Below are 57,671 nucleotides of genomic sequence, written 5' to 3' on the forward strand. Positions count from 1 at the left end.
ACTGGCAATATTTTTTGAAGGAAGATTAGATAGTGAACTTAAAATTTAAGTTCTGGTGTGATAGGATTTCTCCTATCAGAATTACTTTGACACGAAATATTTAACGGTCTCTAAAAGTTGGTATAAAATACCAACTTTTATTTAACTATATAAATTATAATTTTATTAAGTCTTTTATAAATTGAACAGCCATTCTAACACCTGTTCCACTTGCACCGTATGGATTATATCCCCAAGCTTTTTCTACAAATGCAGGTCCAGCTATATCGAAATGTATCCATCTGTTTTTATTCTCTTCATATATAAAATTATCTAAAAACATTCCAGCAGTTATAGCTCCACCGTATCTTGTATTTGAGATATTACAAACATCTGCTATTTCTGATTTTATACATTTTTTTAAATATCTATTAAAATCAAGTTTTGTAGCATACTCTCCAGAATTTTGTGCTGATACTAAAGCTTGATGTTTAAGCTCTTCACTATTTCCCATAATTCCTGTTGTATATTCACCAAGTCCAACAACACAAGCACCAGTTAAAGTTGCAAAATCTAAAAGATAGTCTATATTTTTAATCTCATCTTGAGCATAACATAAACAATCTGCAAGAACTAATCTTCCTTCTGCATCTGTATTTCTTACTTCTATAGTTTTACCATTTTTAGCTCTTAAAATATCATCTGGCTTATAAGCATTTCCACCAACCATATTTTCAACAGCACCAATAATTGCATGAACTTCAATAGGTAATTTTAATTTTGCAATAACTTTTATAGTATTTAAAACAGCAACTCCACCTGATTTATCAGCTTTCATAGTAATCATAAAATCAGCTGGTTTTAAAGATAATCCACCACTATCATAAGTTAAACCTTTTCCAACAAGTACAACTTTTTTAATAGCTTTTTTAGGTTTATATTTAAGATGTATTAGTTGTGATTCATGAATAGAAGCACGTCCCACACTATGCATTGACATCATTTTTTGCTTTTCTAAATCTTTTTCACCTAAAATTTCACAATCAAGTTCAAACTCTTTTGCAATATTTTGTGCCTCTTTTACAAAACTTTTTGGTGTAAAATCAGCAGGAGCAGTGTTTACAATATCTCTTGCACTATTTACTGCCTCACAAATAGTTTGAGACTCTTTTAAAATAGTAGTTAATTGAGAATCTTTATCATCAACAACAAAAGCTAACTCCTGTTTTTTATTACTTTTTTCACTTTTATAATTATCAAATGAATATGAACCTAAAATTGCCCCTTCAACTAAAGCTTTAAAATTATCTTTTAAACTATTATTTAATAAAAGTTTTACACTCTTATATTTTGTTGAGTTAAATCTCTTAATTGCAGTTGCCATTGCAATTGCTAAACTATCGTATGTAAACTCTTCAAAAGAAGCATATATTTTTTTACTTTGTACCAATAAAACTGCTGTTTCATCTTTTACTTTAAACTCAAGATTTTCTAAAATCTCTCTATCCTTTTCATACTCAATTTGATTTAAATTATTTACTAAAACTATCTCTAAATCAAAATCTTTATTTTTTGATATTTCTAAAATATTAATTTTCATCCATTACCCTTTTTTCAATTTTTTTTGTTGCTTTGTTAAAATAATATATAATTCCTCCACCAAAAATAGCTGCTATTGGAATTGCTAAATACCAGTGCTCTTTTGCCCAGTGTAAAACAACCATAATCTGATTTCCAAAATACCAAACAGGAACGATTGTAATAGCAGCCCAACACCAAGCACTTATTAAATTTATAAATGCAAATTTTCTTGCATCATATCTTGTAAGTCCTATAGAAATTGGAATAATTGTTCGCATACCATACATATATCTTTGAGTAAAAATTATTGGCCAACCATGTTTTTTTAAAAGTAAATGGGCAAATGCAAATTTTCTTCTTTGTCCTCTTAATCTTTTTAAAACTCCCTCTTTATTGAATCTACCAATATAAAAATATACTTGATCTCCGGCAAATCCACCAAGACCTGCAATAAAAATAGCTAAAAATAGATTCATAGAGCCATCATGAGCCATAAGACCAGCCATAATTAAACCCATCTCACCTTCTAGCATACTCCATACAAAAAGTATCGCATAACCATACTGTTTTAAAAGATAAATAAATTTCTCTTCAAACCCATCAACAGGAGCATTGTATAGATTATAAAAAAGAAAAGATAAAAATGTTATCAATCCGACTGCAAAAATCTTTCCTGTATATGGCTGAATTTTCCTAAAAAGTTCTCTCATTTTTATCCTTATTCAAAATTTAGTAGGCTTTTTGCCTGTATCATATCTTTATCACCTCTACCTGATAGACAAACTATTACTAATTTATCTTTCAATTTATCTTTTGCTTTTTTCAAATATGCAATTGCATGAGCTGATTCAAATGCTGGAATAATTCCCTCTTTTTGACTTAACCAAACAAATGCATCAAGGGCTTCTTTATCAGTTATATTATCATATGTAACTGTTTTATTATCTTTATGAAAACTATGTTCTGGTCCAACTCCTGGATAATCAAGACCAGCACTAATACTATGGGCTTCTAAAACTTGTCCATCTTCATCTTGAAGTAAATATGAACACTGTCCATGTAAAATTCCAGGAGTTCCTTTTGCTAAACAACTTCCATGTTTAGGCGTATCAAGTCCTAATCCCCCTGCTTCAATTCCAACACAAGTAACACTTTTATCTTCTAAAAAATGAGAAAACATACCAATTGAGTTTGATCCTCCACCAATACATGCAACTACATAATCAGGAAGTCTATTCTCTTTTTCAAGTATTTGTTTTCTTGATTCGTAACCAATAATTGCTTGAAAATCTCGCACCATCATAGGATATGGATGAGGACCTGCAACTGTTCCAATTATATAAAAAGTATCTCTTGCATTTGTAACCCAATATCTAATAGCATCATTCATTGCATCTTTTAAAGTTTTACTTCCACTTTCTACTGCAACAACTTTAGCACCTAAAAGTTTCATTCTAAATACATTTAACTCTTGTCTTTGTACATCTTTTGCACCCATAAAAACAGTACACTCAAGTCCAAGCAAAGCTGCGATTGTTGCAGTTGCAACTCCATGTTGTCCAGCTCCTGTTTCAGCTATTACTTTTGTTTTCCCCATTTTTTTTGCTAGTAATCCTTGAGCAATAACATTGTTTACTTTATGAGCACCTGTGTGATTTAAATCTTCTCTTTTTAAATAGATTTTTGCTCCAAGCTCATCACTTATATTTTTTGCAAAATATAGTGGATTTTCACGTCCAACATAATCTTTTAAGTAGTAGTTTACCTCAGCCCAAAACTCTTTATCAAATCTATATTTACTATAAGTAGCTTCAAGCTCTTTTAAAATAGGCATCAATGTTTCAGGAACATATTGTCCTCCAAAAATTCCAAACTCACCACCAACACCAAACTCTCCATTTGAATTTGGATCAAATATACTTTTTTTTGGGATATAGTTACTCATATTTCTAGCACCGCATAAACAGGAGTTTTCTTTTCAAGTTTGGCTTTTCCAGGCAATATAGAAAAATTCAAAATAAAACAAGCTTCAACTAAAGAGGCATCTAATTTTTCTATTAAATTAGCAGCTGCAACTGCTGTTCCACCACTTACAACTAAATCATCTATTAAAAGAACTTTTGGTTTTTTTATATCTCTAAAAGCATCAAAATGAACTTCAACCTCATCAAATCCATACTCAAGTTCATACTTTTCACATAAAGTTGTACTAGGGAGTTTCCCTTTTTTTCTTATTGGTACAAAACCAATTTTAAGTCTTGAAGCAAGAGCTGCTCCAAATAAAAATCCTCTTGCTTCAATTCCTGCTATAAAATCTAAATTATATTTTTTATATCTATATTCAAGATGGTTCATAAGTAGTTCAAATGCATCTTTATTATTTAAAAGTGTTGTAATGTCTTTAAAGCTAATACCTGGTTTTGGAAAATCCTCAACTGTTCTTATAGAGTCTATTAAAAGCTTTTTTTCATCATCTGTTAAAATATCTTTACTCAAAGTTTTCCCTTTTATATTGAAAATCGAATTATTTTAGCTAAAATAAAATTATGATACAGTTTAAAATCAAACTATTTAACAATTTTATAAAAGTTTTGTTAACACTTTTTCTTTTTATAAATTTTGCTTTTGCATTAAATTTACAAAAACCTTCAACTTATGAAGATTCTATTGATGTTGCAAATTGGTATATGAGTGAAAAATTAGATGGTATTAGAGCATATTGGGATGGGAAAGAGTTATTTTCTAAAAATAAAAATAAAATATTTGCTCCATCTTGGTTTACAAAAGATTTTCCACCATTTCCTTTAGATGGTGAATTATGGACAAAAAGAGGTGATTTTGAAAATATTCAAAGTATTGTTTTAAGTCAACAAGAGTCAAAAGATTGGGAAAATATAACTTACAATATTTTTGAAATTCCAAATGCAAATGGAAATTTTAAAACTAGACTTGATTTTTTAGAAAATTATTTAAAAAAAAATCCAAATAGATATATAAAAATTATTCCTCAAATAGTTTGCAAAGATAAAAATCATTTAAATAAATTTTTAAAAGAACTATTAGAAAATGGTGCAGAAGGAGTGATTATAAAAAATCCAAATTTATCTTATGAAACGGGAAGAACGAATAACTCTTTAAAAGTAAAAGAGTTTCTTGATGATGAGGGGAAAGTCATTGCACATAATTTTAATAAAGATGGTTCATTTAAAAGTTTAAAAATAGAATTAAAAAATAAAACTGTCTTTAATTTAGGTGGTGGATTTAAAAAAGAAGATAGATTAAATCCACCAAAAATTGGACAGTTTGTAACTTTCAAATATTATGGTTTAACAAAAAATGGTAAACCAAAATTCGCTTCATTTTTAAGAGTTAGAGAAGTCGAATAGTATTTAATCCTCCGTTGCTTCGTGAATTGATTTTTTTACATCTTTTACAACTTCAGTTGTTGTATCTTTTGTAGCTTGCCAAGCTGTTTTACTATCTTGTTTTACTCCACTCCAAGTTGCACATCCTTGAAAAAATATTATAAATATTAATAATAATATACTTCTAAGCATCTCTTATCCTTTTATATAAATAAAATTTCATATAAATTTATAGCAAATTTTTGTATCAAATAAGATTAAATTTATTTGGGTACAATTTCCCAAAAATTAGCCAATTTAAGGATTTTTATGAATAAAAGTTTAGAAACTATGCTTTGTCATTTAAAAGATTTTGCACCTTTTAAAGAGCCTACAAACTCTTCACACTTTCCAATATACAACACAGCAACTTTTGATTTAAAAAACCAAAATGGCGATAAAATATATGATTATACAAGAAGCGATAATCCTACAAGAGCTACACTTGAAAACTTTTTTGCTTTTGCTGAAAATGGATATGGAGCTGTTTGTACTCACACAGGAATAGCAGCTGTTTCACTTCTTTTTGAAACTGTTTTAAAAGCAAATTCATCTATTTTAGTTGAAGCTGATTGTTATGGTGGAACATTTAGGCTTTTAAAAGTTTTTAAAGAAAAATATAATATTAATGTAAACTTTACAGATTTTACAGATTTAAATATGGTTGAACATATTTTAAAAACTAATAATATAGATTTGGTTCTTTGTGAAAGTCCTACAAATCCAGGCTTAAAAATAATAGATTTAAAAGAAATATCTAAACTTTGTAAAGCACACAATTCTCTTTTCGCAGTTGATAACTCACTTGCAACTTTTATTAGTCAAAAACCTCTTGATTTAGGAGCTGATTTTTCACTATTTTCTACAACTAAATTTATAAGTGGTCACGGAAGTGTAATTGCAGGTGCTATTGTTGCAAAAACTAAAGAGAACTCAGAAAAACTTCACTACTACTCAAATGCTTTAGGAAGAAACCAAAATCCTCTTGATGTACATCTAATATCACTTGGAATTAGTAGCCTAAAAGTTAGAATGAAAGCAAGCGAAAAATTAGCAAAAAAATTTGCTAAATGGCTTGAAAAACAAGATTTTATAGAAAAAGTTACATTTCCAGCACTTAAATCACATCCACAAAGAGCTTTAGCAAAAAAACAGATGAAAATAATTCCTAGCGTTTTTTGTGCTGATTTTAAAAGTGTAGAATTAGCAGAAAAATTTATAGAAAATGCAAAAATATTTGGAGAAAAATGCTCTTTTGGAAGTGCTGATAGTAGAGTTGAAATACCTTCTAAAATATCTCATGCATCTTTTTCAAAAGAGGAATTAAAGGCAATTGGAATATCTGATAGTACAGTACGATTTTCTATTGGATTTGAAGATTTAAAAGATTTAAAAGAGGATTTATTAGAAGCTATAAAATGATAAAAGAGTCTATTTTTAAACCAATCTCTTGTGGTGAGACTTTACCAGTAAATAATATTCATGCAGTTTCTACATCTATGCCAACACTTCAAGATGTAATTGATTATGAAGAACAAACACCAGAGATTTTAGAAAAAATAACAGTTGCATATCCTAGATTTATAGTTCATCCTTATCTTAAAAAACTAGCAATTTATTTAAAATCAAAATATAAAGTTAGTGATAATTATGAACTTATTCTTCTTAGCAGCAAAAAGGCAGTAAAAGTTGTAAGCTCTAGATTTTATATAAATAATCCAATAGATATTGATGAAGATTTTGGTGTAATTATGGTTTTAAAAGGAAGACAGTACCAAAAAGTTTTAAAATTTATTCAACATGTTGGGTACAATTTATCTTCAAGATTAGCTGAAGATTATTTATATAATCTAGGAATCATTTCAAATATTCACAAAGAAGAGCTAGAAGAGAAAACAAAAGCAAAAGATATAGTAGTTTCAACTTTATCAAATGCCTATAATCAACCCCAGAAAAACATATCTTTAACTCCTTCAGGAATGAATGCAATGTATTGTGTTCTAAAAGGAATTAAGAATATTCAAGCAAAAAATGGAAGAACTATTTTAGTTCAACTAGGATGGCTATATCTTGATACTATGAATATTGTAAATCACTATTTTGAAGAGAGTAAAATATTTTATGATATTACAAATCTTGATAACTTGGAGAATTTTTTAAAAGAGAATGGATTAAAAGTTTCAGCAATAGTTACAGAAATTCCTACAAATCCACTTGTGCAAACAGTTGATTTAGAAAAACTTAAAAATCTTTGTAAATTTTATAATATTCCTTTGGTTATAGACTCTACTTTTGCAACACCATATAATCTTAATTTAAACTCTTATGCTGATATTTATGTTGAATCATTGACAAAATTTGCTTGTGGAAATGCAGATGTTTTAATGGGTGCAATTATTTTAAATAAAAACTCAAAAATCTCACATATTTCACAAGAGTTTTTTAAACACTGTGATGAACCATATATAAAAGATATTCAAAGATTGGCTTTAGAGATACAAGGTTATAAAACTAGAGTTAAAAAAATATCTTCAAATACAAAAAAATTAGTCGAATATTTTCAAAAATCATCTTATATAGATGAAATTTTTTACTGTTTAAGTCCAAAATATAAAGAGAATTATGAAAAACTTATGATTGATGAAAATAGTCTATGTGGAATAATATCAATCACCTTTAAAAAAGATTTTCAGAAAGTTTATGATAATTTAAACTTTCCAAAAGGTCCAAGCCTTGGAACTGAATTTACACTTCTTATGCCCTATACATATTTAGCACACTATGATTTAATAGTAAGTAAAGAGGGTAAAGAGTTTTTAGAAAAAATAAATCTTCCTATAAATCTTCTTAGAATATCTGTTGGAGTAGAAAATATAGATGAGATAAAAAAAGAGTTTGAGAAATTAAAAGATATTTAATTATTTTTAAATTTATTATTCAAACAAAAAATTAACACTTATAATATAAAATTGCTTCAAATGGTCAATATTAAATATTATACTTTATTAAAGAGATATCAGCCTCCTACAAAATTAACTGAGAAATCTCTAAGATTAGAAGATATTGACCATTTTTTTATTTATACAACTCTTTATTTGTAAAATAGCAGTTATCTAAAAAAGAGCTATCTAAAATATAAAAAATCACAAATATCATCAATAAAAAGACTATTATTCCAAAAATATAACCATTTTTTGAAAAACTTCTAAAAATATTTCTATCTTCAAATTTTTTCTTTATTAGAGATAATTTATTAAATTTTAACATCACTTTTTCACAAGCAACTTCACAAAGTCCACATTGAACACATCTTATATCAAAACCAGCTTTTATATCAAGTTCATCAATAGGACAGATTTTTACACATTTATTACACTCTATACAACTTTCTTTATCAAAAAACTCAAAAGTTTGTTTATCTTTTTGAGGAAGAATCGCACTTACAAAAAAGTAAGGACACAAAATAGAACAATACCAACCACGAAATACTAAAAAGATACTTGTAAATAGAGTTGTTAAAATTCCTACAAAAATTGAAGCTGTATCAAATTTTGTAAAATTTAGAACTAAATTAGAAGCTGATGTAAAATATGAAATAGTTGAAAATGCTAAAACAAAAGCAAATAGAAAAATTGTAAAAAAAAGAATAAAAGGATTTTTTATAGATGTAGTTATAAATGTAGCAAAAGAAGAGGGACAAAAATATCCACAAAAAAACCTAGAAATAGTAAAATTCAATCCTACTAACAATCCAATAAATAAAGAGATAACAATATAAATAAGTTGATGAGTTGAAGCTTCAAAAGCCATAAATAAAAACTCAAGTCTATGAAACTCAAAATTAAACATCAAAAAATGAATATTATTAAAACTAAGCCAAGGAGTTATAACATATAAGCAAAATGTTATAAATAAAGTTGGTGCTAAAACCTGTTTTTTTGCCATAAATCTATCCTTTGTTCTGGTGGTAAAGTACCATTTTCATACAAACCTTGTTGTAAATTTTTAACAAGTTTTGTCAAAAGTAGTTCATTAAAAGAGTTATATTTTTTTATTACTTTTAGTTCTTTATCAAAAACTAAAATATAAGGAACGCTTTTATCTACACCAAATTTTTTAGAATCTTCAAAAGAAATAGAATTTGTTTTGAAATTTGAAGTTTGAGATAATATTTTTGGCAATTCTTCATCAACAAAAAATAAAGTAACAAAAACATCACTATTATTTTTTGAAAAAGACTCTAAATAATAATTTGTTTTTTGACAAACAGGACACCAAGAAGTTACAAATGCAACTATATTTATTTTATCTTTCTTTAAAATATCTTCTAAAAAAGGAGTAGCAAATGCCACTCCTTTTAAAACTATTACTAAAAATAAAAGCCTAAAGAGTTTCATTATTTAGCCTCTTTCAATTCTAAAATCCAAGTTGCTAATTTTTTAGCTTCATCTTCACTTACATCTTGAGGTGGCATAGGAATAACATCGTATTTATTCTCACTTCCATTCATCATACTTTTTACTAAAACAGCTACTTCACTATTTTTAGTTGATACTTCTTTAAATGAAGGACCTACTAATTTAACATCTACATTATGACAAGAAAAACACCCTTTTGATTCGGCTAAAACAGCTGGATCATTTAAGTCAAGTGCTGGTTTATTTGCCATTTCTTCTTTATATTTTTCATATTCAGTTAAAGAAGCATTCATAAAATCTTCAGTTGCTTGAGCTTGAAGAGCAAGTGGTTCAGCAAAAGAAACAACTCTAACACCTTCTCTTGTTGTTGCCATTAAAAAAATCGATAACAATACAAGTGCTACTACTCTAAATGCTGATTGAGAACTTACAACCTCATCTTTAAATTTACTTAATACATATAAAAATGCAACAATCAATAATAATGAAGCAATAAAAGGTAAATAAATAAATCCTGTATGCATTAAAGCTTCACTAATTCTTGCAGTAAATACAAAAGGCAATAGTGGCATTACAACTATATTTAAAGGAGTTGCTAATAAAAACCATTTTTTACCTTGACTGATAGAAATTTTCCCTATTTCAGTATCACCTCTTTTTACCCATCTAGCTCCAATAAATATCATAACAATACCTGTTGCCATAAATGCTGTTAAAAAGAAGTTTAAAAGTCTAAATCCAGTAACTGGAGTAAACATAATTTCCCAAATATTACTTATACTCGCAAAAAGTTCTGGTTGCATATAAAGATTTGACATTGACATAAATATAAATGGCAATGTAAAAAATGCTAATACTGTAGATAATCCAATTGCTATATGAAAACCTTTATGATTTTGCAAAGCATGCCAAGAAAATTTATAAGCATAAGATAATAAGAACGCAATAATATTTCCATAAATAATATGTAAAATATGCGGACTAATTTTTAAAATTGCTGTATAAAAAAATCCAGTAAAAAGCACAGAGATTACAAGCAATGGAGCAACTCCCCATAAAGCACCCATATTTTCTGAAACTGTTGTATAGTTTGTCATTCTATAAGCAAACTTATCATAGTTTGAATCTTTTTTAAATACACCCATAATATTATAAATAACAGAAGCAGTTGAAGCTCCAATTAACATATAAATAAAACAAATATGTACAACAAAAACTATAATTCCTAAAATACTAAAAAACTCTAAAGGTAAACCTAAAGTTGGTGTAATTAATGGAATATCAAATGGTAATTTCCAATTCATTTTATAACTCCTTTAGTGTTTAAAGATTTAATATAAGCTGCTAACGCATCTTTTTCAGATTCAGTTCCTACAAATGGAGGCATATATGGAGTCCCACCACCTGGAAGATTATTTAATCTATTTCTAATAGCATCATGCGACCAACCAGTTGTCAAACCTTTTAATCCATTAATACCATTTTCAGTGTGACAGATACGACACTCTATTTGATAAATAGATTTACCAACTTCTAAAATATTTGATTTATCTTCATTTACAACTTTTTTGCTTTCATCTAAGAAAATAGCATGTTTTAAAATTCCAACCTTATTTAAATATGGAACATCTGTTGTTCTAATACCATTTGAATACATATAATTATAAATTAAAAAAGGTTTTCTTATAAACTCTCTTACTCTTTCTTCATATCCCCAAAGAACTAAAAATCCAGCAACCATTAAACTTGCTGCTAAATATGGCATTCTTTTTGGTGAAAAATAAGCGATTATTGTTGTAACAATAATTGAAGCACCAACACCAATAGCCATTAGATACATTAAATCAAATCTATCTTCAAAAGCTCTTGTCATAACAGCAGTTGGAATCATAGAAAGTGCAGCAGCAGGAATTTCTGTATAATACCAGTAACCAAAAATAGCACTTATAGGAACTGTAATCATCATAATTCCTGCTAAAAACTTAATAAGTCTAGCTTTTGCTTCTTTATCTTCTTCATTTTTTGAAAAAGTTGCAATTATCCAAGTCCACATAATAGCAAGTGCGGCTGCAAATGCAATCGATGTAAATGTTCTAAATGCTAAAGAAGGCCACCAAGTTGGATTAAATAAAGCATTATTATAATTTACATTTCCAGGATAAATTTCAGGGTCTACCCAAGGTTGTCCATCAAAGTTCGGAGTTAACATAAATGCTAAAATTGCAGTGATAATAACCATTGTTAACCATGAAGAGATAGCATAATAAACACCTAGTCTTATAGTCTTCTTTCTTCCTTCTTCACTTGTTTGATTTTTTTTCCAAGTCATAAACAATAGTAAAAGAAGTACAACTTCAAAGTTGAAAACTATCCACTCAATAAACCATTTCCAGAAAAATACTCTAATTAATCCACCAATTGCATTTGGACTCAAAATATTTGCATGTATCCACATACCAACACCTGTTAATGCCCCAACGGATGTAGAGACAATAAAAAAAACCATAACAACTTTATAAGTTAAATTATAAGCTTGCATATCGTTTTTCTTATTTGCCCACCAAGCCATTGCAGCAAGAACAACTGAACCTCCAACTGCACCTCCATGAGATACAAAGACATGAATAATTGCATTTATTGCCATTAACATTCTTTGCCCTATAAAAGGCATTTCAAATATGGGGTAATCAAACATACCCAATCCTCCTGTATATTTATTTGCTTAATGCAAACGATATTTTAGATATACAGTGTTAATTATTCGTTTGTAATATTTAATGACTATATGTTTATTTTATAGCCACTTACTCTGTTTGATAAGATAATATCGTTTCCTAAAAGCTGTCTAATTTTATGAATATGAAAACGAATTACTCCATTTTTACTATCGCTACAAGCTGGGTATATCTCTTTTTCTAAATCTTCGATAGGTACAAAAATATCTCTAAATTTAAGCAGATAATCTAAAATTAATAATGGCTTCTCTCCTAAAATTATTTCATTATCATTTATTAATATTTTTTTTTCAAATATGTCATATTTAATATTATTTTTTATAATTATATAATCTGAATAAATTTTAAATTGTCTTCTAATAAGTGCTTTTATTCTTAAAATTATCTCATCTTCATCTACATTTCTTATAACACACTCGTCACAACCTGATATAAAAGATGGTTTTATAATGCTTGAAATTGAAGCTATAACCATTTTCATAGTCATATCATGGCACTCATTTAATAATTTTATTAATTGAAATCTAGGAATTGCTTTCTCTTCATTTATATTCAATAAATATAAATCATATAGGTTATAATAAATAGATTCTAAAAATTCATCATTATTACTACAAATATCTACTAAAAAATTATTATTTTTTAAAATCTCTATAATTTGAGATATAGATTTATCATTACTTTCTAGAACTAAAATTCTTATTGCCTTCAATAATTTTCTCCAAATTTTAAATAATCATAAGTATTTTAAAATAAATCTATTAATTATCTGTTAGTTAAGCTTTAGTAGAATCCACAAAAAACGCATTTTGGAAAATTATGATAAAAAAAGCAGATAAAAAAAATATTAATAATATTTCAACACTTATTTATGATGCAATTCACAGTGTTGCAAACACTTTAACTGGTGAAAATGAAGATAAAAAAATTTTAGAAACTTTGGATTATTATATAAAAATGGATGTTTGTAGGCTTAGTTATAACAATATTTATACTTATATTATAGATAATCAAAATGTTGGTATTTTACTAGCTTATAGTTCAAATGATGTAGAAAAACTAGATAAGCCAATGCTTGAGCACTTAAGAAGAAAAAATATTTTTTTAGATTCATTTGAAAAAGAGTGTTTTAAAGATGAATTTTATATAGATACTGTTAGTGTAACTCCTAGCTTTCAAGGAAGAGGAATAGCAAAAGAGTTATTTAGTTTTGCTGAACAAAAAGCAAAAGAGTTAGATTTTAAAAAACTCTCACTTTTAGTTGATTTTGAAAATCCAAAAGCAAAAGCTTTGTATGAAAGATTAGGATTTCAAGATAATGAAATTCTAAAAGTTTCAGGAAGTAACTTTTATCATATGATAAAGCAATTAGATTTATAAAAAAGGAAAAATTATGTCAAAAAGAGTTTATTGTATAGCTTCATTTGAAGCAAAAGATTGTTTAAATGAAGAGTTATTTAAAGTATTACAATCTTTAGAACCACAAACTATAAGAGAAGATGGTTGTATTCAATATATTGTTACAAAACATATAACTCATCCAAATGCAACTGGAAAAAGCTTTCCAATAGTATTTAATGAAATTTGGGAATCAAAAGAGGCTTTTGAGCTTCACTGCAATAAACCTTATATAAAAGAGTTTTTTCATAAACATTGTGTGCTAGAAGATGGACTTGTAAAAGATTTTAATGTTTGTGTTTATAGTGATGAATAAAGAAATATTTAAAATAGAGCTTAATTTAAGCTCTATTTTTTAAAATCATTTATAACTTTTTGCAATCTCGTTTGCTACAAGAACCATATTATTGTACCAATCATCACTTAATGGATCTATAGATACTACATTTGCACCAACATTTTGTGAAATTGTTTTTGCACTTTTTTGTGAAAATTGAGGTGCTACAAATACTATTTTTATATTATGTTTTTTTGCTTCTTCTACTAACTGAAGTAACTCATTTGGTTTTGGCTCTTTCCCTTCAATCTCAATAGATATTTGCTCAATATCATATCTTGCAGCAAAATATCCCCAAGATGGATGAAATACCATAAAAGCAGAGTCTTTATAAGGTTTTAATATATTTTTTATCTCATTATCCAAATTATCTAGCTCTTTTACAAACTCTTCATAATTAGCTTTATAAAAATCACTATTTTCTTCATCTATTTTAACCATTGCTTCATAAATATTTTTTGCTTGAATTTTTACACTTATTGGGTCTAACCAAATATGAGGATCAAGTCCATCATCTTCATGAGAGTGTCCATTTTTATCTTCATGTTTATGATTAGAATGATTATATTTTTTGTGCTCATCTTCTTCATCATGATGAGTATGTTCAACCATAGCAATTTTTTCTACTCCAATAGTTGTATCAACAAAAATTGTACTTTTTGCATTTTGTTTAAATCTATTAATCCAAGCTTTTTCACTAGGTTCTCCTATCATAAAATATGCTTTTGAATTACCTAAAGATTTCATTTGAGATGCCTTTGGCTCAAAATTGTGAGGAGAACTACCTGGTTTTACCATAACATTAATATCAAACTTATCTTTTACTATTTTTTCTACAAAATACTTTTGTGGTAAAATCGTAACTGTTAACTCCTGCTTTGAAGCAAATAAAATTGTTGTAAACAACATAAAAACTAGTAAATAATTTCTCATATTTATCCTTTGTATTTAATATATTATGCAACTGGGTTGCAAATTTCTTGACATTCTAAACTTTTTATTCTTTAATGCAACTTAGTAGCACTTAATTAAATTTTAGTTAGAATAAATTTATGATAAAAGAAAATTTTTCAAATATAAAACTTACAAGTGCCAGAAAATCTATCTTGGATATACTTATAAACTCAAGTAAACCATTAAGTTATGAAGATATAAAAGATAAAATATCTATGGATAAGGCAACTTTTTATAGAAATATCACGATTTTTGAAGAAGAAAATCTTATAAACTCTTTTGAGTCAAATGATAAAAAAAGATATTTTGAAATAAAAGATATTGAGCATTCACACTTTATTTGTAACAACTGTTCAAATATTGAGTGTATTTTTGAAAAACCAAACTTTCTTTTACAAGATTATAAAATTGAAAATATTATCCTAAAAGGAAAATGTAAGGAGTGCAATAAAAATGGCTAAAATACTTTCCGCTAGCTACTTAAGAAAAATTGTAAATATAAAGAATCAATACAAATTTATAAGAAGCTTTATATCAACTGCAACTTTAAGTGGAATTCAGCTCTTTTTGGTGACAGTTTTGGCTGTTTATATAGCAAACTCTATGTTTGCTCCACAATATTTTGAACTTTTAAAAACACATTTTAGCTTCTCATTTGGTACACACACTTTTTCTATGAGCCTTCAACATTGGATAAATGATGTTTTGATGGCACTATTTTTCTTAGTTGTTGGCTTAGAGATAAAAAGAGATATGCTAATAGGTGAGCTTTCAAGTCCAAAAAAAGCATCATTTCCTATAATTGCAGCACTTGGAGGGATGATTATTCCAGCAATATTGTATCTAAGTGTAAATCAATCTCATCCAACAGGATTTGGAATTCCTATGGCTACAGATATTGCTTTTGCCTTAGGAATTTTAATGCTTCTAGGAAAAAGAGTTAGTCTATCTTTAAAAGTATTTTTAGTAACTTTAGCTGTTGTAGATGATTTAGGAGCAATAGTTGTAGTTGCAATATTTTATACAAGTGAACTTCATTATGACTTTTTACTTTATTCAGTTTTAACATATTTTATTCTTATGATTTTTAACTATTTTAATCTAGTACGTGTTATGCCTTACCTATTTATTGGTATTTTTCTATGGATTTTTATACATAGTTCTGGTATTCACTCTACAATAGCTGGAATTCTTCTAGCTTTTGTAATTCCTTTAAAAGCAAAAAATACAACAGTTGAAGAGATTGAAGAGCATAACTCAAAAAGTCCACTTTTGAGAGTTGAACATGCACTTCATAACTTTAGTGCATTTATTATAATGCCTGTTTTTGCATTTGCAAATGCAGGTGTTGAACTAGATTTTGCAAGTGTTATAGAGAATAAAACAATTGTTCTTGGAGTATTTTTAGGTTTACTTATTGGTAAGCCTATTGGAATTTTAGCTTCAACTTATCTTGCAACAAAATTTAAAATTAGTGAAAAACCAGCAAATGTAACTTGGAGTGAAATTTTAGCAGTTGGATTCTTAGCAGGAATTGGATTTACTATGTCAATTTTTATCTCTGTTTTAGCTTTTGATGATCCACATATTGTAAGTGCCGTAAAAATTGGTATTTTTGCTAGTTCAATTAGTGCTGCAGTTATTGGAGTTATCTTTCTTCTAATTGTGGGGAAAAAAGAGACACAAAAAGAGTTTCTAGAAGGTCTAAATGATAAATAGTGAAACTATCATAAGAATTTCTAGTTATTTCACAATTATTGCACATACTCCTGGAAGATTAAGAGTTAGAGTAAATCCAAAAATAGTCAATGAAGCACAGAATATATCTTTAGATGATATTACAAATCTTCCAAAAAAAATATCTGGTATTGAAGATATTAAAATAAATAAAATTATAGCTTCTATTACAATTATATATAATCCTACTATTTTTAAGCCAAAACTATGGGAAGATTTGATAAAAAATGAAAATATAGATGAAATAACACAAATTATAAATAATCTATCAAAGGAGGCTATATAATGCCCATAGATTACAATATTTTAATTAAAAAAAGAGTTGATTTAAATTCAAATATAAATATTGATGAGCAGATTTTACAAATTGCTATTTATGATGAGTTTAAAGCTTACGAAACTTATAGCAAAATAATTGAAACTTTTGGAAATATAGATCCATTTATCAATATTAAAGAGTCTGAAGCAGTACACTATAGTATGCTTATAAAATTAGCAGAAAAATATAGTGTAGAAGTTCCAATAAATGACTGGAAAGATAAAATAGAAATCCCAAATAATCTAATAGAGTGTTATGAATTAGGAGTTGCAGCAGAGATTGAAAATATTGCTATGTACAATAATCTTTTAATAAATTCAACAAAAAGTGATATTACAGATGCACTTTTTAGACTTCAAGCTGCCTCTTTTAACAATCATTTACCAGCTTTTAGATCTTGTGTAATAAATTACTACAATAGCTTTCACTCTTCTTCAAATAGTAGCGAAGATATTATGCAAAAAATGCAAGAGTACCAAGAGATTGTAAATAATCTTATGAGTGGAAATATAGATGAAAATACAATTTCAAATCTTAGTTCAAAACTATTTTCAAATATAAGTTTTCAATTTTTAGGTGGCGCTGTTAGTGGAGCTGCAATTGTAGCACTTTTAAATCAATTTTTAGAAAATCAAAATTCAAACAAGGAGTAAAAAATGGCATTACCATTTATAGCTGGTTTAGCTCTTGGAGCTTTAGGAGTTGTTGCTTATAAAAATAGAGATATCATTAAGAAAAAGGGTGGAAATATTTTTAAAGATGCAAAAGAAAAAGGTGAAATTTTAAAAAAAGATATTGAAACAAAAATTTCACAAACAAAAAAGAAGTTTGAAAAAGAAGATACAAAAAAAATAGTTGAAAAACCAAAAGCTACAAAAAAAACATATTCAAGAAAGCCAAAAACTACTGAAAATAAAGAGGCAAATTTATGAAAAATATAAATACAGGAACGCCTAGAAATGTTTTAGGTCATGTAATAAGTGGTGCAATAGCAAGTGCTGTTATTAGTGGTGCAATAAATTACAAGAAATATCAAAACGGTCAAATAAAAAAGTGTGAAGCAATAAAAGATACTACAAAAAAAGCAACTCAAGGTGCTATTGTTACAGGAAGCGCTATTGCTACAACGAACTATATTGGTGAAGGAAACTATCTTAGAGCTTTAACATCAGCATCTATTGGAATGGCTGGAATTTATGCATTAGAAATAATTGAAGAAAAACTAGAGCAAAAATACTTAATAAACCAAAATCTAGAATTAGAGGAAAACTAAAATGGCTAATAACAATCAAAATTTTAATCAATATAACACAGATATAAATAGTACAAGAAATAACAATCAAAATGGGCTAAATATAAACCAAAACCCATACATCAATAGTGGTGTAAATCAAAATTTTATAGGACAAAATCCGAATAATCAAATGCAAAATCAATCAAGCTCTTTTTTAAATGGGGATTTTATAAAAGGTGCATTAATTGGAGCAGTAGCAACTTATATTTTAACAAATAAAAATGCTCAAGAGAGTATTTTTGAAACAATAAACAAAGTAAAAAATCTTGCAACTGCTGGCTTTGAAGAGCTAAAAGAGAGAATTGAAGATGCAAAAGCAGCTTCAAAAGTAAATGAACAAGAGTTTTAAAAATAATGAATAAAAAATTTATAAAAGTTCATCAAATAGGACTTAGAGCTAGATATAAGCTTGAAATACTAAAAGATAATTTTATAGATGAAGATATTTTAAAAGGTTATTTTAATAATTTTAGTGAAATACAAAGTATAAGAGTAAATAAAAAAGCATATTCAATAATATTTGAACTAAAAAAAGATATCTTTCAAGATATAGAAAAGAGATTAAAAACTATTACTTTAGAAAATCTCTTAAAATCTGCATCAAAAAATGAAGCTAGTGTTTGTGTCTCTTGTACATCAAACAAAGAGCCATCTATAAAAGGAACTCTACTTGCAACTACTGCTTTGGTTGCCGAAAGATTGGTTACAAATAATAGTTTAAAAGCTGCTATTACAAGCGTTGCTTCAGTTCCTCTTCTAATTGATGGTACAAAAGAGCTTTTTAATGATGGCTTAACTTCTCATGTACTTGAAGCAGCAGCTGTAGCTATTTCTATTTATAGAAAAGATTATCTTGCAGCAAACTCAACAAATGCTATGTTAGAGCTTGGTGAATATATAGAAGAAACTACTGTTCATAAAAGTGATGATTTACTAAAAGAGCTAGCTCGTCCAAATATTGAAGAAGCTTGGGTTGAAAGAAAAGTAGATGGAAAAGTAGTAGAAGTTTTAGTAAAAACAGCTGAACTAAAAGTAGGTGATATTGTAGTAGTTGGAGCAGGAAGTACTATTGCAATAGATGGTCATATAATAGATGGAGCAGGTACAATTAACCAAGTATCAATGACTGGAGAGGCTGAACCAATAGCAAAATATAGAGGAGATAGAGTAATATCTGGAACTATTGTCGAAGAAGGAAGATTTAGAATTTGGGCTGAGCAAGTTGGTGCGAATACGGCAACTCAAAGAATAAAACATTACATAGAAAACTCTTTAAATGAAAAGTCATCTGCTCAGCTAAAAGCAAATCGACTTGCAGACAAGCTAGTTCCTGTTACCCTAGGATTAGCAACCGCTGCTTATATTTTTACAAAAGATTTTCAAAGAGTTGCATCTGTACTTCAAGCTGATTACTCTTGTGCTTTAAAACTTGCAACTCCTGTTGCTTTTAAATCTACAATTTCAAAAGCTGGTCATAGTGGAATTATGATAAAAGGTGCAAAATCTATTGAAGCACTAAGCAGTGCTGATACCTTTGTTTTTGATAAGACAGGAACTCTTACAAGTGGTGAATTAGAAGTTATAAGTGTTGATTCCTATGATAAAAATTGGAGTGAAGAGAAGCTTTTAAATCTTACAGCTTCAACAGAAGAGCACTATTTTCATCCTGTAGCTGAAGCTGTTGTAAAAGCAGCAAAAGAGAGAGGTTTTGTACATATGCATCACGAAGAGGTTCAATTTATAGTAGCCCATGGTGTAAAAACAGAAATAAAAGGTAAAAATGTAGTAATAGGAAGCAGACATTTTTTAGAAGATGACGAAAAAATAGATTTTTCTTCATACAAAAAAGATATTGAAAACTCTTTAAAAAAGAGTGATACTTTACTATATGTTGGATATGATGGTAAACTTTTAGGAACTATTGGACTTAGTGATGAGTTACGAGAAAATACAAAAGAGAGTATAAAAAGATTAAAATCTCTTGGTGTAAAAAATATTGTAATGCTAACAGGAGATACAAAAACAAAAGCTTTAAAAATTGCTGATGAGTTAGGTATTAATGAGGTAAAAGCCGAACTTTTACCTCAAGATAAAGCAAATATTGTAAAAGAGTTGATGCAAGAGGGTAAAAAAGTTGCTTTCATTGGAGATGGTATAAATGATGCCCCTGCTCTTATATCTTCTCATGTTGGAATTTCAATGAGTCGTGGAGCTGATATAGCAAAAGCAACTGCTGATATTAGTCTATTAAAAGATGATATTTCTGCTGTTGTTGAAGCAAAGGAGTTTGCAAATAAAACCATGAATTTGATAAATACTAACTTCAATGCAACTGTTGGAATAAATAGTACAATTCTTTTAGGTGCAACTTTTGGTCTATTTTCTCCTATTGTAACAGCTGTATTGCACAATGGAACAACAATAGGATTACTATTAAATTCGATAAAAGGGGTAAAATTAGCTAAAAAATAGATTTTAATAATAGTTATCAGTTTTGTTTAAGAAATTAAATAATACAATTCTTTTAATTTATTAAAGGATATATTTTATGCCATTTTTATTACCATTAGCGACTTTAATCACAGGTGTTTTGACAGTTAAAACTGTAAATAAAACTATAAAAACTTATGAAAGAAGAAAAAAAAGAGATGAAAGAGCTAAAATTTGATTTAGAACTTCAAAAAGAAGTTGCAAAAATTGGAATGAGTGCAACTTTAGGTGCAACTGTTGTAACTTCAATGTTTATGAAAAATAAAATTGCCAAAAATACTCATATTATTGCAGGTGTTGCATTTTGCGGTTTTGCACTATGGCATCATATGCTTTACCAACCAAAAAAATCAAAAAAAGAGAATGAAAAAAATATTATAAATCCAACAAAATCTTCAATAAAATAAACTAAGTTTTTGTTAATCATATTTTAGATAAAATGCAAAAATTATTGAAGGATAAAATAGATGAATAAAAGAGTTCTTGTAAAGTTCTCAGGAGAAGCATTAGCTGGAACTGAAGGATATGGAATTGATACAAAAATATTAGATTATATAGCTGAAGAGATTAAAACTTTAGTTGAGCATGGTGTTGAAGTTGCTATTGTTATTGGTGGTGGAAATATTATTCGTGGTGTTACTGCTGCTGCTGATGGTGTTATTAAAAGAACAAGTGCTGATTATATGGGAATGCTAGGAACAGTAATCAATGGTGTTGCTATGCAAGAAGCCTTAGAATACAAAGGTTTGAGCGCAAGGTTGCAAACTGCTATAAAAATGGAAGAGATAGCTGAACCTTTTATTGTAAGAAAAGCTATGAGACATTTTGAAAAAGGAAGAGTTGTAATTTTTGGAGCAGGAACTGGAAATCCATATTTTACTACTGATACAGGTGCAACACTAAGAGCTACTGAAATTGGTGCAGATTTACTTATAAAAGCAACAAAAGTTAATGGAGTTTATGATAAAGATCCAATGAAATTTGCAGATGCAGTAAAATTAGAAAATCTTACATATGATAGAGCTTTAGAAGACCATATAAAAGTTATGGATGACACTGCTATTGCTTTAGCAAAAGATAATAAACTACCAATTGCTGTTACAAATATGAATGAAAAAGGAAATTTGCTAAGAATTGTACAAGGCGATTATAGCAAATGTTCAATAGTTAAATAGTTCAAAATAGATTTTAAAAAGGATATTAAAAATGGAAAGATTAGAAGAGAGAATTTCAAGAGCTTTAAAACAAGTTGATAATGATAGATATGTTTTAGCAATTGCAGTTGGACAAAGAGCAGATGAATTAAGCAAAGGTGCAAAACCACTTTTAAGCCAAAATACTCAAAAAATGAAATATACAGATATTGCAATTGATGAAATAGCAAGTGGATTGCTAAAAATCAACGGTTTTACTGATAAAAAATAGATCTCTACTTAGTAGATTTTATGAATTTATTCTTCAAAGAGCTACAACTAGTAAATACAATTGAAGGGGCAATAAAAGAGCTTGAAAAGCAAATTGATATTAGCCCTAAACTAAATGAGATTATTGATTTTATTATCGAAGCTCATGAGGGTCAATTTAGAAAAAGTGGTGAACCCTATTCGGTTCATCCAATTCTTGTAGCAACAATAACTAGTACTTTTTCAAAAGATGAAGACGTTATTGCAACTGCACTTCTTCATGATGTTGTAGAAGATACACCTTTTACATTAGAATTTGTTGAAGAAAAATGGGGCAAAAATGTCTCTAATATGGTTAAAGGTCTTACAAAAGTAGCAGATATTAGAGAAGAAAATTTTATTACTTCAAAAGATTCAAGCGATACAAAAATAGTTCAAGCAGCACTTACATTTAGAAAAATGCTAATAGCATCAATAGATGATCCACGAGTTTTAATAGTAAAACTTTGTGATAGACTTCATAATATGCTTACTCTTGCTGTTTTACCACAACATAAACAAAGAAGAATAGCTGAAGAGACTCTGGTTGTTTATGTTCCAATTGCAAACAGACTTGGTATTTCAACACTTAAAAATGAGTTAGAAGATTTAGCATTTTTCTATATTTATCCAGATGAGTACAAAAAAATTGATGATTTTTTAAAAGAGAATGAACAAGCTATGCAGCTTAGTTTCAATACTTTTATTGCTATTACAAAAAATTTATTAGAAAAAAATGGTTTTGAAGAGAATGAGATAAAAATATACTCAAGAATTAAACATCACTATTCAATATATTTAAAAATGCAAAGAAAAGGTATTACTATAGAAGAGGTACTTGATCTTTTTGCAATTAGAATCTTAGTTCCAAGCGATATAGATTGCTATAAGGCATTAGGACATATTCATTTAGAATTTAAACCTTTAGTTTCAAGATTTAAAGATTATATAGCAACACCTAAAGAAAATGGTTACAAAACTATTCATACAACAGTTTTTTATAATTCAAAAATATATGAGATTCAGATTCGTTCATTTGATATGAATAGTGTTGCAGAGTATGGAATAGCAGCCCACTGGGCATATAAAAATGGAGAAAAAAATAGCTCTTCAAGTTCAAATCTTAATTGGTTAAAATCTTTGGAGTTCTCTAATGACAACATAGAAGAGTTCTATAATGAAACAAAAGAAAATTTGTTTAACGATGAAATTATAGTTTATTCACCAAAAGGTGAAGTTTTTATCCTGCCTATTGGTTCAACTGCTTATGATTACGCTTTTGCGGTTCATACAAATGTTGGAAAAAAAGCAATTTCTTGTTATATAAATAAAATTAAAAAACCTCTTTTAACTGTTTTAAAAAGTACAGATATTATACAAATTGAGCTAGGAAATGAACCAATCATAAGATGTTCTTGGATAGATATGGTAAAAACTTCAAGAGCAAAAAAACAGTTAAAATTTTTATGTATGCAAAGACAAAGAGAGATAGATGAACTTGCTGGAAAAAATATTATAAATACTATATTTTCTAGATATTATAATGATATTTTAGAACATTATCCAGTAAAAGGTCTATATAAGGTACCAACAAATTTACCTTTTTTAAAAAATGCAAAACAAATTGTAGAGAAAAAAGTATTAAAAGAGAAAGGAATTATGGGAAGATTTAAAATCTTCACAAGCAAGATAAAAGAGTTTAAATTTGACAATATGCTTATTTATTCTAACTTTAATATAAATTCTATATCATTTGACCACTGTTGCCACCCAAAATTTGGAGATGATATTATTGCATTTAGAAACTCTCACAATGCAATAATTCACCATAAAATGTGTGATAAGGCTTATTCTAAAATCAAAGAAAATGAACAAATGTTGTATTGCGAATGGGCAAAAAACTCTGTTTTTCAATACAAAATGCTAATAAGTATTCCAAATACAAAAGGTGAATTAGCAAAAGTTTTAGCATATCTTTCTAAAAGCGATTTTTATATCTTAGCTTGTAATTTTGGGCGACAAAAACACTCATATATTCAATATTGTGATATAGAGTTTGAGATAAATAATTCAAATGTAGATGAAGTTAGACAAATTGTTGAGAAAAATATAAAAGTTATAGATTTTATGTCAAAAAAAGACGCATATAATAAATAAAGGTTTAATAAAATATGGAAAATAAAATAAAAGAAGCGATAGACGAAATTCAAAGAGGAACTGCTGAGATTATTGATATTGAAGCTATTACAAAATTAATAAAAAAATATTTTGAAACAGGTGAAAATTTCTACGTAAAAGCAGGATTTGATCCAACAGCTCCTGATATTCATCTAGGACATACAGTTTTAATACAAAAATTAGCAACTTTTCAAAAATTTGGAGGAGTAGTTCAATTTCTAATTGGAGATTTTACTGCAACTATTGGAGACCCAACTGGAAAAAGTGAAACAAGAAAAGTTTTAAGTAGAGATGATGTATTAGCAAACGCTGAGACTTACAAAGAGCAAGTTTTTAAAATCTTAGACCCAAATAAAACGCAAGTTGTTTTTAATAGTACTTGGTTAAATGAACTAGGAACAGCTGGACTTATAAATTTAGCTTCAAACTTGACAGTTGCAAGAATGTTAGAACGTGATGATTTTTCAAAAAGATATAGTTCAAACACTCCAATTGCTGTAAATGAATTTTTATATCCCCTACTTCAAGGTTATGACTCAATTGCTTTAAATAGCGATGTAGAACTTGGTGGAACAGATCAAAAATTTAATCTACTTATGGGTAGAACTCTACAAAAAGCATATAACTGTAAAAAACAACAAGCGGTTTTAATGATGCCAATTCTTGAAGGTCTTGATGGTGTTCAAAAGATGTCAAAATCATTAGGTAACTATATTGGTGTTACAGATCTTCCTTTTGATATGTTTGGAAAAGTTTTATCAATTTCAGATGAACTTATGTGGAGATACTTTGAGCTTCTTTCAAGTAAAAGTTTAAAAGAGATTGAAGAGATAAAAAAAGGTGTTGAAAATGGAACAATGCACCCTAAAAAAGTAAAAGAGAATTTAGCATCTGAGATAGTTGATAGATTTCATGGAGTTGGTGCTGGAGCTTTAGCAAAAGCTGAATTTGAAAAAGTTTTTGCCAAAAAAGATATACCAACTGATATACCTGAATTTATTTTTGAAGGTGAGATTTGGATTTGTCAAGCTATGTTAGATTCAAAATTAGTTGATTCAACTTCACAAGCAAGAAGAGATATAAATTCAAATGCGGTATCGATTAATCAAGAGAAAATAAGCGATGATAAGTTAAACTTAACATCTGGCGAATACATTTTGCAAAAAGGCAAAAAAAGTTTTGCAAAAATAATAATAAAATAGAAGAGGCTAATTGTGAAAATAGGAAAATATGAGATAAAACATCCAATAATTCAAGGTGGTATGGGTGTTGGAATAAGTTGGGATCAATTAGCTGGACATGTTAGTCTTGAAGGTGGTTTAGGAGTAATTTCAGCAGTTGGTACAGGATACTATAAAAAACTTAGCCCTAAAGTAAATATTGTTATGAAAAAAGATAAACCTAAAGAGGTTTTAAATTTTTATAGTAAAGATGCTTTAAAAGAGATTTTCGATAACGCTAGAAAAATTTGTGGAAATTTGCCACTTGCTTGTAATATTTTATATGCTATAAATGACTATGGAAGAGTTGTACGTGATGCATGTGAAGCAGGTGCAAATATTATAATTACTGGTGCTGGAATTCCTACAAATATGCCAGAGTTTACAAAAAACTTTCCAGATGTAGCACTTGTTCCAATTGTATCAAGTGCAAGAGCTTTAAAACTTATTTGTAAAAAATGGCAAAGATACAATAAAATACCAGATGCTGTAATAGTTGAAGGACCTTTAAGTGGTGGTCATCAAGGTTTCAAATATGAAGATTGTTATAAAGAAGAGTTTCAACTTGAGAATATTGTAACTCCAGTTATTGAAGAAGCAAAAAACTGGGGTAATATTCCTGTTATTGCAGCTGGTGGAATTTGGGATAAAAAAGATATTGATAAGTTTATATCTCTTGGTTGTGCTGGAGTTCAAATGGCTACTAGATTTATAGGAACTTTTGAGTGTGATGCTGATCCTAAATTCAAAGATGTTTTGCTAAATGCAAAAGAAGAAGATATTGTTTTAATGAGTTCTCCAGTAGGACTTCCTGCACGTGGAGTTAAGACAAATCTTCAATTTTCAATCGAAAATCATACTGCACCAAAAGTTCAATGTATCTCAAATTGTGTTGCACCTTGTAATAGAGGACATGAAGCAAAACTAGTAGGATATTGTATAGCTGATAGATTAGGAGCCGCATACAAAGGTGATTTAGAAACTGGTCTATTTTTCTCAGGTTCAAATGGATATAAAATTGATAAGATAATCTCTGTTAAAGAGTTAATGGAAAAATTAACTAAAGGAGAGTAGTTATTTTAACTAAATTCTTTATTTGCCTTCTACTTATTATCAATATATCTTTTGCCTCTAGCTTGGAACAGCAGTACAAAGAGGCAAGAATAGAGTTTTTAAAATCTTCATTAAGAAAAGATGACAATCAAAAAATAGATGATTTAAAAAAAATTATTGAACTAGGGAAAAAGTTAAATAAAGATGTAAGACCTGATGAAAAAAAATTAGCTGTTTTAAATAAAAGTATTAAAGTAATAAATAACAAAAATATAGAGTCAGCTCAAACTTCTTCTAATAATAAGCAAAATAAAGAGAAACAATCAAATCTTTTATACTCTATAAAAAATGTAACTACTTCAAACAACTCAATAGTAGTTGATTTTAATGTTGATATAAAAGAAGATGATATTAAATTTTTTGAGCTAAAACCTTCTCCTTTATATAGAGATGTTTTTGATATAAAAGGTTATTTTAAAGATGCCTTAGCTACAAAATTAGCAATTCAGGGTGTTGAACAAATTACAATAGGTCAGTTTCAACCTGATGTTTTAAGAATTGTAATTTCAGGCAATAATAATCCAGAAACATCTTATAAAATAACAAAAAGACAACTAACAATAGATATAAATAGTAAACAATCAACAAAAAAAGATGAACAAATAAAAGAGATTTCAAAACAAAAAATTGAACCTAATTCAAATATTAAAGAAATGGTTGATTTGAAAAACTCTATTCGTTCTATTTCATCAAGTGGAGATAAGATTACTATCCAGTTTAACAAAAAAATATCACAAAAAGATTTAAAATATTCTACTCTTAAGCAAAATGGAAATTTTGAATATATTTTTGATATTAATGGAAAATATAGTTATATTGAACCTACAAAACTAAATTTGAATAGTATAGATAAAGTTATTACTACAGAAAATAAAAATAGCGTTAGAATAAGATTAATAAATAAAAATAATCCTAAAATTAAATATATTTTAAAATCAAATGAGCTAACTATTGAAGTTTTAGAAACTCAAAGTGAAAAAGTAGAAGTTGCTAAAAACAGTAGTGATTCAAACAGTAAAACTAATCTTCCTACAAAAGTTACAAATCAAGTTCAAAATACAACACCCAAAAATGCTATAAATAAAACAATAGTTATAGATGCAGGGCATGGTGGAGATGATGTTGGTGCAGTTGGACCAAATAAAGAGTATGAAAAAGTTATAAATTTAGAAGTAGCAAAATATCTTGATAATATATTAAAACAAAGAGGATACAAGGTATATTTGACTAGATCGACTGATAAATTTATTAAAGTTATGGATAGAACTATTTTAGCAAATGAGAAAAATGCTGACCTTTTTATCTCAATACATACAAACTCTATGCCAAAAGAGAAGGCTAGTAGTACAAGCGGTATTGAGACATTTTTTCTAAGTCCTGCAAGAAGTGAAAGAGCAAAAAAAGTTGCTGCTTTAGAAAATAAAGATGATATTAGAGAGATGAGTGAAAGTTCAAAAAATGTATTTTTAGAGAGCTTAAATCGTCCAAGAATTACAGCCTCTCACAAATTTGCAATAGATGTTCAATCAGGGCTTTTACAAGCAGCTAGAACAAAATATAAAGATGTAAGAGATACAGGTGTAAAAGAGGGACCATTTTGGGTTTTAGTTGGTGCTCAAATGCCATCTATTCTTATTGAGCTAGGATTTATATCTCATCCTGTTGAAAGTAAAAGATTATATGATAAAGATTATCAGCAAGTACTTGCAAATGGTATTGCTAATGGAATAGATTCTTATTTTCTAAAAAATCCTTAATTTCTGATACTAATTTTTTTTGCATTGACTTTATCTTTGGAAGCTTTTTTAATGAAAAGAATTTTACTTTTGAATTTTCCCAAGAGAGATATTCACTTTTTAAAGTATTTCCATTGAAATATCTATCCATATTTTCAATATTTGAAGAGTTTACAAGCCAAACTCCAATATCTTTTTCTTGATTTATCTGCTCAAAATACTCTTCAAAAAGTTCAATATCTATAGAGATTGAACTCTCTTCAAAGAACTCTCTTTTTGCACACATAAAAGCAGTCTCATTTTTTACTTTTGTACCTTTTAGACATCCCCATTTATTATTGCTTGCAACATCTAAACACAAAAGAATTTTAACACCTTTTTTTGTTACAATATATGGAACTATTCCATAAGTTTTTGTATGACTCATTATTTTAAATCCTATATAGTTTTTATTCTAGATTGATAAACATAGATGGCTGCTATAAACCAAATAATTAAAGGTAATAATAAAGATAACTCTGGATTTAAAACACCAGAACTTGTAATTTTAAATAAAAAGAAAAAAACTCCCCAAACAATTAAAGTTCCAAAAATACCAAAAGATACAAAAATTCCTAATCTAAAAAATCTACTATTTAAAGAACTATATGCAAATACTAAAAAAAGAAGTGGAATTATAAAAAATGGAACAAATAGCTGATTATATATATTTCCTCTTATTTTTGAAGTATTTACACCTTGTTTTTCTAATAAAAACATAGCATTTATAGCATCTAACAATGAAGAATCATTTCTTGCTTCATATACATTATCCAATATCTTTGGTTGAAATCCATCTAATGTATTTAAAAATTTTTCATACTTTATTGTAAGTTTAGAGTTCATATCAAGCTCTTTTGGTTTTGTAGTAATCTTTGCATCTACAATATACCATTTATTATTTTGAAAATATGCTTTTAGTGCAACAATTGTTTCAACTACATCTTTTCCATCTACTTTAAAAATATGTATATTTTCTGCTCTTTTTTCAAGAGGAAAAAGCTTTTGAAAATAGACAAAATTATCATTATATTTCAAAAATATATCACTTTTTGTACTTGAGAAGTACTCATTATCTAAAATCTTCTTTTTTTGTTCATAAGAGTATGCCAAAGGTGTCATTTGCAAAAATATTAAAACTACTAAAAATATTAAACCTAAAGATAATATAGGTAAAAATATATATCTTCTTCCAGCTCCTAAAGAGTAAAATGCAACATACTCATTATTTTTAATAAAAGTTATTAAAGTTGAAATCCAAGCAAAAACAATTGAAAGAGGAAGAGTTAAAGTTAGTGTAAAAAATGCATTATAAAAGATATATAACAACTGTAAGTTTGCTGATTGAGGTATAGATTTAAAATTTTGTAAAAAGTCAATTCCCACAAAAAATATCTCTAAAGATAGTAAAATTATAATAAAGTTTTTAAGATACTTTTCAATTATATATTTTGTTAAAATACTCATATAGACTGCTTTAATGTAAATTTAGCCTTAACTTCATCAATACTAAGCTCTTTTAAAGCTTCAACACAAGAAGCAACATGTGGAATGATTTTGTTATTTAACTCTTCAAACTCTGCTTTACTAAAATCACTTAAAACATAGTTTGCAACATCTTCTTTATCTTTTGGTTTTCCAATTCCAACTCTAACTCTTATATACTCTTTTGTAATATGGTTATCAAGAGATTTCAAACCATTGTGCCCACCATGACCTCCACCTATTTTGAATTTCACAGTTCCAAAAGGTAAATCTATATCATCATGAATAATAATAATATTTTCTAAATCAACTTTATAGTAATCCATAATATTTTTTACGGCAATTCCTGAATTATTCATATATGTAGTTGGTTTAGAAAATAGATTATATCCTGCTTTTAAAAGAGTTGATTGAAAGTTTGAGTTATTTATAGAAGTAGTATTAAGATTTTTAGTCATAAAATCTACGACTAAAAATCCAATGTTGTGTCTTGTATTTTGGTATTTTTCACCAATATTTCCAAGACCAACAATTAAATACATAGGTTTTAATTATTTAGCTTTAATTACACCAACGATTGGAACTCGTGGGTCTAAATAACAATCAACATTTTCTGGAAGTGTAATATCTCTTAAAAGAATATTATCTCCTGTATCCAAATTTGTAACATCTAAAGTGATGTTATTTGGTAAATTTTCAATTGTACATTTAACTGGAATTCTTCTAGTATGTAACATTAAAAGACCTTTATTTTTAAGACCTTTTGCACTTCCTGTTGCTACAACTGGGATAAAATATGAAGCTCTAACACCTTTTTGAGCAACCATTAAATCAACATGCAATAAATCAGAAGTAATAGGGCATTTTTGGTACTCTTTTACAACTACACTTAAAACTTTTCCATCTACTTTAATATCAAAAGCAAGAGTAGTTTTATTTTTTAAATATTTGATATACTCATTTCTTTTAAATGCTGCAGATATGTTCTCCATACCTTTTCCATAGATATTTGCAATTAAATATCCATCTTTTCTTAAAGCTTTTACAGCTGGTTTAGTTATACTATCTCTTACGATACCCTCTAACATTTTAGTCCTTTGTTTTAATTTTAAATTGAACGCGGATTATATTTAAAATTTACTAAATATTAGGTTAAATTATAAGTTATATTTGTAAGCAATAAGATATCTCAATATGCTAAAAAATATTTTAATTCAATTTTAGATACAATCAAATCTAAAAAATTTAAATAACTTAATTATAAGGTAAAAAAATGGTACTACTAGATGGGAAAATTTTATCAGCAAAGATAAAAGAAGAGGTAAAAGTTGAAGTTACTCAAATTGTAAAAGAGAAAAATATAACTCCAGGACTTGCAGTTATTCTTGTAGGAAATGATGCAGCAAGTGCAACTTATGTTGCAAGTAAAGCAAAGGCTTGTAAAGATGCTGGAATTTATTCAGTTGTGCATGAAATGCCAGAGAGCATAACTCAAGAAGAGTTACTTGAAACTATAAATATGATGAACAATAATCCAAAACTTGATGGTATTTTAGTACAACTTCCACTTCCAAAACATATAGATACAACAACTGTTTTAGAAGCAATTAATCCACTAAAAGATGTTGATGGTTTCCATCCATACAATGTTGGAAGAATGGTTTCTAATCTTGATTCATTTTTAAGTGCAACTCCATTTGGTGTTATGAGAATGTTTGAAGAGCATAATATTGAATTAAGTGGAAAAGATGTTGTAGTTATTGGAAGTAGCGATATTGTTGGAAAACCTATGGCATCACTTTTAATAAATAAAAAAGCAACAGTTACAGTTTGTAATAGTAGAACAAAAGATTTAAAAGCTCACACTTCAAAAGCTGATATTGTAATTATTGCTGTTGGTGTTCCATATCTACTAAAAGAAGATATGGTTAAAGATGGTGCTGTTGTTATTGATGTAGGAATTAATAGACTTGATACTGGTAAACTTGTTGGTGATGCTGATTTTGAAGGACTTAAAAACAAATGTTCTTTTTTAACTCCAGTTCCAGGTGGAGTAGGACCAATGACAATTGCAATGCTTTTAAAAAATACAATAAAAGCTGCAAACTTGAGAGATAAAAGAGAAATAAAATAGATGTTAAAAAAGATTTATAACTGGTCATCATCTTGGACTGGTACAATAGTAATTGTACTTACAATTATATTTTTTGTTGCTCAAGCCTTTGTAATTCCTAGTGGAAGTATGAAAAATACTCTTTTAATAGGTGATATGCTTTTTGTTAAAAAATTCGCATATGGAGTTCCAACTCCTACAATTCCTTGGATTGAAGTAAAAGTTTTACCAGATTTTAAAGGAAATGGACATTTAATAGAAGGTGAGAGACCAAAAAGAGGTGATATCGTAGTATTTAGATATCCTCATGATCCAGATATTCACTATGTAAAAAGAGCAGTAGCTACAAGTGGAGACACTATATTTTTAAAAAATAAAATTTTATATCTTCACCCTAAAGAGGGAAATGATTTTGTAAAAACTGAATTTAAAGATTATGAAACTATTGATATAGATGGAAAACTTTTTGTTGTAAGTCCATACGAAAAAGAGCATAAAGGAATTCATAACGATCCAAATGTCACTAAAAATCTAATAGCTCCAAAAGAACTATTTGATATGCAAGAGATTGTTATACCAGAAGATGAAACATTTATGATGGGAGACAATCGTGACCACTCAAATGACTCAAGATTTTGGGGAAGTGTACCTTACAAATATATAATTGGAAAACCTTGGTTTATCTATTTTTCTTGGGATGATGATTATAAAATTAGATGGGATAGAGTTTTTAGAACTGTTGAAAGTTTAGAAAAAGATATTGATACAACAGCTGAAATAAAGCATGAGGAAGGAATTTATTAATGAAATATTTTATCGGTGCAGATCATGCTGGAATTGAAATAAAAGCATTTGTAAAAGATTTGTTTGAGCAAAGAGGACATGAAGTTGAAGATTTAGGTCCATATAATAAAGATAGAGTTGATTATCCTGATTTTGCAGCAAAAGTTTGCAAAAAAGTTTTAGAAAACAGTGGTTCAATGGGTATTTTAATCTGTGGAAGTGGAATTGGAATGAGTATGGCTGCAAATAAATTTGATGGAATAAGAGCAGCTCTTTGTCACAATGAATACAGTGCAAGGATGGCTAGAAAACACAATGATGCAAATGTACTTTGCTTGGGTGAAAGAGTAAGCGGTGAAGGTATGATTGAAGCTATTATAAAAGCTTGGGATAAAGCAGAATTTGAAGAGGGACGACATACACAAAGGGTTGAAAAAATAAACGCTTTAAGTAAAATTGGAAATTGTAGAGCATAATTTAATTTTATATACAAGGAAAATATTATGGCTGATTGGCAAGTTTATTTGATGATGACTGCAATTGTTGCAGCTATGTTGATTGGAAAAAAACTTATGTTCTTTGATAGTAACAAAAAAAAGAGTGATGATAAAAAAATCAATAAGGATGAAAATTGATAAATCCAAAAATTATCGAATATATATTTTCAAGTGCATCTATTCAAAGGTGGAATGATTATCCAAGAATGGTTGATTTAGTAGAACTTGACAAACAAGCACATAAATTTATAATTGCTTATTTTATAGCAAAACTTGAAGATGATATAAATTTTACACATCTAATAGAAGCTGGAATTTTTGAGTTTTTAAGAAGAGTTGTTGTTACAGATATTAGACCTGATGTTTTTAGAAAAGCTTTACAACAAAAATCAAAAGAGATTAACACTTGGGTTGTAGGTAAACTAAAAAGCTCTATAGAAAATATTGAGAATGGAAACTTTTTACAAAAATTTGAAGAATTTTTAAATGATCCAAATATGTATAAAAAAGAGAGATTTATATTAAAGGCAGCTTCATATTTATCTACAAAGTGGGAGTTTTCAATAGTTTATCAAACAAGTCAATTCTTAAGCGATATAGAGGAAGTTAAAAAAGCTGTTGATGCTGAAATTGAAGATTATTATGAGCTAATTGGAGTAAGAAAAATAGCTCTAAATAAAAAATTAGCAAAAATAGTAGATTTAAGTGGAAGATTAAGATTTCAAAAAAGATGGGCTCAAACTCCAAGAATTCCTGAAACTTCAGTTTTAGGACATATGCTAACAGTTGCCCTATTTTCATATTTTTACTCTTTAGAAGTAAAAGCTTGTGACAAAAGATTACAAAACAATTTTTTTACAGCGCTATTTCATGATTTACCAGAAGCTTTAACAAGAGATATTATAAGCCCTGTAAAATATAGTGTAGATGAACTTTCAGAGATAATTGCTGAATATGAAGTTGCAAAAATAGAAGATGATATTTTGCCAAATATTCCTATAAATATCCAAGAAGAGTTCTCTTATATTCTAGGGATTTCAAAAGGTATAAAAGAAGAGTTTGCAAATAAAGTAAAAATAGATGGGAATATCACAGAAGTTGATGATATAAATAAGTATAATCTTGATAAATATGAAGCCATAGATGGTTTAGCTCTTAAACAGTGTGATAAATTATCTGCTTTTGTTGAAGCATCTTTATCTATATCTCATGGAATAAAAAGTAAAGAGCTAATCAGTGGTAAAAAAGAGATTTTAAAAGGCTTAAAAGAGATAAATGGGGTTGATTTTAAAAAAATAGCTATTGATATTGACAGTGAGTTTGGGAGTAACGGACAGATTCAAACAACTTTAGATTTTGAATAATCTTTTATTTTATAGAGTATTTATATAAGTGTTATTAACTGCAGAGCAAGAAGAGATTGTAAATAGTTCATTAGACTCATTTAAAATAAATGCAGTTGCAGGAAGTGGCAAAACAACAACTCTTCTTGAGTATGCAAAAAAAAATTCAAACTTAAAAATTTTGTATTTAGCTTATAATAAATCTTTACAAATTGCTCTAAATGAAAAATTAAAAGATTATCATTTACCAAATCTTCATATAAGTACAATTCACTCTTTAGCATACAATAAAACAGAAGCTTACAAATACAAACTAACACCTGAATTAAAAACAAATATCCTAGAAAAACTAATCATAAATCATGAATTTCAAGATAATAAAAAGAGCTACTACCCTAGTTTAGAATATACAACTATTTTAAAAAACCTTATAAATTTTTACTGTAATTCAAATTTAATAGAGCTTGATTTAAAACTACTTGAAGAGTTTAAAAAGCAAAATGATTTTGGGGTAAAAATATTAGATATTTTAAATAAAAAAGAGAAAAAACTTTTAGAGCATTTAAAACTAACTCTTAGCTCTATGAAGTTAGGAAAAATAGATGCTATTCATGACTTTTATCTAAAAATGTTCTATCTTAATAAAAAAATATCTTCAAATCTCAATTATGATTTAATTTTAATTGATGAAGCACAAGATATAAGCGATGTGATGATAGGAATAATTGAGAATCAAAAATGTAGAAAAATATATGTTGGAGATAGTTTTCAACAAATTTATAGTTTCAGATATGCTTCAAATGCACTTAATAAAATAGATTTACCATCTTATGAATTAACTTTTAGCTTTAGATTTTCAAATAGTTATGCAAAGTTTTTACAATCTTATTTAAACTCTCTTTATACTTTAAATGGTTCAAAAAATATTTTTTTAAATGGAGTTGATGATAATAAATTAACTACAAAAGTTGGAAGGGAGTTTTTAGATTTTAATAAACAATTTACAATAATTTCTAGAACAACTTTTGGCTTAATTCAAGAGTTAATAAAACATATTCATAACAAAAAAAAGCTATTTTTTGAAGGTGGTTACAACTCTTACTCTTTTATGAATCAGACTGTTTACTCTATTTTTTATTTAAAAAATAGGAAAAATGACAAAATAACTATTGATGAAATAAAAAATTTTGATACAATTTTTGAACTTGAGACATTTGCAAAAGAGACTAAAAATCAAGACTATCTAAATATTATTAGATTTGTAAATAGTTATGGTGATAATATTTTTGAGATAAATAAGAAAATCAAAGAGTATTTAGTTCCAAATAAAGATGAAGCAGATATTATCTTCACAACAGCACATAAAGCAAAAGGTATGGAGTATAATCAAGTAATTATGACAGATGATTTCATCACAAAAAAAGATATCTTAAATAGAAAAAAAAGTCTTAGTTTTGCTTCAATTTGTGAAGAGTTGAATATTTATTATGTAGCAGCTTCAAGAGCCAAATTTTCTATAAGTTTAGCTGATTTAAAACTTGATTACAAAGAAGAAAAAGATTAAAAATAGTATTTTTGTAAATTATAGAAAATGAAATATGATATAATTTCCGACTTAAAAACTATAGCAAAAAAATAAAAGGATAAATATGCAGTACTTTGGAGAGATACAAACAAAATATGAAGAGGTATTTTTAACACAAAGTTATATGTATTTCAAAAAAGATGAAGATGAAAATATTAGTGCAAAAGATTTAAAAAATTTAATAAAAACAAAAGATGATAGAAAAAAAAATATTATAGGAACTGTATTTATATATAACCCAGTTGTTACACCTATTGGATTTGATTCAAATAAATTTTTACTAGAGCAAGATTTCAAAGCTTTTGATGAATTAATAGAACTAAAATGTGAAGGTTATATAACTATTTTTAAGCAAGCTATGAAAGATAGTTGCAAAGGAAAAATAGTAGAGATAAAAAATCTATTTAATCTAATAGAAGGACACATTGACTCAAGCACTCTTTTATCAAAATTTAATGAAGATTTAGAAAAATATAACTCAAATCAAAATACAGAATTTGATAGAGATATTATGTATTTAGATGCTCAAAATTATCTTCCTTTTGGAAAATTTGTCTATTTTTGTTGGGGTGATAAAATAAATCCAAAAGAGTTCTCAAATATATCAGATTATGCAAGAACTATCTATGATAATTGTGTAAAAAGTGGAAAAAAAATAGCATTTGCTTACAAAAAAGAGAAAACTGTTGATGAATCAATAAAATATCTTCAATTCTCAAACCCTATGCAAAATCATAAAAATAAGAATTCAATCTCTTTTGCTATTAAAAGGTCTTTTGATACTTTTCCTCCTCTTCCTGCTTTTTATGAATAATCTTCATAAAAAGCATATTTTTTAGCTAATTTTAATAATTAAGATTATACAATACTGTCCACTTAAATTAATGGGGTATCGCCAAGCGGTAAGGCAACGGTTTTTGGTACCGTCACTCGAAGGTTCGAATCCTTCTACCCCATCCAAAAATTTAAGTTCTTTTATTATGGTGAGGTTGGAGAGTGGTCAAATCCTGCGGACTGTAAATCCGCCGCCTACGGCTTCGAAGGTTCAAATCCTTCTCTCACCACCACTTTTAAATTGTAGTATGGCTCGATAGCTCAGTCGGTAGAGCAAAGGATTGAAAATCCTTGTGTCGACAGTTCGATTCTGTCTCGAGCCACCACTTCAAAAATATCACAAAATCATATTTAAATAATCATTAGCTATAATATTTCTTTAAAATATTATTAAGGATTTTTATGTCAAAAATTGGAATAATTGTTGCTAGTTCAAACAACAACCAAAAACTAGCTATTGAACTTCAAAAAATAGCAATTGAGCTAAACTATGATAGTGAAATTATAAATTTAGTTGATTACAATCTGCCTCTTTATAGCACAATTGAAGAGGAAAAAAATGGAATTCCTGAGTCTGTTTTGGATTTAGCTACACGAATAATTGATTTAAAAGCATTTATTATTGTAGCTCCTGAGTATAACGGTGTTATGCCACCTGTTTTAAATAATGCAATGGCTTGGACATCAAGAGCTACAAAAAACTGGAGAGATGCTTTTGATGATAAGATAGTGGCATTAGCAACACACAGTGGTGGTGGAGGTCAAAAAGGTCTTCAAGCTATGAGAATTATGTTTCAACATTTAGGTGCAAATATTTTAGCAAGAGAGATTTTAACAACTTATGATAAACCTCTAAACAAAAATAGTGCTATAGCAATCTTACAAAATCTTACAAAATTATCAAGAGCATAGGGATTTTATCCTTATGCTAATTTGCTTATTTTAATTTTCTATTTTATCGCTAGGTTCGTGTATATAATAACCTTGAACATAATCGACACCCAAATATTTAACTTTTTCTAAAATCTCTTTACTTGATACAAACTCTGCAATAGTTTTAAATCCTTGATCTTTAGCAAAATTTATAATCATAGTAATTATATTTTCATTTCCTTTACTTACTAAAACATCTTTTATTAAAGATCCATCAATTTTAATATAATCAGCATCTAGTTTAATCAAGTACTCGAAATTAGAGTATCCACTTCCAAAATCATCTATTGCAATTTTACAACCTAACTTTCTAATGGTAGAAAAAAATCCATTTATTAGATTAAAATCATCAATCTCTTCACTCTCAACAATTTCAAAAACAACTCTATTACCAATATTTAACTCTTTTATTTTTTCTATTACATAGTTGGAAATCTCTTCATTTGAGATATCTTCAAATGTAAAATTTATTGAAAATTCAAAATCTTTATCTTTAAAATATTCAAAGCTACAATCTATTATTTTTTTTGTAAGTTGCAAATATTGACCAGATTTTTTTGCAATATCTAAAAAGAAAAATGGCGAGACAATTTTTCCAGAATCATTTAATCTCATTAGACATTCATATTTTTCTATTTTATTTGTTTGTAAGTTATATATTGCTTGATAATATGGAATAATATCGTTATTTTCTAAAGCTTTTTTAATCTTTAATGTCCAAAAAATATTCTTTTCATAATCTTTTTCTATCTCTAAACTTCTATCATAAATAATCTGATTTGGATTTGTTTTTGAATACTTTCTAATTACATTTGCAGTTTCAAGAAGTGAGTTTTTTGGCTCAAAAGAGAAGGTATAATTAATAGAAACAAATACTTCTCTACCTTTTGCCCTAATTGCTTTAGAAGATATTATTTTTGAAATCTCTTTAATATTTTTCATAAAATCAATCTTGCTCTCATTTGAAGCTAATATCGCAAAAACATCTGAAGTTAGTCTATAAACACTATAATTTGGTTTTTTAATAACTAACTCTTCTATTCTTTTAGCAACCAATTTTAAAATATAATCTCCTATTTTATAACCAAAAAAGTCATTTACATCACTAAAATTTTTTATATCTAATATTGATATACTTAAGTTCTCTTGTTTACTTATATCTTCAATAAGTTTGTATCTACTTCCTATTTCAGTCAGATAATCTTCTCTTAAAATTCTATTTAATTTTTCTGTTTTTAAAACTAAATCTGTAATTTCATGCCTTATTGCAACGTACTCAAAAATCTCTCCATTTTCATCAAATATTGGAGATATTGTAGTATTTATATAGTAGAATGTTCCATCTTTCTTTTTATTTTTTAAATTTCCTCTCCATATATTTCCACTTTTTATAGTTTTCCATAAATTTCTAAATATTTCTGAATCTTCTTCACCTCTTAAAATATTATGAGGTCTTCCTATAATCTCTTCTCTTTTATATTGTGAAACCTCACAAAATGTATCATTAACATATGTAATATTTCCTTTTAAATCGCTATTTGAAATAATATTTGATGATTTTGTAGCTTTGTTATATTGTCTTAATATATTTGATTTTCTTTGAAGTTCTTTTTGTTCAGATTTTAATTTTCTTAAGCTAAAATGTTTGATTATTAAAAAAACAAGTAAAAAAATTATTGTAAGAATAAGTGAGTATTCTAAAAGTGTTAAGCTCAATATATTCCCTTCTTTTAAGCTAATTATAAATCGAAGTTTGATTATACTATAATATTTTTAAAATAATTATTATTTTATATTTATCAAGAAAAAAGAGAGATAAAGAGGTTTTAAATAAATAAGATATAAAATACAACTCTACATTGAATATCTATTATTTTATAAAAAGGAACAATTTTGGATTTAACAACTATAAGAGGAAAATACACTACAAAAAATTTTGATATAAAAGATTTAAATAAAAATCCTTTTAAGCAGTTTGAAGTTTGGTTTAATGATGCACTAAATGAAAATCTTTTAGAACCAAATGCATTTTCACTAGCAACAGTTGGTTCTGATATGATGCCTAGTATTAGAACCGTTTTATTAAAATATTTTGATAACGAAGGTTTTGTATTTTTTACAAATTATGAAAGTAAAAAAGCAAAACAAATAGAACAAAATCCAAAAGCTGCTGCACTTTTTACATGGTTAGCATTAGAAAGACAGATAAAAATAGAGGCAAATATTGAAAAAATATCAAAAGCTGATTCTCTAAAATATTTTTTAAGTCGTCCAAAAGGTAGTCAGCTTGGAGCATGGGTTTCAAGACAGAGTGAAACTATTAGCTCAAGAGCTTTATTGGAGCAAAAGTTTGATGAGATGAAAAGAAAATTTTTAAATAAAGAGATACCATTTCCATCTTTTTGGGGTGGTTATATTTTAAAACCTATAAGAATTGAATTTTGGCAAGGTGGTGAAGATAGACTTCATGACAGATTTTTGTATGAACTAAAAGAAAATAGTGAATGGACAATATCAAGATTGGCTCCATAAATATGTTAAAAAATAAAATTTCACCTCAGAAAAAAGCAACAATAATATCTTCAAGTGTTGCAGCAATTTTGACTTTAATTAAACTTGCTTTAGGAATTATTAGTGGTTCTGTTGCTGTTTTAGCTTCTGCTATTGATTCTGTTTTAGATATGTTTGTCTCAATTTTTAACTACTTTGCAATTTTAAATTCAGAAAAGCCAGCTGATAAAAAATTTAACTATGGAAGAGGTAAAATAGAGGCTTTAGCTCTATTTATTGAAGGTATTGTAATAACAATTTCTGGTTTATATTTACTTTATGAAGCTATAAAAAAAGCCTTATACAATGAGACTTCTTCATATCTTGATATATCTATTTATGTTATGATAATTTCATTAGTAATAACAATATCTTTAGTTATTTACCTAAATAGTGTTGCAAAAAAAACAAACTCTATGGTAATAAAAGCTGATGCCTTGCATTATAAAACAGATGTTTTAAGTAATCTTGCAGTCTTATGCTCTTTAATTTTAGTTCATTTTACAAATCTCGAAATATTTGATGTAATTATAGGGGTTATAATAGCTTTTTATATTATCTATTCAGCATTTTCAATTATAAAAAAAGGTGTTTTAGTTTTACTTGATGCTTCTATTGATGATGATTTGGTTTTAAAAATAGAAGATATCTTAAAAAATAATACAAATTTAAGTAACTTCCATTTATTAAAAACAAGAGAAGCTGCAAATAGAACATTTGTTGAAGTTCATATAGTTTTTAATACTCAACAAATTACTCTTATGGAAGCACATAAAATATGTGACCATATAGAAGATCGTATAAAGCTTATTGATAAAGATAGAAATTGGATTGTAAATATTCATCTTGACCCATACGACGACTACATAAAAGATGAGATATAAATTAAATTTATTTTATAAAATTATCAACATACAATAGAATTTTAGAAGAACTCTATTGTATTTTTTCCTTGTTTTTTTGCACTATACATTGCTGTATCAGCTTGTTTTATTATATCTTGAACACTAACACTTGAATCACTAAATAGTGTAATTCCAATACTAGGTGTTGAAACATTTACATGTCCTTGTATATGAGTTATGCTATTTAATGCATCTTTTATCTTCTGGGCTAAAAAATTTATATTTCTTCTAGCATCTGCTATATTATTTCCTAAATTATCTAGTAACACTATAAACTCATCGCCACCAATTCTAGAAACTGTATCTTCTTCTCTTACACACTCTTTTAATTTTTTAGCAACTGTAATTAAAAGGACATCTCCAATATCGTGTCCTAAAGTATCATTTACCTCTTTAAAATTATCCAAATCTATAAAAATAAGACCACCAAAAATATTATGTCTTACTGTTTTTGTAATTGCTCTTTCTATTCTATCTGTTAAAAGGAGTCTATTAGGAAGTCCAGTTAAATTATCATGAGTTGCTTGATACTCTAAAATTTTCTCTTTATCTTTTTGCTCACTAATATCCATATAATGAGCAAGATAATTTGTTATATTGTCATTCTCATCTCTTATTACAGAGATTGTTGCTCTTAAAGCAATAATCTCTCCATTTGATTTTTTATTATATAAATCACCTGTCCAAGTCCCATTTATTTTTAAATCATTCCACAATTTATCTATTAAAGCTTTATCTTGATGAGCTGTTTTAAAAATTCGTGGATTTTGCCCCAATAACTCATCTTTTGAATAAGACAAAATTTTACAAAATGCTTGATTTACCTTTATTATGATATTTTTATCATCAGTAATTAGCATAGGAGAAGATGAATCAAAAGCATAAGATGAAAGTTTTAACTCATTATCTTGCTTCATTCTTCTATCTTCATAATCAATTTTTTCTAAACAGTTTGTAATATCAAGAACTAGCTTATCAAAAAGTATCTCAGCTTCACTATCAAAAAAGTCTAATTCATTTGAATATAAAATTAATACAGCAACAACTTTATTAAATTTTTTTATTGGGAAAGTTGCCATTGAATTTATATGAAGCTCATTTGCCTTATTGTAAAAAACTGATACATTTTCAGCTTTAAAATCATTTATTACAATATTAGACTCTCTTTTTATCGTTTTTGATATTATATTTTCTTGTGAAAAATCTGCGAATTTATCTGCGTGTTTTATTATAATATCTTTATATTCACCATTTTCAGCAATAATTTGTCTATTCTCTAAATCATAAATAAAATTAAAAGTAAGACTCTTACTATCTCCTAAAAGTTCACTAATATCAAAATATAAATCATCTTTATTTAATGTCTTTGATAAAAACTTATTTGTATGATTCAGAAGTTCATAAATATTTTTATGTTTTTGTATCTTTGAAAAAGACTCTTGTTCTTCAAAAATTATTCTTCTTAAAATAAAAAATAGTGGTAGTAAAGTAAAAATACAGAAGAAAAAGAAAAGATAACTTAAAATTTTTTCAAATTTAACTTTTTCTTCAATCTCTTTTAGTTCTGTTGATAAAGAGTAAAGTGTAAAATTAAAACTATTTGATAGTTTCTCAATACTATTTTTACCAACAATAATATCTTCTAATTTCAAAAGTTCTTGCTGAAAATTACTACTTTGTATCTTAAATTTTAATAAAAAAAGAGTATCCACTAAAGAGTTATGGATATCATTATAATATTTTTTTATACTGTTGTCATCTATTTCATCTTTTAAAACTTTTTTTCTAAACTCTTCAAGATTAAAAAAAGATAATTTTAGAGTTGATAAATAATCTTTCCATTCAGATTTCCATGGTAAAGTATCAATTAAACTATTAAATTTAATTATTTTTTGATTTGTGCTATTTTGTTGCTCAAGCAAAGAATCTAACTTTTGAGAATCTTTAATAAAATCAAGAGATAAAATTTTCTCTTTTTCTAAAGATAAAATAACATTTTGTGCCTCTTTTAAGTAATCAATTCTAATTTCATTTTTTTTAAAATCATTTAAAGTATCAACTTTTTCCATTACTGTAATAAAACTAAAATACAAAATCCCAAGCACTGGAATAGTAAAGATTAGGACTATTTTTGAAAATAAACTATTTTTAAACACTAACCTCTCCTTTTAAATGTATTATATTTTTAGATATTATCATATTTCTTTTATTATTTTTCATAGGCTCTATAAAATTTACCCTTTATTTTTGTATTTTGTAACTTTTCTAAAACAAAAGGTAGTTTTTCTTTTTTTATTGCTACATATGAACAAAAATCAAATAAATCAATTGTTCCAATATCTTCTTTATCTAAACCAATTCCAGCTGTTAAAGCTCCCAAAATATCACCTTTTCTCAATTTTTGTTTTTTACCACCATTTATAAAAATTGACCTAAAGATAGAATCAATTTCAAAACTATTGTCAAAAATAATCTCTTTTGCATCTTCAAATACAATATCAGGAAAATGCTCTTTTATCTCTAAGGCACTTTTGGCTTCATTTGGTAAAACAAAAGTAATAGCAACTCCACCTTTTCCAGCCCTTGCAGTTCTTCCAATACGATGAGTATGTATTTTGTAGTTTAAAGCTAAATCATAGTTTATTACTAAATCTATATTATTTATATCAATTCCCCTACTTGCAACATCACTTGCTATTAAAACTGGATAACTTTTATTTGAAAATATAGTAAGAGTTTCATCCCTCTCTTTTTGGTCTAAATCACTATGAAGCGTAATTGCATCAATATCTCTTTCAAAAAGTGAATCTGCTAACTCTTCACAAGTTACCCTTTGATTACAAAAAATTATTGTGCTATTTGCTTGATATTTTTTTATCAATTTTTCTATTAAATTATCTTTTAAATCTCTTGAATTTACTTCATAAAAAACTTGTTTTATAATATTTTGTTCTTCATCTTCAACTTCAATATTCACTGGGTTATCTAAAAACTCTAAAGCTAAATTTTTAATCTCATTTGAAAATGTTGCAGAAAAAAGTAGAGTTTGTCTTTGTTTTGGTAAAAGTGAAGATACTTTTGAAATATCATCAAAAAATCCCATATCTAACATTTTATCTGCTTCATCCAAAACAAAAGTATTTATATTTTCTAGTTTTAAATTTCCTTCATTTATATGCTTTAATACTCTTCCAGCAGTTCCTACAACAATATGAGCCTCATGACTCAAGGATACAACTTGTGGTTTATAAGGAACTCCTCCACACAGTGTTAATACTTTTATATTTGGTGTAGATCTTAGAACTTCTCTCATAGTTTGAGCTATTTGAGTTGCTAACTCCCTTGTTGGAGCTAAAATCAAAGATTGAACTCTATATTTTTTCTTATCTAAGTTATTTATAATTGGTAAACAAAAAGCTAGAGTTTTCCCACTTCCCGTTTTTGCTCGAGCGATAATATCTTTTTTTTCTAAGCTATATTTTAAACTATTTTCTTGAATAGGAGTTAATGTTTTATATCCTAAGCTTTCAAGATTTTCTATTAAATTTTTTTCTAAATTTAAATCTCTAAATATCATTTTTGTTAATCTTTCTTCTCTTTTTTGGTCTAAAACTAATAATCAAAATAGTAAGTACAAGAATAACTGTAACAAGACCAACATATTTAAAATTATCAGCATATTCTAGTAAAAATGAACCTGCAATATAACTAGCATATCCTATAACACAAGCCCATAAAATAGAAGCTATTGAGTTAATAACAGTAAATTTAAATGAACTATAATCAGACAAACCCATAACAAGTGGAACTAAAGTTTTAATTCCATAAATATATTTTTGAATAATTATTACAAAAAAGCCATATTTTCTAAATAAAAGTTGTACAAGTGCAACTTTTCTTTTATGATTATTCATCATATTTTGTGCATAATTTTTATTATTTTTTGCCATAAAAAACAGAAACTGACTACCAACAATATTTGCAACTGCAGCAACAATAACTGTAATATAAATATTTAAAGTACCATCAAATGAAAAAGCTCCAGCAATTGCAAGAGCCAAAAAACCACCACCAAATGAATATAAAAAAAGAGCTATATAGCCCCAATCTTGAATAAACTGTTCCATAACTTTCCTATGTTTTACTAATTTTTTATTTTATCTAAATCTTGTTTGATTATAGCTATAATCTAAATTTAGTATAAATTTTATATAATAAAAAAATTTATTTAGGAGACTTTATGAAAAAAACAGTTTTGCTATCATCAATCTTATTAACATCTATTTTTGCTTTTGATTTAAAGAGTATTGCAACAGAAGTTGGAAAAAATATACCTTCAACTACTAATCAATCACAAAATAAATCAAACTTAGACAATAGTACAATTTCTAGCGGTTTAAAAGAGGCTTTAAAAAGTGGTGTAACATTTGCTACAACTCAACTTGGAAAAAAAGATGGTTATTTAAATAATAAAGATGTAAGAATTCCTCTTCCTCCTAATCTAGCAAATGCTGAAACGCTTATAAGAAAAGCTGGTGGAGATAAAATGGCTGATGATTTAATTAAATCTATGAACAGTGCTGCATCGCAAGCTGCTCCAAAAACTGCTGATATTTTTATGGATGCTATTTCAAAAATGAGTTTAACTGATGCACAAAAAATTCTAAATAGTGGAGAAAATGGAGCAACAGATTATTTCAAAAAAAATACAACAGACTCTTTGAAAAAAATGATTAAACCAATTATTCAATCTAGTATGAAAGATAACAATGTTGCACAATATTACGATATGGCAAACAGTTTTTATCAATCAAGTGCAAAACCACTATTAAATAATAGTGCTATTTCAGGTTTAGCAAAAAATTTAGGAGTAAATACAGATAACTCTAGTGATAGTTTAGATGATTTTGTTACACAAAAGGCTATTGATGGTCTTTTTACTATGATAGGTGAAAAAGAGGCTGGTATTAGAGCAAATTCGGTTGAACAAACTAGTTCAATTTTAAAACAAGTATTTGGAAAATAAAATATATTTAAACTAGCAAAAGTTATTCAAAATTTAACTTGAAGCTAGTTTAAAATAGTTGTTTAAAGCATTCTTTTTTACTAAACTAATATTTAAATCAAAATGATTATTTTCATTTTTCTCAAAATTACAATTATATGATTTTTCAAAATTTTTTAAAAGATTTTCATATAATTCACCTTTTGTATCAACTATAAAAATCTCTTTGTTCATTTCATAAATGTAGATTAAATATAGATTAAACTCATTGTTTACTCTATAAATATTAAACTCATAATGAGTATGGCTTTTTTTCTCTAAATTTTCAAAACTATATACTTTTAGTTCATCTTTTAGAATATTTAAAAAATATGAAAATGGTTGTGAATTCCACATAACATCATTTAAAGTATGAATATATTCTAGAAAAATATTGTTTGCTTTTAGTGTATAAGCTTCGTAAACATAAGGGTCATGCCTTACTTTTATAACAATATTATAAAGTGTATATTTATAATAACTATCTGTAGAGATTTTAAATTTTAAATCATTTTCTTCAACACTAAAATATGGTATAGATAGTTTTGTAACTTTTTTAAAAATAAATTTAAAAAGGTCAAATATAGTACGAAACATATTTTTAGCTCCTGATGATTTTTGTAACTTTAGCTAAAAATAGAGTATTGTGCAAGTATTGTTTTGTTTATATTTTAATAAAAAATCCAGAAAAATCTGGACTTTTTATTTACATAGCAAGAGATGTTATTTTTGTAAGTCTTTTTGCAAATGCAACTTTATCACTTACATCTACACCTTCACTAATTTTTGCAAGGTCAAGTAAAATCCAAGATACATCTTCTATTAATTCATCATTTGTTGAAGATTGAAGTTTTTTTACTATTTCGTGATTTGGATTAATCTCTAAAATAGGTTTGATTTCTGGTGCTTCTTGTCCCATTGCTCTAAACATATGAGCCATTGCGGCCATTTGTGCATCTTGTGCATCTTTTGTAATACAAGAAGCAAAACTATCAAGTCTAGAAGTAATTTTTACATCTTTAACTTCGCTACCTAGTTTATCTTTTATTTTTGAAACTATATCTTTAAACTCTTCTTCTATTTTTTGTTTCTCTTCTTCATTTACTTCAACTTTTGGAGCTTGTGCTGTTGTAATATCAGTAAATTGCCACTCTTTAAATGCACCAATTGTTGGTGTTATAATCTCATCTATCTCTTTATCATCTAAAATTAAAACTTCGATATTGTTTTTCTTATAACTTTCAAGTAATGGAGAGTTTCTTAATACTTTTTCATTATCACCAACAATATAGTAAATAGCTTTTTGTTCACTATTTGCTCTTTGTTTATAATCTTCAAGAGAAGTTAATTTTTTCTCATCAGCAGTAGATTTGTATCTTAAAAGCTCAAGAATTGACTCTTTATTTGTATAATCTTGATAAACTCCCTCTTTTAAAGCACGATTATATTGAGAGATAAATTGTGAGTATTTCTCTTCATCTTTTGATAATTTTTTAATCTCACTTAAAATCTTTTTAACACTACTTTGTTTGATATTTGCTAAGATTCTATTCTCTTGTAAAATCTCACGGCTAACATTTAGAGGTAAATCTTCACTATCAATAATCCCTCTTACAAATCTTAAGTAAGTTGGTAATAATTCTCTATCATCATCTGTTATAAATACTCTTTTTACATATAGTTTAATTCCACTTTGATAATCTGCTCTATACATATCCATTGGAGCAATTTTAGGAATGTAAAATAGTGTTGTATATTCGTTTACCCCTTCAGTTTTTGTATGTATTGTAAGAAGTGGATCTGAACTATCTTGAGAAATTGATTTATAGAAGTTATTATAATCTTCTTGTTTTAATTTAGCTTTTGCTTGAGTCCAAAGTGCTGTTGCTTCATTTATTTGCTCATGTTTTCTTTCATTTTTTTTAACTGCTTCTTTTCCTGCTTTTTTATCTTCTTCACTTAACTCTTCTGTAACTTCTTGATCATAATTTAAGAAAATTGGATAAGCAATATGGTTTGAATATTTTTCAACTATATTTTTAATTCTGTATTTACTTGCAAACTCACTTACCTCATCATCTTTTAATTTGATATAAATAACTGTTCCATTTGTCTCTTTTGTGCAAGGTGCTAAATCAAACTCTCCAGTTCCAGTTGAACTCCATTTATAAGCTGTCTCTTCTCCAGCTTTTTTAGAGATTACATCTACTTTTTCTGCAACCATAAATACAGAGTAAAATCCAACCCCAAATTGACCAATTAAGTTTGAATCTTTTTTTGCATCACCTGTTAGTGCTTCAACAAAAGATTTTGTACCTGATTTTGCAATAGTACCAATAGAATTTATCATATCCTCTTCATTCATACCAATACCATTATCAACTATAGTTAAAGATTTATCTTTTTCATCAAAAGAGATATTAATCTCACCTTTCCAAGAAGCAAAACTCTCCTTTAACTTCTCATCTGTAAGTCTTAGATAATTTAACTTATCAATAGCATCACTTGAGTTTGATACAAGCTCTCTTATAAAAATCTCTTTATTTGAGTATAAAGAGTGTGTCATTAGATGAAGAAGTTGCCCTACTTCTGTTTGAAATTGATGTTTTGCCATAAAAAAATCTCCTTTTTTTATTTTTATTATAAATTTTTAATTTTTCAAAAAGGAATTTTATCAAACCTTTATTAAACTTGGCTAAAGTTTTTTATTTTTTTAGCACTATTATATATTGAGTGCTAAAATACTAATTCTTTTTTTTATAAATATTTTTTATGATAAAATATGAACAGATATTTTAAAGGAAAATTATGGAATTAATGATACAAATTTGGGATTACTGGTTTTATATAGGTTCAGCTATAGCTTTATTCATTTTATATACAGAAATTACAACTAAAGTAAATGGTGCAAATGGTTTGATATGGCTTGTTGTCACTTCTTTACTAGCGTGTGCAACTTTAATTCTGTGGTTTATATCAATAATATTTTTAGAATTAGGAACATTATTTTTATATCTTTTCTATTCAATTATGTATTTTGTAATATATATATTACTTTCAATATTTTTAACAAACTACTTTTCAAATAGAAGAAATAGATATTAATAGGAAAATTATGACAAAACAAAATTTTATAAATGATTTACAAAAAATTTATGACTATTTAGACAATGAAAAAACAAAAACAAATGAGTTATTAAAATTTTTAGAAAACAAAGAGTTGGATAAACTATTTATAATCGATGATTTTGCAAAGAGTTTAGATTTGAAAATAAGTGATGATTTAAGATTTGCACTTGTTACAAGGCTTGTAAATTTAAGAGATGATAGCTTAGTTCAAGTTTTGAAAAAACTTGAAAAGAGTGAAAAAGAGATTATTGAAATTCAAGAAAAAGCGTATCAATTTGTAAAAAAATATTGGCACGAAAAACATAAAAACTTAATAGATTTTATAGTTCAAAAAAATCTTTTAACTCCTTTTTATAGAGAAATTTTTATTGGAGTTTACAATGTTGGTCTTGCTATGTCATCTTGGCAAAGCTCTTGGACAGCACACATAATAAATAAAATAAATAAAGAGCTAAGTGCTAAATTTGAAGGCAATGAAGAGAAAATTATGAAATATCTTGAAGATGAAAAGCTTTTAGATTTAGGTCATGGTGGAATTATTGCAGATAGATGTTATTCAGCACTTGTAAAAGAGAAAGAAACTTATAGTTCAAAAGCATATATAAAAGCTTTCAAAAAAGAGGTTACACAAGTTGTAGATTCTCTTGAAGAGTTTGTAGATAAATTAATTGAGCTTGAAGATGAAATTTATAATCAAAAATGGGATTATATAAAATATATTCAAAGTTTAATTGTAGCATTTAGTGAAGATAAAACAGATGCGCTTGTAAATAAATGGGCAAATGTAGATAGAGCTTGGATGAAAATAACTACACCTATTCAAATAGGTCATCCACTTGAATATTATGAAGACCACTTTAGAAAAGCTGTTGCACTAGAGTGGGATATTAGACTCACAAATCCAAAATTTGCTCAAAATGACCATAGAGTAAATAAAATAAAATCAGCATTTACAAAGATTTTTAATAGTTTTGAGCAAAATTCAAAAAGTGAAGAGTACAAAAAAATATTTGATTTTAGCTTCAAATCACTTGATAAAGTACAACTTTATGTTGGTCGACCAGCACTGTTTTTTGGAGCTGAACTAAATGGATTATTTTCAGCTCAAGTTGTACCAAATGATGAAGTTGTAAGTCTTGAAGAGGGTAAAAAAATATTTGCATTTTCTGATGAGATTTTACAAAGTAGTCGTGCTAAACCATTCTTAAAACTTAGCCGTGAGATATTTGGACAAGAGTTATTAACAAAAGATAGAAATTTTCTTTTTAAACAAACAGCTTCATGGCATAGTGTTTATGATATTACAACTATTGGGCATGAGTATGGACATATTTTATGGTGCGATGAAGAGACAGAGAGTTTTATGAATAAAACAGGAAATTTTAAAAATATAGAAGAGTTTAAAGCAACAACTGGAGGATTAATCTCATATTTACTTGATGAAAAAGATGATGAAAAACATCTAAAAGAAGCTATTTTGATAGATTTGATAAAAAGAAGTGTTGGACTTATCTCTTGGATGGAAGTTGATGAAGTTCAACCATACTATTGCGAAGGCTTAATTCATCTTTGTGCTCTTTTTGAAAGTTCTATTTTAACTTGGAATGAAGATAAAAAAGAGCTAAAAATTGATTTAGAAGATGAAAAATTTGAAAAACTAAAAGTTTGGTATATCAAAAATTATACTGCTTTAGCAAAGCACTATTTAGAAAAACTAGATGCTACAAAGTTTTTGAATATTTATGCTACTAAAAAAGATAAATATTTTATGCCAAATGATGAAAATATAAAATCTTTTGTAGAATATTATTTCAAAAGGTATCAAGAGATAGGTCAAGAGTTAGATACTTTTGATAAAAAAGAGAATTACATAAAATAACTATTTCTATCATAACCACTATTTTAAGATGGTTATGATAGTTTAAATTTTTAGTATAGTTTTAAAACTTTATCTATACTCTATTTTACCTTGACTTGCTAATAAAGCTCCACAAAGATTGTATAAAACTCTAGCTCCAACGTTTGCATCCCAACCATTTTTACTATCTCCAACTTCAACTAAATCAAAACCTATAATCTTTCTTCCACTTTTTACTACCATAAAAATTAAATGCTCTAACTCGCCATATCTTAATCCGCCAGGAACTGGAGTTCCAGTATTTGGGCAGTTTAATGGTTCAAGACCATCTATATCAATAGAGATATAAACATTTTTTGGAAGCTGTTCTATATATGGAGTAAAAACTTCTTCAAGAGATTTTCCAGTTGCAATTTGAGCTTGCATAGCTGTATCATAAAGACAATCACCTTTATCTCCTAAATTAATCATTCTTTGTGCTTCTTCTTTACTATAATCTCTAATTCCAACTTGAATAAGCTTTGATACATTTTTACACTCATTTAAAACATTGTAAAAAATAGATGCGTGAGAATATGTAAACCCTTCATAAGCCTCTCTTAAATCGTGATGTGCATCTACATGAAGTATTCCAAAATCCTCTTTAGAAGTATCATCTAAAGCTTTTATAAGTCCTAAAGGACAAGAGTGATCACCACCAACAACTGCCACAAATTTATCTTTTTTTATTCTTTTTAAAGCTGCCTCGTATACATGTAAATTTATTGCTTTTGAAACTTCATTTACATATTTTAAATCTTTTTTACAACTCTCTCCACACTCAATTGCTTCTATTACATTTAAAGCTTTTTTTCTAGTTTTATTACTAAGTTTTAGTATATGTTTATCTACTTCAAGCATAGAAATTCCAGCTTTATATGGTTTAATATAGTGATAATTTTCAACATCTAGCTGATGACTTGCCAATCTTATATTATCAGGTGCTTTTGAAGTTCCTTCTCCAAATGAAACAGTAGCTTCCCAAGGAACTGGAATTAAAATTAAACTAGCCTCTTTTGGGTCTAAATTTCCACCAATAAATCCATCATCTTCTTGAGGTGGCAATCCTAATTCTAATAATTTTATCTCTTCTGTTAAGCTTCTGTATTTCATAATTCTTCCTAATAATTAATATTTCATATTATGATTATATGATAAAATAAATTAATATATAACAAAGGGTGTGTATTATGTTTACAGTTATTTTTGAAGTTGAAATTTCTAAATTAGAAAAAGAAGAAAAGCCTATTTTTAAAGATTATAAAATAAACCGTGCTTTAAATAAAAAATCTTACACTTTAATTTATAAATAACTATTTATGGCTACTTTACTAAAAAATTTATACTCAAAAGAGTTTATAGAAAAACTTTCAATTAGTTTGCAAGATAAATATAAAATTTTTAAAAAAGATGAGTTTAAAAAAGCTATTTTAATAAATACTTGGGAAGGTTTTGAACTAAAACAAAGAATACGACATATCTCAAAAACTTTGTATGAGTTTTTACCTTTTTCATATAAAGAGCAAATTGATATCTTAATAGAGGTAAAAAAAGATTTCAAAGCTTTGGAAGCTATAATTTTTCAAGATTTTGTTGAAGTTTTTGGGCTTGATGATTTTGAAATTTCCATGAACGCTTTGGAAATTTTTACAATAGATTCAAGTAGTGAATTTGCAATACGACAATTTATAATTAAATATGAAGACAAAACTATAAATCAAATGAAAATTTGGGCAAAAAGTAAAAATGAGCATATAAGAAGATTAGCAAGTGAAGGAAGCAGACCTAGACTTCCTTGGGCTGTTGCTTTGCCAAATTTTAAGAAAAATCCACAAAAGGTGTTTGAGATAATTGAGTTACTCAAAAATGACTCTTCAAAATATGTTCAAAAAAGTGTAGCAAATAATCTAAATGATATATCAAAAGATAATCCAAAACAAGTTATAGAGTTTGTAAAAAAGAATTTAAATATTTCAAAAAATCTTGATTGGATTTGTAAGCATGGAAGTAGAACTTTGCTTAAAGCTGGAGATAAAGAGGTATTAAATTTGTTTAATTTTGATAAATCTCATCATATACATCTCACAAATTTTTGTTATGATAAAACTATATTTTTGAATGAAGATTTTAATTTTTCATTTGAGATAAATTCAGATGAAGCTATTGGGAATATAAGAATTGAATATGTTATTTATTATTTAAAATCAAATAATAATCATAATAAAAAAGTTTTTATGATAAGTCAAAATAGTATAGAATCAACAAAAAAAAGATTTCAAAAAAAACAGAGTTTTAAAAATATGACAACTAGAAAACACTATATAGGAACTCATTTTATAGGAATTTTGATAAATGGAGTAGAAGTTTTAAAAGAGGAGTTTTTCTTAAATGACACCCGCAATTAATTTACTAAAAAAACATAAATGTGATTTTAAAATTCATAAATATGAACACGATCCAGCTTGCATAAATTTTGGAGATGAAGCAGTAGAAAAACTAGGTTTAGATGCAAATCAAGTTTATAAAACTTTGCTTGTTGAACTTACTCCAAAAGAGTTAGTTGTTTGTGTTGTTCCTGTTTCAAAACAGCTTAGTTTAAAAGAAGTTGCAGATATTTTTGAAGTAAAAAAAGCACAAATGGCAAATAAAGATGAAGCACAAAAAGTAACTGGATATTTGCTTGGAGGTATTTCTCCTTTAGGACAAAAAAAACTTTTAAGAACGGTTTTAGACAAAAGTGTTGATAATTTTAAAACAATCTTTATAAGTGGCGGTAAAAGAGGATTGGATATTGAAGTTTTTCCAAAAGATTTGGAAATGATTTTAAAAGCAAAAGTTGGTAGAATAACTTCATCTAATTATAAAGGATAAATTATGGCAAAAAACAAAGGTGAACCAAGTTTAGAAAAAATTGATGATTACAATGGAAATGAATCAAAACAAAAAAGAAACAGTGTAAGATTGATTGTTATTTTACTTCTTGCTTTAGGTGCATTTTTTGCATATATGAAACAACCTTCAAACCAAACAGCTATTGAAATTCAAGAGAAAACTTCAATTCCAGCTAGATAAAAGCTTTTAGCTTTTATCATCATTTTGTATCTACTACTCTCTTGAATATTTAAATATTTTACCTTTGTAAGGCTCTTCCAAAAAATCTGTATTTTTAGGTTCTATAAAGCTAAATGAAAAACCAAAAGTTTCCATCTGTTTTGTAAATTTTGCTTGATACCCTCTATTTGGATTTACTAAAATAACCTTTGCTTTGTCATTTGCATGAGCATTTATAAAATTTGAAAGAAGAACTGCATGATCTCTTTCATATAATAAATCGCTTCCAATAATTAAATCAAATTTACCGAGTTCTTCTTGATATTCATTACTCCAGCAAGTTCTTATAAATGGAATTTCATCATCTTTATTCAATTCTGTGTTAATATCCAAAAACTTTTCAGCTTCAGGATGATAGTCAGTTGCTGTAATATCAGCATTTAATCTATTTAAAATAAGGCTTGATAGACCAATTCCACATCCAACTTCTAAAATTCTTTTATTTTTAAAATCATAATCAAATATAAAATTTGCTAAAACTTCACTAGATGGCCAAACAACTCCAAATAAAGACCAAGTTGCACTTGATATTCCTAAATCTTCTGCTTTTTTATCTTTATCAGAGAATTGTTGTTTGTCTTTTAACGTTCTTAAGTGTATATCATTATCACCAAACTCAATTGTTTGATATTTATAACGAAGAGGTTTCATAATATTGAGCTAATTATTAGTAACTTTTTTAAATTTTTTTTTATCATATTAATTCCTCTTTTATTTTAATTGTCTATTCATACTATCGCAATAGTAAAATAAAAGCAAATTTTAGTTTTTTATTTTAAAAAATTTATCAATATAATCTTTTAAAACTATTAGTATAACTCCAAATAAAATAAACACTATTCCAATAACTAACCAAAAAGTTATTTTTTCATTAAAAACATAAACTCCAATTAGGACAGCAGTTAAAGGCTCTAATGCTCCTAAAATAGATGCACTTGTTGAACCAATTAGCTGAATTGCTTTTATTAAAAAAAGTAAAGATATGATTGTAGGAACGAGAGCTAAAAATATTGTATAAAACCACATATTGAAGTTTACTAAAGGCATAATATTTAAACTTCTATCAAAAAATGAGTGTATTAAAATAGTTATTGTACAAAATAGCATAGAGTAAAAAGTAACTTTTAGTGCAGACATTTTTAGATATTGATTTATAATAACTATATAAATAGCATAGCACAATGATGAAACTATTACTAAAAATATCCCAAAATTACTAACATTTGCTCCATCACTTTCATATAATAAAACAACTCCTAAAAATGCAAAAATTATAGATAAAATAGTTATTATTGAATTTTTCTCTTTAAAAAACAACGCCATTATAATTGCTACAAATATAGGATAAATAAATAAAACAGTAGATGCAAGTCCAGCATCCATATATAAAAATGAGTTAAATAAACTAATTGCAGAAATACCAAATAATAAACCTAAAAGAACTAAAAGTATAATCTCTTTAAATTTTAAATAAAAAGAATCTTTTTTGATAAGCATAAAAATAGCTAATAAAATTGAGGCAAAAATAAATCTATAAAAAATTACAGAGTTTACATTTAAACCCTCTTCATATAAAAATAGTGCCCCTAATGGGTTCATTCCATAGCAAATAGCAGAGATGATAGCTAGTATAACTCCTTTTGTTTGTAAACTCAAAAATATCCTTTAATTTTTTTATGGATTTTACTCAAAGAACTCTTATTTTAGGGTTTAAGAGATATTTTTATACAATTGCGCTTTAAAATTTAGGAGTAAAAATGAGAAAAATAATAACTTCAACTATTTTAGTTGGACTTTTATCTTCTGCCTTTGCAATGGATACAAAAATTTATGCAGGAGCAAGTGCTGCAAAAATTGATAATCATAGCTATACACAATACAATATTGGTCACAATACTGGTACAAAATTTGATAATAATGTTATTTTAGCTTTTGGAAATAGTTTAGGATATGGAAGAGTTAAAACAGGTCTTAGTGCAACAACAGTTGATATGGATGGAAAAGTAGGTTATGAGTTTGTTCAAAATTTAATTGCTTATGGAATTGGTTCTGGAGCAGTTCAATTTTATGATGATAGTACATATACAGGTTTAGGATATGGTGCTGCTTTAGAGTATAGAATTAGCCAAACTGTTTCAGTAGAAGGTTCATACAAAACTATGAATATGAGTAAAAGTAATCATAGCTATGATTATGATACATCAAATTTAGGCGTTAAATTTGGATTTTAGAAGCTAAAGAGCTTCTAAATTATCAATCTTCAGGTGAGTTTATCATCCACATAGAGAAGATATCTAAATAGTTCCAAAAAGATTTTTTTAAATCTTCAGGAATATCCAAATCTTTTAAAATCTCAATATAACACTCAAGCCAAACTCTTCTAGCCTTTGGAGTTATTTTAAAAGGTGCATGTCTTTTTACCATCATAGGATTTCCTCTATGTTGATTAAAGTAGTCAGGACCTCCACAAATTTGTATAAAAAAATCTGCTGAATTTACTTTTGCTTGTTCAAACTCCTCATCATCTTGTGGAAACAGATCTTTTATTGAACTTTGTCTTAGTAAATCATAGTGTTTTGATATAATTTCTCTAAGTCCATCTTCTTTAATAGTTTCTAAAAATTTTAATGATGGTTTTTCAACAGCTGGTCTTGTTCCAAAAATTGCTTCTGATATTTTAAATTCCATTTTATAACCTTTTTTAATTAAATTGTTTTCAAATTTTTGCAATATTACAATAAATAGTATATTAAACTCTTTATTAAATAGTTTGTATGATAAAATACAAAATTATATTTTAAAGGTTTTTATGCAAGATTTAACAAACATAGTTGAGTGTTATAGCTGTGGATTATTTGTACAAAAAAGTGATTCTTCAAAATTTACTCAACGATGTCCTAGATGTGATAGTAAATTAAAAGAGGAAAACAGTCACTCAATTGATTCACTATTTTTTGCAATATCTAGTTTGATGTTATTTTTAATTTTAAGTTTATACCCTATTTTAAGCCTAAACTTAAATGCTCAAAGTTTAGATGCAAATATTTTAAAAACTGTATATGTATTGTTTGAACAAGATTTTTATATA

General features: G+C 27.1%; 64 protein-coding genes and 3 tRNA genes (1 of these 67 running past the window's edge). 42 read left to right on the forward strand and 25 right to left on the reverse strand.

The genetic code is table 11. The features are described from left to right. Window positions 1-154 precede the first annotated feature (154 nt). From AC5LG6_RS00005 to apt, 4 genes are read right to left on the reverse strand one after another with little or no spacing between them, the layout of a single operon-like run. Window positions 155-1,579 (reverse strand): leucyl aminopeptidase, encoded by a 1,425-nt coding sequence (locus AC5LG6_RS00005; protein ID WP_498585376.1) that lies wholly within the window; start codon window positions 1,577-1,579, stop codon window positions 155-157. Beyond that, window positions 1,569-2,270 (reverse strand): DedA family protein, encoded by a 702-nt coding sequence (locus AC5LG6_RS00010; protein WP_498585377.1) that lies wholly within the window; start codon window positions 2,268-2,270, stop codon window positions 1,569-1,571. Before AC5LG6_RS00010 ends, AC5LG6_RS00005 begins: the two co-directional genes overlap by 11 nt. 8 nt (window positions 2,271-2,278) lie before the next feature. Further along, window positions 2,279-3,505, reverse strand: a complete 1,227-nt coding sequence (gene trpB / locus AC5LG6_RS00015) for a tryptophan synthase subunit beta (protein ID WP_066218886.1) — start codon at window positions 3,503-3,505, stop codon at window positions 2,279-2,281. Next, entirely contained in the window at window positions 3,502-4,056 is a 555-nt protein-coding gene (gene apt / locus AC5LG6_RS00020; RefSeq protein ID WP_498585378.1) for an adenine phosphoribosyltransferase, read from the reverse strand. Before apt ends, trpB begins: the two co-directional genes overlap by 4 nt. Before the next feature lie 50 nt (window positions 4,057-4,106). On the opposite strand from apt, the gene AC5LG6_RS00025 reads away from it, so the two are divergent. Continuing rightward, the gene (locus AC5LG6_RS00025; RefSeq protein ID WP_498585379.1) at window positions 4,107-4,946 is read left to right on the forward strand and encodes a DNA ligase; all 840 of its coding nucleotides are present in this window, start codon (window positions 4,107-4,109) and stop codon (window positions 4,944-4,946) included. Window positions 4,947-4,949: 3 nt separating this feature from the next. On the opposite strand, the gene AC5LG6_RS00030 is transcribed toward AC5LG6_RS00025, so the two are convergent. Beyond that, window positions 4,950-5,117, reverse strand: a complete 168-nt coding sequence (locus AC5LG6_RS00030) for a hypothetical protein (protein ID WP_164071317.1) — start codon at window positions 5,115-5,117, stop codon at window positions 4,950-4,952. A 117-nt stretch (window positions 5,118-5,234) separates the two neighbouring features. Here AC5LG6_RS00030 and AC5LG6_RS00035 point away from each other — a divergent pair, with 117 nt between their 5' ends. Together AC5LG6_RS00035 and AC5LG6_RS00040 are read left to right on the forward strand one after the other, a co-directional pair. Next, a complete protein-coding gene (locus tag AC5LG6_RS00035) occupies window positions 5,235-6,386 on the forward strand; it encodes a trans-sulfuration enzyme family protein (protein ID WP_081560292.1) in 1,152 nt (383 codons plus the stop codon). Beyond that, a complete protein-coding gene (locus AC5LG6_RS00040) occupies window positions 6,383-7,882 on the forward strand; it encodes a PLP-dependent transferase (protein ID WP_498585380.1) in 1,500 nt (499 codons plus the stop codon). Before AC5LG6_RS00035 ends, AC5LG6_RS00040 begins: the two co-directional genes overlap by 4 nt. A 157-nt stretch (window positions 7,883-8,039) precedes the next feature. On the opposite strand, the gene AC5LG6_RS00045 is transcribed toward AC5LG6_RS00040, so the two are convergent. The 5 genes from AC5LG6_RS00045 to AC5LG6_RS00065 form a co-directional block, all read right to left on the reverse strand. Then, complete coding sequence (locus AC5LG6_RS00045) at window positions 8,040-8,909, reverse strand: 4Fe-4S binding protein (RefSeq protein ID WP_498585381.1); 870 nt, start codon at window positions 8,907-8,909, stop codon at window positions 8,040-8,042. Next, entirely contained in the window at window positions 8,888-9,361 is a 474-nt protein-coding gene (locus AC5LG6_RS00050; RefSeq protein WP_390839444.1) for a TlpA family protein disulfide reductase, read from the reverse strand. The genes AC5LG6_RS00045 and AC5LG6_RS00050 overlap by 22 nt, the downstream gene beginning before the upstream one ends. Beyond that, window positions 9,361-10,686 carry a c-type cytochrome gene (locus AC5LG6_RS00055; RefSeq protein WP_498585382.1) on the reverse strand — a complete coding sequence of 442 codons (1,326 nt, stop codon included), beginning with the start codon at window positions 10,684-10,686 and terminating at the stop codon, window positions 9,361-9,363. The genes AC5LG6_RS00050 and AC5LG6_RS00055 overlap by 1 nt, the downstream gene beginning before the upstream one ends. Then, the gene (locus AC5LG6_RS00060; RefSeq protein ID WP_260967572.1) at window positions 10,683-12,077 is read right to left on the reverse strand and encodes a c-type cytochrome; all 1,395 of its coding nucleotides are present in this window, start codon (window positions 12,075-12,077) and stop codon (window positions 10,683-10,685) included. Before AC5LG6_RS00060 ends, AC5LG6_RS00055 begins: the two co-directional genes overlap by 4 nt. Window positions 12,078-12,163: 86 nt before the next feature. Then, on the reverse strand, window positions 12,164-12,829 hold the full coding sequence (locus AC5LG6_RS00065) for a response regulator transcription factor (protein WP_066164316.1): 666 nt from the start codon (window positions 12,827-12,829) through the stop codon (window positions 12,164-12,166). A gap of 107 nt (window positions 12,830-12,936) precedes the next feature. Between AC5LG6_RS00065 and AC5LG6_RS00070 the strand changes: the two genes are divergently transcribed. Both AC5LG6_RS00070 and AC5LG6_RS00075 read left to right on the forward strand, forming a co-directional pair. Continuing rightward, window positions 12,937-13,497 carry a GNAT family N-acetyltransferase gene (locus AC5LG6_RS00070; RefSeq protein ID WP_498585383.1) on the forward strand — a complete coding sequence of 187 codons (561 nt, stop codon included), beginning with the start codon at window positions 12,937-12,939 and terminating at the stop codon, window positions 13,495-13,497. A gap of 13 nt (window positions 13,498-13,510) precedes the next feature. After that, window positions 13,511-13,831: a putative quinol monooxygenase gene (locus AC5LG6_RS00075; protein ID WP_141046246.1), complete on the forward strand. Its 321-nt coding sequence runs from the start codon at window positions 13,511-13,513 to the stop codon at window positions 13,829-13,831. Between the two features lie 45 nt (window positions 13,832-13,876). Here the strand turns inward: AC5LG6_RS00075 and AC5LG6_RS00080 are convergent, their stop codons facing one another. Then, window positions 13,877-14,785, reverse strand: a complete 909-nt coding sequence (locus tag AC5LG6_RS00080; RefSeq protein ID WP_498585384.1) for a metal ABC transporter solute-binding protein, Zn/Mn family — start codon at window positions 14,783-14,785, stop codon at window positions 13,877-13,879. Window positions 14,786-14,904: 119 nt separating this feature from the next. Here AC5LG6_RS00080 and AC5LG6_RS00085 point away from each other — a divergent pair, with 119 nt between their 5' ends. The 15 genes from AC5LG6_RS00085 (at window position 14,905) to AC5LG6_RS00155 (ending at window position 28,356) form a co-directional block, all read left to right on the forward strand. Beyond that, window positions 14,905-15,267: a Fur family transcriptional regulator gene (locus AC5LG6_RS00085; protein ID WP_066218868.1), complete on the forward strand. Its 363-nt coding sequence runs from the start codon at window positions 14,905-14,907 to the stop codon at window positions 15,265-15,267. Window positions 15,268-15,304: 37 nt separating this feature from the next. Then, window positions 15,305-16,525, forward strand: a complete 1,221-nt coding sequence (nhaA, locus tag AC5LG6_RS00090; RefSeq protein ID WP_390881716.1) for a Na+/H+ antiporter NhaA — start codon at window positions 15,305-15,307, stop codon at window positions 16,523-16,525. Beyond that, on the forward strand, window positions 16,515-16,829 hold the full coding sequence (locus tag AC5LG6_RS00095) for a hypothetical protein (RefSeq protein WP_498585385.1): 315 nt from the start codon (window positions 16,515-16,517) through the stop codon (window positions 16,827-16,829). The genes nhaA and AC5LG6_RS00095 overlap by 11 nt, the downstream gene beginning before the upstream one ends. Continuing rightward, on the forward strand, window positions 16,829-17,515 hold the full coding sequence (locus AC5LG6_RS00100) for a ferritin-like domain-containing protein (RefSeq protein ID WP_066359223.1): 687 nt from the start codon (window positions 16,829-16,831) through the stop codon (window positions 17,513-17,515). Before AC5LG6_RS00095 ends, AC5LG6_RS00100 begins: the two co-directional genes overlap by 1 nt. 3 nt (window positions 17,516-17,518) lie before the next feature. Further along, window positions 17,519-17,794 (forward strand): hypothetical protein, encoded by a 276-nt coding sequence (locus AC5LG6_RS00105; protein ID WP_066164641.1) that lies wholly within the window; start codon window positions 17,519-17,521, stop codon window positions 17,792-17,794. Continuing rightward, window positions 17,791-18,135: a magnetosome protein MamC family protein gene (locus tag AC5LG6_RS00110; RefSeq protein ID WP_066164638.1), complete on the forward strand. Its 345-nt coding sequence runs from the start codon at window positions 17,791-17,793 to the stop codon at window positions 18,133-18,135. The genes AC5LG6_RS00105 and AC5LG6_RS00110 overlap by 4 nt, the downstream gene beginning before the upstream one ends. Window position 18,136: 1 nt before the next feature. Further along, window positions 18,137-18,505, forward strand: coding sequence for a YtxH domain-containing protein (locus AC5LG6_RS00115; RefSeq protein ID WP_498585386.1), 369 nt, complete (start codon window positions 18,137-18,139; stop codon window positions 18,503-18,505). 5 nt (window positions 18,506-18,510) lie between these two features. After that, window positions 18,511-20,628: a heavy metal translocating P-type ATPase gene (locus AC5LG6_RS00120; protein ID WP_498585387.1), complete on the forward strand. Its 2,118-nt coding sequence runs from the start codon at window positions 18,511-18,513 to the stop codon at window positions 20,626-20,628. A 155-nt stretch (window positions 20,629-20,783) separates the two neighbouring features. Beyond that, entirely contained in the window at window positions 20,784-21,053 is a 270-nt protein-coding gene (locus AC5LG6_RS00125) for a hypothetical protein (RefSeq protein WP_228199245.1), read from the forward strand. Between the two features lie 60 nt (window positions 21,054-21,113). After that, window positions 21,114-21,821 carry a UMP kinase gene (gene pyrH, locus AC5LG6_RS00130; RefSeq protein WP_066153209.1) on the forward strand — a complete coding sequence of 236 codons (708 nt, stop codon included), beginning with the start codon at window positions 21,114-21,116 and terminating at the stop codon, window positions 21,819-21,821. 31 nt (window positions 21,822-21,852) lie between these two features. Then, complete coding sequence (locus tag AC5LG6_RS00135) at window positions 21,853-22,071, forward strand: DNA-directed RNA polymerase subunit omega (protein ID WP_066164626.1); 219 nt, start codon at window positions 21,853-21,855, stop codon at window positions 22,069-22,071. A 20-nt stretch (window positions 22,072-22,091) separates the two neighbouring features. Further along, on the forward strand, window positions 22,092-24,245 hold the full coding sequence (locus AC5LG6_RS00140) for a RelA/SpoT family protein (RefSeq protein WP_066359214.1): 2,154 nt from the start codon (window positions 22,092-22,094) through the stop codon (window positions 24,243-24,245). Between the two features lie 14 nt (window positions 24,246-24,259). After that, window positions 24,260-25,468 carry a tyrosine--tRNA ligase gene (gene tyrS, locus AC5LG6_RS00145; RefSeq protein WP_260888798.1) on the forward strand — a complete coding sequence of 403 codons (1,209 nt, stop codon included), beginning with the start codon at window positions 24,260-24,262 and terminating at the stop codon, window positions 25,466-25,468. A gap of 12 nt (window positions 25,469-25,480) precedes the next feature. Further along, a complete protein-coding gene (locus AC5LG6_RS00150) occupies window positions 25,481-26,560 on the forward strand; it encodes a nitronate monooxygenase (protein WP_498585388.1) in 1,080 nt (359 codons plus the stop codon). 62 nt (window positions 26,561-26,622) lie between these two features. Next, window positions 26,623-28,356, forward strand: coding sequence for an N-acetylmuramoyl-L-alanine amidase family protein (locus AC5LG6_RS00155; RefSeq protein WP_498585389.1), 1,734 nt, complete (start codon window positions 26,623-26,625; stop codon window positions 28,354-28,356). Here the strand turns inward: AC5LG6_RS00155 and AC5LG6_RS00160 are convergent. From AC5LG6_RS00160 to AC5LG6_RS00175, 4 genes are read right to left on the reverse strand one after another with little or no spacing between them, the layout of a single operon-like run. Continuing rightward, a complete protein-coding gene (locus AC5LG6_RS00160) occupies window positions 28,319-28,762 on the reverse strand; it encodes an NUDIX hydrolase (protein ID WP_498585390.1) in 444 nt (147 codons plus the stop codon). The two genes, AC5LG6_RS00155 and AC5LG6_RS00160, sit on opposite strands and share 38 nt — an antisense overlap. An 11-nt stretch (window positions 28,763-28,773) precedes the next feature. After that, window positions 28,774-29,841, reverse strand: coding sequence for an LptF/LptG family permease (locus tag AC5LG6_RS00165; protein ID WP_498585391.1), 1,068 nt, complete (start codon window positions 29,839-29,841; stop codon window positions 28,774-28,776). After that, the gene (pth, locus tag AC5LG6_RS00170; RefSeq protein ID WP_434283071.1) at window positions 29,838-30,401 is read right to left on the reverse strand and encodes an aminoacyl-tRNA hydrolase; all 564 of its coding nucleotides are present in this window, start codon (window positions 30,399-30,401) and stop codon (window positions 29,838-29,840) included. Before pth ends, AC5LG6_RS00165 begins: the two co-directional genes overlap by 4 nt. 9 nt (window positions 30,402-30,410) lie before the next feature. Continuing rightward, entirely contained in the window at window positions 30,411-30,947 is a 537-nt protein-coding gene (locus tag AC5LG6_RS00175; RefSeq protein ID WP_066164601.1) for a 50S ribosomal protein L25/general stress protein Ctc, read from the reverse strand. Window positions 30,948-31,132: 185 nt separating this feature from the next. Here AC5LG6_RS00175 and folD point away from each other — a divergent pair, with 185 nt between their 5' ends. From folD to AC5LG6_RS00230, 11 genes are all read left to right on the forward strand, one after another. Continuing rightward, a complete protein-coding gene (folD, locus tag AC5LG6_RS00180) occupies window positions 31,133-31,993 on the forward strand; it encodes a bifunctional methylenetetrahydrofolate dehydrogenase/methenyltetrahydrofolate cyclohydrolase FolD (protein WP_498585392.1) in 861 nt (286 codons plus the stop codon). Continuing rightward, window positions 31,994-32,776: a signal peptidase I gene (gene lepB, locus AC5LG6_RS00185; RefSeq protein WP_498585393.1), complete on the forward strand. Its 783-nt coding sequence runs from the start codon at window positions 31,994-31,996 to the stop codon at window positions 32,774-32,776. Next, window positions 32,776-33,231, forward strand: coding sequence for a ribose 5-phosphate isomerase B (gene rpiB / locus AC5LG6_RS00190; protein ID WP_066153242.1), 456 nt, complete (start codon window positions 32,776-32,778; stop codon window positions 33,229-33,231). Before lepB ends, rpiB begins: the two co-directional genes overlap by 1 nt. A 27-nt stretch (window positions 33,232-33,258) precedes the next feature. Beyond that, a complete protein-coding gene (locus tag AC5LG6_RS00195; RefSeq protein WP_258315271.1) occupies window positions 33,259-33,390 on the forward strand; it encodes a hypothetical protein in 132 nt (43 codons plus the stop codon). Beyond that, window positions 33,387-34,616: an HD domain-containing protein gene (locus AC5LG6_RS00200; RefSeq protein ID WP_260933080.1), complete on the forward strand. Its 1,230-nt coding sequence runs from the start codon at window positions 33,387-33,389 to the stop codon at window positions 34,614-34,616. The genes AC5LG6_RS00195 and AC5LG6_RS00200 overlap by 4 nt, the downstream gene beginning before the upstream one ends. Window positions 34,617-34,644: 28 nt before the next feature. Then, window positions 34,645-36,159: a UvrD-helicase domain-containing protein gene (locus AC5LG6_RS00205; RefSeq protein WP_260908751.1), complete on the forward strand. Its 1,515-nt coding sequence runs from the start codon at window positions 34,645-34,647 to the stop codon at window positions 36,157-36,159. 85 nt (window positions 36,160-36,244) lie between these two features. Further along, entirely contained in the window at window positions 36,245-36,994 is a 750-nt protein-coding gene (locus AC5LG6_RS00210; RefSeq protein WP_260874716.1) for a hypothetical protein, read from the forward strand. Between the two features lie 71 nt (window positions 36,995-37,065). Next, window positions 37,066-37,140 (forward strand) — tRNA-Gln (locus AC5LG6_RS00215). Between the two features lie 22 nt (window positions 37,141-37,162). Continuing rightward, window positions 37,163-37,247 (forward strand) — tRNA-Tyr (locus tag AC5LG6_RS00220). Between the two features lie 17 nt (window positions 37,248-37,264). Continuing rightward, window positions 37,265-37,340: transfer RNA gene (locus AC5LG6_RS00225), tRNA-Phe, on the forward strand. A gap of 76 nt (window positions 37,341-37,416) precedes the next feature. Then, window positions 37,417-37,926, forward strand: coding sequence for an NADPH-dependent FMN reductase (locus AC5LG6_RS00230; protein WP_066157502.1), 510 nt, complete (start codon window positions 37,417-37,419; stop codon window positions 37,924-37,926). A gap of 30 nt (window positions 37,927-37,956) precedes the next feature. Here the strand turns inward: AC5LG6_RS00230 and AC5LG6_RS00235 are convergent, their stop codons facing one another. Next, window positions 37,957-39,663: a bifunctional diguanylate cyclase/phosphodiesterase gene (locus tag AC5LG6_RS00235; RefSeq protein ID WP_498585394.1), complete on the reverse strand. Its 1,707-nt coding sequence runs from the start codon at window positions 39,661-39,663 to the stop codon at window positions 37,957-37,959. Window positions 39,664-39,840: 177 nt separating this feature from the next. On the opposite strand from AC5LG6_RS00235, the gene pdxH reads away from it, so the two are divergent. After that, a complete protein-coding gene (gene pdxH, locus AC5LG6_RS00240) occupies window positions 39,841-40,479 on the forward strand; it encodes a pyridoxamine 5'-phosphate oxidase (protein WP_066221934.1) in 639 nt (212 codons plus the stop codon). Window positions 40,480-40,481: 2 nt separating this feature from the next. Continuing rightward, window positions 40,482-41,381: a cation diffusion facilitator family transporter gene (locus tag AC5LG6_RS00245; protein ID WP_422164296.1), complete on the forward strand. Its 900-nt coding sequence runs from the start codon at window positions 40,482-40,484 to the stop codon at window positions 41,379-41,381. 41 nt (window positions 41,382-41,422) lie between these two features. On the opposite strand, the gene AC5LG6_RS00250 is transcribed toward AC5LG6_RS00245, so the two are convergent. The 3 genes from AC5LG6_RS00250 to AC5LG6_RS00260 are packed head-to-tail and all read right to left on the reverse strand — an operon-like array spanning window position 41,423 to window position 45,529. Next, window positions 41,423-43,558: a diguanylate cyclase domain-containing protein gene (locus AC5LG6_RS00250; RefSeq protein WP_498585395.1), complete on the reverse strand. Its 2,136-nt coding sequence runs from the start codon at window positions 43,556-43,558 to the stop codon at window positions 41,423-41,425. A 53-nt stretch (window positions 43,559-43,611) separates the two neighbouring features. Beyond that, window positions 43,612-44,979 (reverse strand): ATP-dependent RNA helicase DbpA, encoded by a 1,368-nt coding sequence (gene dbpA, locus AC5LG6_RS00255; protein WP_434274954.1) that lies wholly within the window; start codon window positions 44,977-44,979, stop codon window positions 43,612-43,614. Further along, window positions 44,969-45,529 (reverse strand): DedA family protein, encoded by a 561-nt coding sequence (locus AC5LG6_RS00260; RefSeq protein ID WP_066221926.1) that lies wholly within the window; start codon window positions 45,527-45,529, stop codon window positions 44,969-44,971. Before AC5LG6_RS00260 ends, dbpA begins: the two co-directional genes overlap by 11 nt. Window positions 45,530-45,642: 113 nt before the next feature. On the opposite strand from AC5LG6_RS00260, the gene AC5LG6_RS00265 reads away from it, so the two are divergent. After that, complete coding sequence (locus AC5LG6_RS00265; RefSeq protein WP_479799387.1) at window positions 45,643-46,428, forward strand: DUF4197 domain-containing protein; 786 nt, start codon at window positions 45,643-45,645, stop codon at window positions 46,426-46,428. A gap of 33 nt (window positions 46,429-46,461) precedes the next feature. On the opposite strand, the gene AC5LG6_RS00270 is transcribed toward AC5LG6_RS00265, so the two are convergent. Then, window positions 46,462-47,043 carry a hypothetical protein gene (locus tag AC5LG6_RS00270; RefSeq protein WP_498585396.1) on the reverse strand — a complete coding sequence of 194 codons (582 nt, stop codon included), beginning with the start codon at window positions 47,041-47,043 and terminating at the stop codon, window positions 46,462-46,464. Window positions 47,044-47,152: 109 nt separating this feature from the next. Continuing rightward, complete coding sequence (htpG, locus tag AC5LG6_RS00275; protein ID WP_498585397.1) at window positions 47,153-49,060, reverse strand: molecular chaperone HtpG; 1,908 nt, start codon at window positions 49,058-49,060, stop codon at window positions 47,153-47,155. Between the two features lie 194 nt (window positions 49,061-49,254). Between htpG and AC5LG6_RS00280 the strand changes: the two genes are divergently transcribed. Next, on the forward strand, window positions 49,255-49,551 hold the full coding sequence (locus tag AC5LG6_RS00280) for a hypothetical protein (RefSeq protein ID WP_498585398.1): 297 nt from the start codon (window positions 49,255-49,257) through the stop codon (window positions 49,549-49,551). A gap of 10 nt (window positions 49,552-49,561) precedes the next feature. Beyond that, complete coding sequence (gene ciaB, locus AC5LG6_RS00285; RefSeq protein ID WP_498585399.1) at window positions 49,562-51,454, forward strand: invasion protein CiaB; 1,893 nt, start codon at window positions 49,562-49,564, stop codon at window positions 51,452-51,454. A 69-nt stretch (window positions 51,455-51,523) separates the two neighbouring features. Here the strand turns inward: ciaB and AC5LG6_RS00290 are convergent, their stop codons facing one another. Next, complete coding sequence (locus AC5LG6_RS00290; protein WP_498585400.1) at window positions 51,524-52,585, reverse strand: agmatinase family protein; 1,062 nt, start codon at window positions 52,583-52,585, stop codon at window positions 51,524-51,526. Between the two features lie 77 nt (window positions 52,586-52,662). Between AC5LG6_RS00290 and AC5LG6_RS00295 the strand changes: the two genes are divergently transcribed. Genes AC5LG6_RS00295 through AC5LG6_RS00310 form a run of 4 tightly spaced genes read left to right on the forward strand, consistent with a single transcriptional unit; the run spans window position 52,663 to window position 54,544 of the window. Beyond that, window positions 52,663-52,785 (forward strand): hypothetical protein, encoded by a 123-nt coding sequence (locus tag AC5LG6_RS00295; protein ID WP_498585401.1) that lies wholly within the window; start codon window positions 52,663-52,665, stop codon window positions 52,783-52,785. Between the two features lie 6 nt (window positions 52,786-52,791). After that, complete coding sequence (locus tag AC5LG6_RS00300) at window positions 52,792-53,877, forward strand: DNA alkylation repair protein (protein WP_498585402.1); 1,086 nt, start codon at window positions 52,792-52,794, stop codon at window positions 53,875-53,877. Beyond that, window positions 53,861-54,343 (forward strand): Cys-tRNA(Pro) deacylase, encoded by a 483-nt coding sequence (ybaK, locus tag AC5LG6_RS00305; protein WP_498585403.1) that lies wholly within the window; start codon window positions 53,861-53,863, stop codon window positions 54,341-54,343. The genes AC5LG6_RS00300 and ybaK overlap by 17 nt, the downstream gene beginning before the upstream one ends. 3 nt (window positions 54,344-54,346) lie before the next feature. Next, on the forward strand, window positions 54,347-54,544 hold the full coding sequence (locus AC5LG6_RS00310) for a hypothetical protein (protein ID WP_066157559.1): 198 nt from the start codon (window positions 54,347-54,349) through the stop codon (window positions 54,542-54,544). Window positions 54,545-54,577: 33 nt separating this feature from the next. Here AC5LG6_RS00310 and AC5LG6_RS00315 read toward each other — a convergent pair whose 3' ends face one another. Next, window positions 54,578-55,234 (reverse strand): class I SAM-dependent methyltransferase, encoded by a 657-nt coding sequence (locus AC5LG6_RS00315; RefSeq protein WP_498585404.1) that lies wholly within the window; start codon window positions 55,232-55,234, stop codon window positions 54,578-54,580. A gap of 111 nt (window positions 55,235-55,345) precedes the next feature. Further along, on the reverse strand, window positions 55,346-56,239 hold the full coding sequence (locus AC5LG6_RS00320; protein WP_498585405.1) for a DMT family transporter: 894 nt from the start codon (window positions 56,237-56,239) through the stop codon (window positions 55,346-55,348). A gap of 101 nt (window positions 56,240-56,340) precedes the next feature. Between AC5LG6_RS00320 and AC5LG6_RS00325 the strand changes: the two genes are divergently transcribed. Then, the gene (locus tag AC5LG6_RS00325) at window positions 56,341-56,814 is read left to right on the forward strand and encodes an outer membrane beta-barrel protein (RefSeq protein WP_498585406.1); all 474 of its coding nucleotides are present in this window, start codon (window positions 56,341-56,343) and stop codon (window positions 56,812-56,814) included. Between the two features lie 22 nt (window positions 56,815-56,836). Here AC5LG6_RS00325 and AC5LG6_RS00330 read toward each other — a convergent pair whose 3' ends face one another. Then, complete coding sequence (locus AC5LG6_RS00330) at window positions 56,837-57,271, reverse strand: globin domain-containing protein (protein WP_066360370.1); 435 nt, start codon at window positions 57,269-57,271, stop codon at window positions 56,837-56,839. A 121-nt stretch (window positions 57,272-57,392) separates the two neighbouring features. On the opposite strand from AC5LG6_RS00330, the gene AC5LG6_RS00335 reads away from it, so the two are divergent. After that, window positions 57,393-57,671, forward strand: the beginning of a protein-coding gene (locus tag AC5LG6_RS00335) for a paraquat-inducible protein A (RefSeq protein WP_066221872.1). It continues 315 nt past the right edge of the window; 279 of the gene's 594 nt are visible here — the first part of the coding sequence; it begins with the start codon at window positions 57,393-57,395; its stop codon lies off the right edge, out of view.

The organism is Arcobacter thermotolerans, assembly GCF_983172305.1.

Coding starts and splice junctions, on each gene's coding strand:
- AC5LG6_RS00005 (WP_498585376.1), bottom strand. CDS start 1,579: ATGAAAATTAATATTTTAGAAATATCAAAAAATAAAGATTTTGATTTA.
- AC5LG6_RS00010 (WP_498585377.1), bottom strand. CDS start 2,270: ATGAGAGAACTTTTTAGGAAAATTCAGCCATATACAGGAAAGATTTTT.
- trpB (WP_066218886.1), bottom strand. CDS start 3,505: ATGAGTAACTATATCCCAAAAAAAAGTATATTTGATCCAAATTCAAAT.
- AC5LG6_RS00025 (WP_498585379.1), top strand. CDS start 4,107: ATGATACAGTTTAAAATCAAACTATTTAACAATTTTATAAAAGTTTTG.
- AC5LG6_RS00030 (WP_164071317.1), bottom strand. CDS start 5,117: ATGCTTAGAAGTATATTATTATTAATATTTATAATATTTTTTCAAGGA.
- AC5LG6_RS00035 (WP_081560292.1), top strand. CDS start 5,235: ATGAATAAAAGTTTAGAAACTATGCTTTGTCATTTAAAAGATTTTGCA.
- AC5LG6_RS00040 (WP_498585380.1), top strand. CDS start 6,383: ATGATAAAAGAGTCTATTTTTAAACCAATCTCTTGTGGTGAGACTTTA.
- AC5LG6_RS00045 (WP_498585381.1), bottom strand. CDS start 8,909: ATGGCAAAAAAACAGGTTTTAGCACCAACTTTATTTATAACATTTTGC.
- AC5LG6_RS00050 (WP_390839444.1), bottom strand. CDS start 9,361: ATGAAACTCTTTAGGCTTTTATTTTTAGTAATAGTTTTAAAAGGAGTG.
- AC5LG6_RS00055 (WP_498585382.1), bottom strand. CDS start 10,686: ATGAATTGGAAATTACCATTTGATATTCCATTAATTACACCAACTTTA.
- AC5LG6_RS00060 (WP_260967572.1), bottom strand. CDS start 12,077: ATGTTTGATTACCCCATATTTGAAATGCCTTTTATAGGGCAAAGAATG.
- AC5LG6_RS00070 (WP_498585383.1), top strand. CDS start 12,937: ATGATAAAAAAAGCAGATAAAAAAAATATTAATAATATTTCAACACTT.
- AC5LG6_RS00075 (WP_141046246.1), top strand. CDS start 13,511: ATGTCAAAAAGAGTTTATTGTATAGCTTCATTTGAAGCAAAAGATTGT.
- AC5LG6_RS00080 (WP_498585384.1), bottom strand. CDS start 14,785: ATGAGAAATTATTTACTAGTTTTTATGTTGTTTACAACAATTTTATTT.
- AC5LG6_RS00085 (WP_066218868.1), top strand. CDS start 14,905: ATGATAAAAGAAAATTTTTCAAATATAAAACTTACAAGTGCCAGAAAA.
- AC5LG6_RS00095 (WP_498585385.1), top strand. CDS start 16,515: ATGATAAATAGTGAAACTATCATAAGAATTTCTAGTTATTTCACAATT.
- AC5LG6_RS00100 (WP_066359223.1), top strand. CDS start 16,829: ATGCCCATAGATTACAATATTTTAATTAAAAAAAGAGTTGATTTAAAT.
- AC5LG6_RS00105 (WP_066164641.1), top strand. CDS start 17,519: ATGGCATTACCATTTATAGCTGGTTTAGCTCTTGGAGCTTTAGGAGTT.
- AC5LG6_RS00110 (WP_066164638.1), top strand. CDS start 17,791: ATGAAAAATATAAATACAGGAACGCCTAGAAATGTTTTAGGTCATGTA.
- AC5LG6_RS00115 (WP_498585386.1), top strand. CDS start 18,137: ATGGCTAATAACAATCAAAATTTTAATCAATATAACACAGATATAAAT.
- AC5LG6_RS00120 (WP_498585387.1), top strand. CDS start 18,511: ATGAATAAAAAATTTATAAAAGTTCATCAAATAGGACTTAGAGCTAGA.
- AC5LG6_RS00125 (WP_228199245.1), top strand. CDS start 20,784: ATGAAAGAAGAAAAAAAAGAGATGAAAGAGCTAAAATTTGATTTAGAA.
- pyrH (WP_066153209.1), top strand. CDS start 21,114: ATGAATAAAAGAGTTCTTGTAAAGTTCTCAGGAGAAGCATTAGCTGGA.
- AC5LG6_RS00135 (WP_066164626.1), top strand. CDS start 21,853: ATGGAAAGATTAGAAGAGAGAATTTCAAGAGCTTTAAAACAAGTTGAT.
- AC5LG6_RS00140 (WP_066359214.1), top strand. CDS start 22,092: ATGAATTTATTCTTCAAAGAGCTACAACTAGTAAATACAATTGAAGGG.
- tyrS (WP_260888798.1), top strand. CDS start 24,260: ATGGAAAATAAAATAAAAGAAGCGATAGACGAAATTCAAAGAGGAACT.
- AC5LG6_RS00160 (WP_498585390.1), bottom strand. CDS start 28,762: ATGAGTCATACAAAAACTTATGGAATAGTTCCATATATTGTAACAAAA.
- AC5LG6_RS00165 (WP_498585391.1), bottom strand. CDS start 29,841: ATGAGTATTTTAACAAAATATATAATTGAAAAGTATCTTAAAAACTTT.
- pth (WP_434283071.1), bottom strand. CDS start 30,401: ATGTATTTAATTGTTGGTCTTGGAAATATTGGTGAAAAATACCAAAAT.
- AC5LG6_RS00175 (WP_066164601.1), bottom strand. CDS start 30,947: ATGTTAGAGGGTATCGTAAGAGATAGTATAACTAAACCAGCTGTAAAA.
- folD (WP_498585392.1), top strand. CDS start 31,133: ATGGTACTACTAGATGGGAAAATTTTATCAGCAAAGATAAAAGAAGAG.
- lepB (WP_498585393.1), top strand. CDS start 31,994: ATGTTAAAAAAGATTTATAACTGGTCATCATCTTGGACTGGTACAATA.
- rpiB (WP_066153242.1), top strand. CDS start 32,776: ATGAAATATTTTATCGGTGCAGATCATGCTGGAATTGAAATAAAAGCA.
- AC5LG6_RS00195 (WP_258315271.1), top strand. CDS start 33,259: ATGGCTGATTGGCAAGTTTATTTGATGATGACTGCAATTGTTGCAGCT.
- AC5LG6_RS00210 (WP_260874716.1), top strand. CDS start 36,245: ATGCAGTACTTTGGAGAGATACAAACAAAATATGAAGAGGTATTTTTA.
- AC5LG6_RS00230 (WP_066157502.1), top strand. CDS start 37,417: ATGTCAAAAATTGGAATAATTGTTGCTAGTTCAAACAACAACCAAAAA.
- AC5LG6_RS00245 (WP_422164296.1), top strand. CDS start 40,482: ATGTTAAAAAATAAAATTTCACCTCAGAAAAAAGCAACAATAATATCT.
- dbpA (WP_434274954.1), bottom strand. CDS start 44,979: ATGATATTTAGAGATTTAAATTTAGAAAAAAATTTAATAGAAAATCTT.
- AC5LG6_RS00260 (WP_066221926.1), bottom strand. CDS start 45,529: ATGGAACAGTTTATTCAAGATTGGGGCTATATAGCTCTTTTTTTATAT.
- AC5LG6_RS00265 (WP_479799387.1), top strand. CDS start 45,643: ATGAAAAAAACAGTTTTGCTATCATCAATCTTATTAACATCTATTTTT.
- AC5LG6_RS00270 (WP_498585396.1), bottom strand. CDS start 47,043: ATGTTTCGTACTATATTTGACCTTTTTAAATTTATTTTTAAAAAAGTT.
- htpG (WP_498585397.1), bottom strand. CDS start 49,060: ATGGCAAAACATCAATTTCAAACAGAAGTAGGGCAACTTCTTCATCTA.
- AC5LG6_RS00280 (WP_498585398.1), top strand. CDS start 49,255: ATGGAATTAATGATACAAATTTGGGATTACTGGTTTTATATAGGTTCA.
- ciaB (WP_498585399.1), top strand. CDS start 49,562: ATGACAAAACAAAATTTTATAAATGATTTACAAAAAATTTATGACTAT.
- AC5LG6_RS00290 (WP_498585400.1), bottom strand. CDS start 52,585: ATGAAATACAGAAGCTTAACAGAAGAGATAAAATTATTAGAATTAGGA.
- AC5LG6_RS00295 (WP_498585401.1), top strand. CDS start 52,663: ATGTTTACAGTTATTTTTGAAGTTGAAATTTCTAAATTAGAAAAAGAA.
- AC5LG6_RS00300 (WP_498585402.1), top strand. CDS start 52,792: ATGGCTACTTTACTAAAAAATTTATACTCAAAAGAGTTTATAGAAAAA.
- ybaK (WP_498585403.1), top strand. CDS start 53,861: ATGACACCCGCAATTAATTTACTAAAAAAACATAAATGTGATTTTAAA.
- AC5LG6_RS00310 (WP_066157559.1), top strand. CDS start 54,347: ATGGCAAAAAACAAAGGTGAACCAAGTTTAGAAAAAATTGATGATTAC.
- AC5LG6_RS00315 (WP_498585404.1), bottom strand. CDS start 55,234: ATGAAACCTCTTCGTTATAAATATCAAACAATTGAGTTTGGTGATAAT.
- AC5LG6_RS00325 (WP_498585406.1), top strand. CDS start 56,341: ATGAGAAAAATAATAACTTCAACTATTTTAGTTGGACTTTTATCTTCT.
- AC5LG6_RS00330 (WP_066360370.1), bottom strand. CDS start 57,271: ATGGAATTTAAAATATCAGAAGCAATTTTTGGAACAAGACCAGCTGTT.